This is a genomic window from Phyllobacterium sp. SYP-B3895, assembly GCF_009647635.1.
GTDB lineage: Bacteria > Pseudomonadota > Alphaproteobacteria > Rhizobiales > Rhizobiaceae > Phyllobacterium > Phyllobacterium pellucidum.
This window is the reverse complement of sequence record NZ_WJIG01000002.1, coordinates 1,020,453-1,076,461: the sequence shown is the minus strand read 5'-3', so window position 1 is coordinate 1,076,461 and position 56,009 is coordinate 1,020,453. Positions and strand designations below refer to the sequence as shown.

Below are 56,009 nucleotides of genomic sequence, written 5' to 3'. Positions count from 1 at the left end.
TCGAGATTCGCGAATATGCGGTCGCGATCCTCTCCAAACGTGGTGAGATTGCAGCGCGCCTGTGGAAGCTGCGCCCGGCAAGCTTCGGTGAGATGTTTGGCGGCGGATTTCGCCTCGGCCAGTTCAACATCGAAAAGGTTCTGAAGCATTTCCTTCCCGGCGCAATTCCCGAAACATTCGAGGAACTTGCGATCCCGCTCAGCGTCACCGCGACCGATTTCTACGGACAGCGCGAGGTCGTGATGGCCGAGGGCGATCTTTACAATGCCGTCGCCGCCTCCGCTGCGATCCCCGCCTTGTTCCGGCCAGTGCGACGAGACGACCGTATCCTGATCGACGGCGGCATTTATAATCCCGTTCCCTTCGACCATTTGATGGACAAGGCGCGGTTCGTCATTGCCATCGATGTCGTCGGCGGACCGGAAGGCGATATCGGCAGATCACCCTCGTCAATCGAGGCCATGTTCGGTGCCAGCCAATTGATGATGCAATCGATCATCGCGACCCGCCTGCGCACGCAGGCTCCGGCAATCTTCCTGCGCCCGAGCGTGGCACGGTTCGGCGTTCTGGATTTTCTGCGAATCCAGCAGGTGCTCGAGGAATCGGCGGGGATCAAGGACGAGTTGAAACGCGCCGTTGACGCGGCGATCACCTATGCCGATCGTGGCGGCGACAGCGACGCGGAATGACGGTAATCAGCGTCCGCCGATGCCGATTGTTCGTTCGGCCCGCCTTGATAGGCGCAAATTTGCACCATATAGGAGGGTGCATGCGACCATACGATAAATTACCCTAATCATTCATATAATCAGGTATAGCAATGAGCGACTCTTTGAACTCCCGTGAATTTCTAGACAAAGCGACCGCGCTCGTCGAAGCTGCAAAAAAAGCTGGCGCCGACGCGGCCGACGCAGTCGTTGCCCGCTCGCGTTCCGCGGGCGTTAGCGTACGGCTCGGAAAGGTCGAAGAGACCGAATCTTCCGAGAGCGATGAGTTTTCCCTGCGCGTCTTCGTCGGTCGCAAGATCGCCAGCATATCTGCCAACGGCGGGGCCGATCCAAAGGCCTTGGCCGAACGCGCCGTCGCCATGGCGAAAGTATCGCCGGACGATAGCTTCGAGGGTCTTGCCGCTCCTGAAAATCTTGCCCGCCAAATTCGCGATCTCGACCTTTACGACCCGACCGTCGTTAACGCCGCGCAATTGACCGAAGCCGCGCTGGCCGCCGAGGCAGCCGCGCTCGCCGTCGAGGGTGTTACCAATTCGGGTGGAGGCTCCGCATCTGCTGGAATGGGCGGCCTCGTGCTCGTCACATCAGGCGGCTTTGCCGGACAATATGTGGGATCGCGTTTTTCCCGCTCCGTCAGCGCCATCGCCGGCAGCGGCACCGCCATGGAACGGGACTATGATTTTTCGTCGCGCATTTTCTATGACGCGCTTGAAGACGCTGCCGCCATCGGGCGATCGGCCGGAGAGCGCGCGGTCAAGCGGCTTGGCGCGCGCCAGGCGGCAACTGGCCGCGTCAGCGTCGTTTTCGACCCTCGCGTCGCCCGCGGTATCGCCGGCCATATTGCCAGCGCCATCAATGGTGCGTCAGTAGCACGCAAGACAAGCTTCCTTAAGGATCGCATGGGCGAGAAGATTCTAAGCGACGCGATCAGTGTCAACGACGACCCGTTGCGGGTGCGCGGTTCTTCTTCGCGCCCGTTTGACGGCGAGGGCATCGAGGGTGTTCCCTTGACCATGATCGAGAATGGCGTCCTGAAGCACTGGTTCCTGTCGACCTCGACAGCAAAGGAACTTGGCCTCGCCACCAATGGCAGGGGCGTGCGTTCGGGCTCGACAGTAACGCCCGCCTCGACGAACTTCTCCATCGAACCCGGCGAGAAGTCGCCGCAAGATCTGATGCGCGACGTCGGTACCGGATTTTACGTTACCGAACTGTTCGGCCATGGTGTCGACATGATCACCGGCGAATACAGCCGCGGTGCTTCGGGCTTCTGGATCGAAAATGGCGAACTCGCCTATCCGGTCAGCGAAGTGACGATCGCCTCAAATCTCAAGGACATGTTCCTTAATCTCACTGCGGCAAATGATATCGATCGCAATTTCGGCATTGCCAGCCCGACACTCGTAATCGAAGGCATGACACTTGCCGGCAAGTAAGCTCAATCTTGAAGACCTGGAACTGATCCGGCAGGCCGCCGAGGGCGCAGGCCGGATCGCTCTGTCTTACTTTCGGCAGGCGCCGCAGGTCTGGATGAAAACCGGCAACTCGCCGGTAACCGAGGCCGATCTTGCCGCCGATAAGTATCTGAAGGACATGCTGCTGACGGCCCGCCCGGATTACGGCTGGATTTCCGAAGAAACCCAGGACGAACGAGCCGCTTCGCCGCGAGAGCGCTTCTTCGTCGTCGACCCGATCGATGGGACGCGGGCCTTCATCGAAGGTGCCGACGTCTGGTGTGTCAGCGTTGCCGTCATCGAAAACGGCCGGCCCGTCGCCGGCGTTCTCGACTGCCCGGCCCGCAGCGAAATCATCATGGCGACGCCAGGCGGCGGGGCGACGCAGAACGGCGCCGCCATTCATGTCCAGGCCCAGCACCTTCCCTATAAGGTGGCCGGTCCCTCGGCCTTCATCAAGCGGCTGCCGGAACACTTTCTCTCCTCCATCGAACACATGCCGTACGTCGCCTCGCTCGCCTATCGGATCGCCATGGTGGCGCGCGGCGATATCGCGGGCACTTTCGTGCGGCCAAGTTCGCATGACTGGGATCTTGCAGCGGCCGACCTCATCCTATCGGAAGCCGGTGGCCGGGTCGTCGCCGCGGACGGAAAGCCACTCACCTACGGTCTTACCGACACCAGCAATGGCGACTATCGCCACGGCGCGCTCGTTGCCGCAAGCGGATTGCTCATGGATAACATGTTGGACGTTGTCGCCGAAACCGCGTTCGGATAAACAGTCAGCAACCTTCTCGATCATTTGGACAGGCACATGAGCGAAAACACTTCGGATCAAAAGCAACTGCTTCACCTTGTATTCGGCGGTGAGCTGAAGAAACTCGGCGGTGTCGAGTTCCGCGACCTCGACAAGCTCGATATTGTCGGCATCTATCCGGATTTTGCCTCGGCGCAGCGCGCATGGAAGTCGAAGGCGCAAGCGACGGTGGACAACGCCCATATGCGCTATTTCATCGTCCACATGCATCGCTTGCTGGATCCTGCCACGGGCAAGGCGGACTGACCGCGTGCGCGTGGTCGGACAAAGATCGGCATGATTGACCAGAATTCAGCAACGGCCAAAGCGCCTCGCCGCAAAGCTGGAGCGCTCAAGCGCTTCTGGCGGTCGGTGCGCGGCCCGCTGGCGAATTCGCCGATCGTCCGCAGCATGATCGTATGGTTGATTACGCAGTTCTTCCGGCTGGTGCATCTGACCAATCCCCGGCTCAAGGGGTCTTCGGATCTCGAAGATATGAAACGCGGGGGTGAGCCGTTCATCGCCGTTGCCTGGCACGGCCAGCATCTGATGGCGCCATTCCTTATGCCGCGCGGCGTGCGCTTCGTCGCCATGTTTTCCAAGAGCAAGGACGCGGAACTCAATGCCCGCGTTGCCGAGCGCTTCGGCGTGGAGATCGTGCGCGGCTCGGGCGGTCGCGACCGCTCGAAGGGGACGGAAAAGGGTGGCGCACGCGCGCTGCTCGTTTTGAAAAAGGCGCTGGCAGAAGGCAAGACCGCGGCGATGATCGCGGATATTCCGCATGGAACGCCGCGCGATAGCGGTCCCGGCGTTATTCTGCTGGCCAAGCTTTCCGGACGGCCGATTTTGCCGATCTGCTACCTGACCACCCGCAGAAAAGTTCTGGAGAAGAGTTGGGACAAGACCACCATTCCCTTGCCATTCGGCAAATCGGGGTTGATTGTCGGCGACCCGATCTTTGTTCCCGACGATGCAGATGAAGCAATGCTCGAAGCCAAGCGTGTCGAATTGACCAATAGTTTGAACGCGAACACCAAGCGCGTGCATGAACTCGTGGACGGCGCGGCATGAGCGAAAGATGGGCACGCCTGGTGCTTGGCACCTATCGCTGGATTGGCGCGGCAACATTTCCCATTGTCGGCGCCTATGTCGCCTTCCGCGCCAGCAAGGGCAAGGAGGAGCGTGGCCGTCAGGGCGAGCGCTACGGTGTCGCAAGCGTTGCCCGCCCATCCGGTCCGCTTATCTGGGTCCATGCGGCGAGCGTTGGCGAAACGTCGGCTGTCACGCCGCTTGTCGAAGCCATCGTCGACATGGACATCCATGTCGTGTTGACGACCGGGACGGTTACATCGGCTAAGATGGTGCAGGAGCGCCTCGGCGACCGCGTCATCCATCAATATGTGCCGCTCGACCTGAAGCCCGCCGTCGACCGCTTCCTCACCCATTGGCAGCCTGATCTTGCCATCATCTGCGAATCCGAGATTTGGCCGATGACGATCCTGGAACTTGGCACCAGGCGGGTTCCGCAGGTGCTCGTCAATGGACGCCTTTCCGATCGCTCCTTTGCCAGCTGGCACAAGCGGCCCTCGATCGCCGAGGCCCTGTTCGAAAATCTCGCCCACGTCGTTGCCCAATCGGATATCGACGGTGAAAGGTTCCGGGCGCTTGGCGCAAGGCCGGTGACGGTATCCGGCAACCTCAAGGTGGACACGGCCGTACCGCCCGTGAACAATACTGAACTTGCCGCAATGCAGCGCATGATCGGCACCCGCAAGACCTGGGCCGCGATTTCGACGCATCAGGGCGAAGAGGAGATCGTTGCGCAGGTGCATCACATGCTGAAAGCGCGCCATCGAGATCTTTTGACAATCATCGTGCCGCGCCATCCTGATCGTGCCCCGGAGATCGCCGAGGCAATCGAAAAAATGGGCATGAAGGTGGCTCTGCGCAGCAAGGCAGATCAGATCGAGCCCGATACGGATATCTATCTCGGCGATACGATCGGCGATATGGGCCTCTATCTCCGCCTTGCGGAAATCGCATTCGTCGGCCGGTCGCTGACCGCGCAAGGCGGGCAGAATCCACTCGAGCCGGCCATGCTCAAATCCGCGATCCTCTCCGGGCGCAATGTTCAGAATTTCCGCGATTCCTATCAGCGCCTGATCAAGAATGGCGCAGCGAAACTGGTGCGCGACAAGGATATGCTCGCAGGCGCGGTCAACTATCTCTTCAATAATCCGGAAGAACGCCAGGTCATGATCGACGCTGGCCTCAAGACCGTTGAGGACATGCGCGGATCGCTTGATCGCACCTTGACCGCACTTGAGCCCTTCATCCAGCCGCTCGTTCTGCAGGCACGCCTCAGCAATCGCGAAGGCGGCTGGAAATGATGAGCGAGGCCCCTCCTTTCTGGTGGGACAAGCCGGATTGGCGGGCCTGGGCGCTAAGCCCGTTTTCCAAAATCTACGGCAGCGTGGCCGGGCGCCGCATAAGGCGGGCGAAGCCTCCCGCGGTTCCGGTCCCGGTGCTATGCATCGGCAATTTCACCGTGGGCGGTGCGGGAAAGACCCCGACCTCAATCACCTTTGCCAGGGCCGCAATCGCAGCCGGGCTGACGCCCGGCATCGTTTCGCGCGGCTATGGCGGCGCATTTTCGGGCATGCATCGTGTCGATCCAGAACATGACAGCGCCCGCCTTGTCGGCGACGAACCACTGTTGCTCGCCCGGCACGCGGCGGTTATCGTCACGTCCGACCGCTTTGCCGCGGCACAGGCATTACAGCAGTCCGGATGCGATTTCATCATCATGGATGACGGCTTTCAAAGCGCCCGCCTGCATTTCGATTTCGCACTGATGGTGGTGGATGCCGGCCGCGGCGTCGGCAATGGCCACGTCTTGCCGGGAGGACCCTTGCGCGCGCCGTTGATCGACCAACTGGTGCGAACCGACGCGGTGCTCAAGATCGGTACAGCGAACGGCGCCGACCGGGTCATTCGCAATGCGGCACGGGTGGCAAAACCGATCTATGAAGGAGTTCTTGAGCCGATATCCACATCTGAGATAGCCGGCAAACGATTACTGGCTTTCGCCGGCATAGGTGATCCGTACAAGTTTTTTACGACGCTTCGCGAAGCGGGCGGGATCGTCGAGAAAACGCGCGCCTTTCCAGACCATCATCCGTACACGGACGAAAATCTCGCCGGACTCGCTGAAGCGGCCGATGGGGAAAACCTGACGCCGGTCACAACAGCCAAAGACCTGGTGAGGCTTCTCGACGGCAGCGAGGCGGCGAAGGCATTTGCCGGCCGTACCTCGGTTTTGGAGGTGGAACTCGTTTTCAACCAGCCCGGCGCACCCGCTCGCATCATACGGGAAACGCGCGATCGCGCCCGTCACCGGCGCCGGGATGCCTCATAAAATGCCGGGGTACCTCCGGTTGATCCGCGGAGGCGCTTCGCGCATCGGAACATTAAGGCTCGTTCCCGTGGTCTGGCTGTAGAGCCTGTCGTTAGAGAAGAGCGTTCCTCCGGCGCGGGTGATTTCGACGCCAAGCGCGACGCGGGTCGAGGCTGCCGCCGGAACCCTGATTTCATAGGCGACCGGGAATGTGCCGTTTCTGTTCAGCGTAAAGCTGGTGCGGGCCAGCCGCGGCATTGGAGCCGAATTACCCCGGCTTGCGTCGTAGGCAGTGACGAACACCACTGAGCTTGCAGTGAGGCGTGCCCATGGCGGTCCCTGCAGATAGCCCCGGATTGTTTTAACCGGGCCCGTATATGCCGGCGCATTGCTGGCCGTATCGGTGGTACAGCCGCTCACAAGAATTCCAGCCGCGAGAAGAGTGAACAGGGTTGCGCGGCGGGTCAGCATATCGCTCAGCCTTTGCTTCGACTGCGCAGGTCGGGGTTCACCTGAAGCTCGCGCTCGAGCGAAATGCGCGCATCGGCATAGGCCTCCTGACGCGCGACGCTCCAATATTTGAGTTCGTCCAGGGGGATCTTCTCCGAGGTAACGGCGCAAAGTACATAGGAACCCGGCGACAGGACCTGAAAGTCGCCGTCGAGATAACGAATTTTGGCTTCGCGCGAGCCCGGTCCTTCAAATCTGTTCATATTCTGCCGATGTTCCAGTCGATTGAATGTTCATTTACGGCTCAGAGCCGCAGGTGGTCAAGCATTGCGCGATTGAAAGCCCCCTTATCGCCGGCCGAAAAGACGCTCTATGTCGCTGAGTTTCAGCTCGATATAGGTAGGCCGACCGTGATTGCAGGTGCCCGAGCCCGGCGTTGCTTCCATTTGGCGCAAGAGTGCGTTCATCTCTTCCGGCTTCAACCGCCGTCCCGAGCGGACCGAGCCATGGCAGGCCATGGTGGCCGCGACATGATCGAGAATACCTTTCAGGCCATTCGACGTATCGTGCTCGGCGATCTCGTCGGAAAGGTCGCGGACGAGTTGTTGCGCATCGATCTCACCTAGCATGGACGGCGTTTCGCGCACGGCGATCGCACCCGGTCCAAAGGCTTCGATACCCAGGCCGAAACGTACCAACGTTTCTGCATGGGCCGCGAGCCGTTCGACATCCTCTTCCGGCAGGTCGACGATTTCGGGGATGAGCAGCATCTGGGCGGGCAGCGGCCGTGAATGCAATGCGTTCTTCAGGGCCTCATAGACAAGACGTTCATGCGCGGCATGCTGGTCGACAATGACAAGACTGTCCTCGGTCTGCGCGACGATATAGTTGGCGTGTACCTGCGCGCGTGCGGCTCCGAGGGGCGCGGAAAGCAATTCCTTTGAAGCCTCAGTGGCCGCACCGCGTGCATCGGCTGCCACGGCTTGCGCGACATCATAAAGGAATGGCTGCGCCGGTTCGGCAAATCCGTCACGGGTATCGGCGGCGAGAGCGCCTTCGACTTCGAACGGACGGTATGGGGATTGTTCAACGGAGTAATTCTGATTGACGGCGGCGCTGCCGCGCCAATTCTGATGGAGCGGGGCAGCACGCGAGCCCTCCGCACCGCCAAGCCTGAAGGCATGCAGCATCGCCTCGGCCCCGCTGGTTGCGGCCCGGATGCCGGATTGACCGAGGGCTTCCCGGATTGCCCCGACGATAAGGCCGCGCACAAGCCCCGGATCGCGAAAACGCACATCCGCCTTGGCCGGGTGCACATTCACATCGACCAGCGCCGGATCGAGATTGAGGAACAGGACGACGACCGGATGGCGGTCGCGCGCGATCCCATCGGCATAGGCGCCGCGGATTGCGCCCCAGATTTGCTTGTCGCGCACGGGCCGGCCATTGACATAGGCGAACTGATGCAGGCTGTTGCCACGGTTGAACGCCGGGATGCCGGCAAAGCCGGTCAGGCGCACGCCATCGCGCTCGGCATCAATGGCGATGGCATTTTCCGGAAACTCCTTGCCGAGTACCTGCGAAATCCGCTCCAGCATTCCTGTCGATCCCGCGCCGGTCGCCGCCAGCTCGATCGGCGTGCGGTCGCTGCCCGCAAGCGAAAAGCGGATATGCGGAAAGGCAATGGCGATGCGCTTGACGACATCGCTGATTGCCGATGCCTCGGCCCGGTCGGTCTTCATGAATTTGAGGCGGGCTGGCGTGGCGAAGAAAAGGTCGCGCACTTCCGCGATGGTCCCGCCGTTCATCGGGGTCGGGCGCGGCCCGTCCTGGCGGCCGCCATGGATGCTGATCTCGAAGCCGGAATCCGCTTCGAATGTGCGTGATTTCAGCGACAGGCGCGAGACGGATCCGATAGAGGGCAAGGCCTCGCCGCGAAAACCAAGGGCGCGAATATCGTGCACATCATTGGTGAGTTTCGACGTGCAGTGGCGCGCCACCGCAAGGGCAAGTTCGTCGGAGCGAATGCCCGAACCGTTATCGGTGATGCGGATAAGGTTCTTGCCGCCGCCGGCGGTGACGACCTCGATCCGCGTTGCGCCCGCATCGATCGAATTTTCGACGAGCTCTTTGACCACGCTTGCCGGACGTTCGATGACTTCGCCGGCTGCGATCTGGTTGATGATGGTCTCGGTGAGCTGCTTGATGGGCATTGCAAAATCTATAGTGGATTCGCCGCGTCCGCGAAATCCGCGGAGAGCCGGCATCCCCCGGAAAAATCGGCCGGGAAAGCATCTGGTCATCGGATTGGATTTGATGATAGGTCTTGCTTCACATTTAAGGAGGAAAAACAATTATGGCCAATTCCAAGCCGTCCTTCGTCTGGACTGATCCCTTTCTCCTGGAAGAGCAGTTGACCGAAGACGAACGGATGATCCGCGACAGTGCACGGGCGTTTGCGCAAGGCGAACTTCTCCCGCGTATCGAAGAGGCCTATCTGGAAGAAAAGACCGATCCTGCGCTTTTCCAGCTGATGGGCGAGTCGGGGCTTCTTGGGGTGACGCTTCCCGAAGAATACGGCACGGCCGGTGCCTCCTACGTCGCCTATGGCCTCGTCGCGCGCGAGGTCGAGCGCGTGGACAGCGGCTATCGCTCGATGATGAGCGTACAGTCGTCACTGGTCATGTACCCGATTTACGCTTACGGCTCGGAGGAGCAGCGCCGCAAATATCTGCCGAAGCTCGCTTCCGGCGAATGGATCGGCTGTTTCGGCCTCACCGAACCCGATGCGGGGTCCGACCCTGCCGGTATGAAAACCCGCGCCGAGAAGGTCGCTGACGGCTATCGCCTGTCCGGCTCGAAGATGTGGATTTCAAACTCGCCGATCGCCGATGTCTTTGTCGTCTGGGCGAAGTCGGACGCCCATGACGGTCAGATCCGCGGCTTCGTCCTCGAAAAGGGCATGAAGGGCCTTTCTGCGCCGAAGATCGGCGGCAAGCTGTCGTTGCGCGCCTCGATCACCGGCGAGGTGGTCATGGACGGCGTCGTCGTCGGCGAAGAGCATCTGCTGCCCAATGTCTCCGGGCTCAAGGGCCCGTTCGGCTGCCTCAATCGCGCCCGCTACGGCATTTCCTGGGGCGTCCTCGGCGCCGCCGAAGATTGCTGGCAGCGGACCGTTCAGTACGGGCTCGATCGCAAGCAGTTCGGCCGCCCGCTCGCCGCCACCCAGCTGTTCCAGAAGAAGTTCGCGGACATGCAGACGGAAATCACGCTTGGCCTGCAGGCCTCCCTGCGTGTCGGTCGCCTGTTCGACGAAGGTAAGGTCGCGCCGGAAATGATCAGCCTCGTCAAGCGCAACAATTGCGGCAAGGCGCTCGACATCGCCCGGATGGCGCGCGACATGCACGGCGGCAACGGCATCCAGATCGGCTATCATGTGATGCGCCACGCGCAGAACCTCGAAACGGTCAATACCTATGAGGGCACGCACGACGTGCATGCGCTCATCCTCGGCCGGGCACAGACCGGTATCCAGGCTTTCTTCTGACGCTCGACTATCCTCGGATGGACTTCGATGCCGCCCTGTTGTATCGAAGTCTACTCGAGGACACCGCTCCAAAATCAAGCATGCGCACCGCCGCCTCTGCCCTATAATCTCAGGAGTGAGCGATGAGCCAACCGGATATTCACACCGTCACGTTCGGGCGCGCTGCGCCCGGTCTCTCCGTCAAAGACATACAGGCTGCGTGCGCTTTTTATTGCGAGGTTCTCGGTTTTCAGAAGGTCTTTGAAAACGGCAACCCGGTCGGCTTCATGGTTCTGAAAAAGGATGCCGCGGAGATACACCTTAGTCAGGTTCGCGAACTTGCGAGGACGACGACGAACGCATTTCATATGTTCGTCGACGACATAGCGACATTCTACGCGGTCTGCGAAGCCAAGGGCGTTCGTATCGTCAAGTCGCTGAAAGACCAGGATTATGGCCAGCGCGCATTTGTCTTCGCCGACCCGGACGGCAACCGGGTCGACGTCGGACAGCGGATTTAGACGCCGCCTTCGCGCAGTGCGATGAGCTTGTCCACGGCGGCAAGGAGAATGCACAGCGCGATACCTTCAGAAGCGAGACGCACCTCTTCCTGTGACGGAAACGTCGGAGCAAGGCGCAGAGTGCTGTCGTTGGGATCGCGGCCGTAAGGAGAGGTGGCGCCTGCCGGGGTCAGAACCACTCCGGCTTCGCCTGCCAGTTCGACCACGTCACGAGCGGTGCCATGCATGGCGTCGACGCAGATGAAATAGCCGCCATCCGGCTTCGTCCACCGCGCAACGCCAGTGCCGCCGAGGCGGGTTTCCAGCGCCTCGATGACCGAATCGAATTTCGGCGCGATGAGGGCGCGGTGCGCGTCCATATGCCGGGCCAGGCCCTCCATGCTCTTCAGAAAGCGCACATGCCGCAACTGGTTCAGTTTGTCTGGCCCTATGGTGCGTTTGCCGGCCCGGGCGAGATACCATTTCACATTTGCCGCTGACGATGCGAACAGGGCGAGCCCCGCACCGGCGAGTGTGATCTTGGAGGTCGATGCGAAGACGAAGGCGCGGTCGGGATGGCCGGCCTGCGCGCAGAGCTCGATAATGTTGGCGATCTCATGCCGCTCTGTCGTCAGGTGGTGCACCGCATAGGCGTTGTCCCAGAACAGGCGGAAGTCTGGCGCACCAGTTCGCATGGCTGCAAGGCGTTCGATCGTTTCGGTCGAATAGGTTTCGCCCGAGGGATTGGAGTATTTGGGAACGCACCACATGCCCTTGACGTCGGGATCGGCGACGAGTTCCTCGACCATATCCATGTCGGGGCCGTGCCCGGTGAGCGGGACGGGGAGCATGCGAATGCCATATTCCTCGCAGATGGCGAAATGCCTGTCGTAGCCGGGAACCGGGCAGATGAAGGCCGGCGAACCTGATTGCTGCGACCAGGGCTCCATTTCGCCCGGTACGCCCTTCACCATCGCCCAGAGCAAGCAATCATGCATCATGGCGAGGCTCGAATTATCGCCGACGACGATGCGATCGGCCGACGCACCCATCATGGGGGAGAACAATGCGCGGGTTTCGGCAAGACCCTGGAGCCCGCCGTAGTTGCGAGCGTCTTCGCCTGCCTCACTGAAGTGGTCGCCGTTGCCTGGAAGAACCAGCATGCCATTGGCGAGATCGAGCTGTTCCGGGCTCGGCTTCCCGCGGGTCATGTCGATCTTCAGCCCCTTAGCGCGGAAGGCTTCGTAATCGCGCAGGACGCGGTTGCGCAGGGCGTCGAGTTCATCGGCGCCAAGATCAGCGATGGGGAGCATGTGGTTAGCCCTTCTGCTGCTGGACGATGCCGTAAATATTGGTCGAGCGGGCGCCCGAACGGCAATAGGCGAGGACGGGACCCTCGGCCTCGTCAAGCGCGCGCGCCATGGCGTCGACGTCGTCCTGTGTCAATTGCCCTGAAACGACAGGGACGTAGTAAATCGCTATGCCCGCTTTTTCGGCAACGTTCTGGATCTCGGCAAAGTCGGGCTGATCGGCCGATTCACCGTCCGGGCGGTTGCAAATGATCGTGTGATAGCCTGCCGCGGCGAGATCGCGAACGTCGTCGGGTGAAATCTGGCCGCTCACGGCGTAGCCTTCGTCGATTTGACGGATATCCATCTTATGTCCCTGGGAAGTGTGAAAGTCGCCTCACCATACATCAAACGATGGTCAACGCCATCTGAAAAGCATCTCTGTCCCGCGCCCGTGATTAAATTATCATCACGAGTGCAGATATGACTAAAGTATAAGCGGAAGTGCTTGGTATTAGCGAGGCGCAATCTTCCCACCTGCAAGCCGGCTAACCGGGAGCAGGCGCTAAAATACCGATAAATTTGAAGAATTTATAATTTTCAATGCTGCTGCCGAAGTTGGCACACTCATTGCTTTTAATCCCTTGGTACACACAACCAAAAAGAGGGGTTTACCTGAATGTCCAGTCTAACAGCCAGATTTATCGGGACTTTTGCGGCCGCGGCCATGGGCGCGGCGCTGGCTTTCTCGCCTGCCGTAGCTGCGGATGACACGATCAAGGTCGGCATCCTGCACTCCCTTTCCGGGACCATGGCGATTTCCGAAACCACGCTCAAGGACACGATGCTGTTCCTCATCGATGAGCAGAACAAGAAGGGCGGCGTGCTTGGCAAGAAGCTCGAAGCGGTGGTCGTCGATCCGGCGTCGGATTGGCCACTCTTTGCGGAAAAGGCCCGCCAGCTGATCGAGCAGGACAAGGTCGCCGCCGTCTTCGGTTGCTGGACGTCATCGTCGCGCAAATCGGTCCTGCCGGTCTTCGAAGAGCTCAACTCCATGCTGTTCTATCCCGTGCAGTACGAGGGTGAGGAAAGCTCGCGCAACGTCTTCTATACGGGCGCCGCGCCGAACCAGCAGGCGATTCCCGCCGTCGATTATCTTGCCAAGGAAGAGGGTGTCGAGCGCTGGGTGCTCGCCGGTACCGACTACGTCTATCCGCAGACCACGAACAAGATTTTGAAGGCCTACCTCAACGCCAAGGGCGTCAAGGATGAGGACATCATGATCAACTACACGCCGTTCGGCCATTCCGACTGGCAGACGATCGTCTCCGACATCAAGAAATTCGGTTCGGCCGGCAAGAAGACCGCAGTCGTTTCGACCATCAACGGTGATGCGAACGTGCCTTTCTATAAGGAACTCGCAAACCAGGGCATCAAAGCGGAAGACATTCCCGTCGTTGCCTTCTCGGTGGGTGAAGAAGAACTTGCGGGCCTCGATACCAAGCCGCTGGTCGGCCACCTTGCCGCCTGGAATTACTTCCAGTCGGTCGATGCCGATGCCAATGCCGAGTTCATCAAGGAGTGGCACGCCTATACCAAGAACGACAAGCGCGTGACCAACGACCCGATGGAAGCGGCCTATATCGGTTTCAACATGTGGGTGAAGGCAGTTGAAGCTGCCGGTACCACGGATTCCAATGCGGTGATCGATTCCATCGTCGGCGTGTCGGTACCGAACCTGTCCGGCGGCTCTGCCACGATGATGCCGAACCATCACATCACAAAACCGGTGCTGATCGGCGAAGTGCAGGACGACGGCCAGTTCGACATTGTCTATCAGACGCCCGGTCTCGTTGTCGGCGACGAATGGTCCGATTACCTGCCGGGCTCCAAGGACCTCATCTCCGATTGGCGCAAACCGATGTCATGCGGCAATTTCAACGTCGTCAGCGGCAAGTGCGGCGGCGTGACCAACTGATGCCTACCCGGCTTCGGTTTGGGGCACATCCGAAGCCACTCCACCTCCACGCAAGTGGGGGTGGAGCCACTCCGAGGATACTCGTACCCAGGATTGTTTTATGCAATTGATCCGCTTGCTGGCCGTATTCCTTGTGCTCTCGGGCGTGTTTGCGCCTGGAATGGAAGCGCGGGCCGAAACGGTCGACGATGCCACGCTGCGGCCGCTCATTCAGGCCCTCGCCGCAGAAAATTTCGACGAGACGACGAAGGCGGTTTCCGGCCTCGCCAAGACCGGCGATGCGCGCGTATCCGCCATCCTCAACGCGCTGACGGCCGGCGATCTATACATCGTCAAGGCGGACAAGGCCGTTTTCATCGGCAAACGCGATGGCTCGGATTACGCCGCCACCGATCCCCTGACGGGTGCCAAGCTTGCACCCGTGCCGCGCAATGCCGCGGAAAAGATCAAGGTCAACAACCGTCTGCGCCGCGATATAGCAGCGGCGATCGGCGGGCTCACGCTGATGAGCGACAATCCTGCGGAACGACGCTCCGCCGCCGAAACAATTCTGAAGACCCGCGATCCCGAGTCCATCGCTTTGCTCGATCAGGCCATCGCGGCGGAAAACGATAGCGGAATCAAGGCCGTGATGCAGCAGGCGAAAGCTGCGGCGGTGCTGAATTCGGCCGCGCCGGATGACGCCAAGATCGCGGCTATTGCGGAGGTCACCGCCGGCAACAGCCGCGACGCACTGGGACTCCTGACGCCGCTCCAAACTAGCGACGGCCCGGTGGGCGACGCCGCGCGTTCGGCGATCGACAGTATCAACAGCAAGCTCGCCTTGTGGAACGGCATCCAGAATATCGTCTACGGGCTGTCGCTGGGCTCCGTGCTCCTGCTTGCGGCGATCGGTCTGGCGATCACCTTCGGCGTCATGGGCGTCATCAACATGGCCCACGGCGAGATGGTCATGATCGGCGCCTATACCACCTTTGTCGTGCAGCAGATCATCCGCGCCTCGGCACCGGGCCTTTTCGATTATTCGTTGCTCATTGCGCTGCCTGCGGCCTTCATCGTCTCGGGCGCCGTCGGCGTCGTCATCGAGCGCGGCATCATACGCTTCCTCTATGGCCGTCCGCTGGAAACCCTGCTTGCGACATGGGGCATTTCGCTGGTCCTGCAGCAGGCGATCCGCTCCTGGTTCGGCGCCTCAAACGTTCAGGTCGGCAACCCATCATGGATGGCAGGGTCGTTCGATCTCGGTCTCCTGACGCTCACCTGGTCGCGCCTGTGGATCATCGTCTTTGCCCTTTCGGTCTTCGGGGTGCTGCAACTGGTGCTGAAGAAGACGATGCTCGGGCTGCGCATGCGCGCCGTTACACAGAACCGGCGCATGGCCTCCGCCATGGGTATCAGGACGCCCTGGGTCGACGCGCTGACCTTTGGCCTCGGCTCCGGCATAGCCGGCATTGCCGGCGTGGCGCTGAGCCAGATCGACAATGTCAGCCCCAATCTGGGTCAGGGCTATATCATCGACAGTTTCATGGTCGTCGTCTTCGGCGGCGTTGGCAATCTCTGGGGAACGCTGGTCGGCGCGATGTCGCTCGGCATAGCCAACAAGTTCCTCGAACCCTTCGCGGGAGCCGTCCTCGGCAAGATCCTCGTGCTGGTGCTGATCATCCTGTTCATCCAGAAGCGTCCGCGTGGTCTCTTCGCACTCAAGGGAAGGGCCATCGAGGCATGATCACGCAGTGGTTTTTCACCCATGTCGACCGTCGTGGTGCAATCGTCATCGCCTTGCTGGTGGCGCTGGCCTGCCTCGTTCCCCTCTCGAACCTGCTGCTGCCGCCGACATCGGCCTTGCATGTGCCGACCTATCTCGTGTCGCTGATCGGCAAGTACCTGACCTACGCCCTGCTGGCGGTCGCTCTTGATCTTGTCTGGGGATTCTGCGGCATCCTTTCGCTCGGCCATGGCGCATTCTTCGCGCTCGGCGGCTATGCGATGGGCATGTACCTGATGCGCCAGATCGGTCCGCGCGGCGTCTATGCCGATCCGGTGCTGCCCGACTTCATGGTGTTCCTCAACTGGAATGAACTGCCGTGGTTCTGGCACGGCTTCAACCATTTCTGGTTCGCGGCGCTCATGGTTGTGCTGGTCCCCGGCATTCTCGCCTTTGGCTTCGGCTGGCTTGCCTTCCGCTCGCGTGTCACCGGCGTTTATCTGTCGATCATCACCCAGGCTCTGACCTACGCCTTGCTTCTTGCGTTCTTCCGCAACGACATGGGATTTGGCGGCAATAACGGCCTCACCGATTTCAAGGATATTCTCGGCTTCAACATTCAGGCGGACAGCACGCGCTCGATGCTGTTTGCGGCAACGGCGTTGTTCCTGGCGCTTGCCGTATTCGTAACCAGTTTCATTGTCCGCTCCAAACTCGGCAAGGTCCTCGTTGGCGTGCGCGACGCGGAGAGCCGCATGCGCTTTCTCGGCTATCGGGTCGATCGCTACAAACTCTTCGTCTGGACCGTCTCCGCCATGATGGCGGGCATTGCCGGCGCGCTTTATGTGCCGCAGGTCGGCATCATCAATCCCTCCGAGTTCGAGCCCGCCAATTCCATCGAAGCGGTAATCTGGGTTGCCGTGGGAGGCCGCGGCACCATCATCGGGCCGATTCTCGGCGCGGTGCTGGTCAATTTCGGCAAGACCTATTTCACCGCGGCATTTCCGGAGATCTGGCTGTTTGCGCTCGGCGCCCTTTTCATCCTGGTCACCCTGTTCCTTCCGAAGGGCATACTCGGCCTTTACGGCACATGGCAGACAAAGCGAAAGGACCGCATCGCTCGCAAGCGCATCGAACCGGGCTCCCCGGCAACAGAAAGTGCGACACCGATCGCCGAACCCCAGGCAGCGGAGTAGACCATGAAAGCCAAGGATACACTCCTCTATCTCGATGGCGTCTCGGTCTCGTTTGACGGTTTTCGCGCCATCAACAATCTGTCCCTTGTGCTCCAGGCCGGTGAAATGCGCGCAGTTATCGGCCCGAACGGCGCCGGCAAGACAACGATGATGGATATCATCACCGGCAAGACCCGCCCGGATACGGGCGACGTTTATTTCAAGGGCGAGATCGACCTTACCCGCCACGACGAGGCGGAAATCGCGCTTCTCGGCATCGGCCGCAAGTTTCAGAAGCCGACTGTTTTTGAAAGCCATACCGTCGAGGACAATCTTGTGCTTGCGCTGGCCGGCCCGCGCTCGGCCTTCTCGGCGCTGTTCCATCGCCAGAGTGCCGATGAGGCGGAGCGGATCGACGACATTCTTCACACGATCCGCCTGCACACCAAGCGGGACTGGCTGGCCGCAAATCTCTCGCACGGCCAGAAGCAGTGGCTTGAGATCGGCATGTTGCTCGCGCAAGATCCGAAGCTGCTGCTCGTCGATGAGCCTGTCGCGGGCATGACAGATGCTGAAACGGCGGAAACCGCCAAGCTCCTGCGCGAAATTGCCAAGACGCGCTCGGTGCTAGTGGTCGAACACGACATGCATTTCGTGCGCGAACTCGACGTCAAGGTCACGTGCCTCCATGAAGGCTCGGTTCTGGCGGAAGGCTCGCTCGACTATGTCAGCAACGACCAGCGCGTCATCGAAGTTTACCTCGGACGATAGGAACATCATGCTCAGCGTTGAAAATGCCTCTCTCCACTATGGCGCCGCTCAGGCGCTGCGCGGCGTATCGCTGGAGGTCAAGCCGAAGTCGATTACCTGCGTTCTCGGCCGCAACGGCGTCGGTAAGACGAGCATGCTGCGCGCCATCGTCGGCCAGCACCCGCTGTCATCGGGGTCGATCCGGTTCGAAGGCGCGCCGATCGACCGGAAGCCGTCTTATGAGCGTGCACGCGCCGGCATTGCCTTCGTTCCGCAAGGCCGCGAGATTTTTCCGCTGCTCACCGTCCGCGAAAATCTGGCAACTGGATTTGCCGCCGCCTCACGCGGCAATCGCACCGTGCCCGCGGAAGTTTACGAGCTGTTTCCGGTCCTGAAGACGATGCTGGGTCGCAGGGGCGGCGATCTTTCCGGCGGCCAGCAGCAACAACTGGCAATCGGCCGTGCGCTGGTGACGCGGCCGAAACTGCTGGTGCTCGATGAACCGACCGAGGGTATCCAGCCATCGATCATCAAGGATATCGGCCGCGCCATCCAGTTTCTGCGCGACCAGGCCGGCCTCGCCATCCTTCTCGTCGAGCAGTATCTCGACTTCTGCCGCGAACTCGCCGACCATGTCTATATCATGGATCGCGGTGAGATCGTTCATTCCGGCGATGCGCCGAGCCTCGAGCGGCCGGAGGTCCGCAAGTTCCTGACTGTTTGAATTTGCCTTTAGTATTCGCTATTAGTGAATTCTAAGTTTGAAACTTTGATCGCCATTTGATAATATTGTTATGAAAGAAATTAATTACAGTCGGTCTGCGCTGAAAGTGCTTTCGCGTTTGCCTGTGAATGTTGCGGGACGCATCCGATCGAAAATCGAGCAATATGCGTCGAATCCTGGCGCGCAGGCGGCAAATGTTGTCCGGTTGCAGGGGAGGACGGGCTATCGGCTACGCGTAGGTGACTGGCGTGTCATATTCGACGATGACGGTACGGTTCTGAGCATTCTTCAGATTGGACCGCGCGGCGGTATTTATGAATAGAGGCTGTTATGAATGAGATGACGATTTTCACGACGCCGAGCGGCGATGAAATGGTGGTTGTGCCGCGCGCGCATTACGAAAAGCTCGTGCACGATGCCGAGATGGCGCAGGATCTCGTCGCCTATGATGAAGTAAAGGCCCGGCTTGTCTCGGGCAAAGATGAACTTGTTCCCTCGGCAATTGCCGACCGCATACTTGCAGGTGAGAACAAGCTTCGGGTTTGGCGAGAATATCGCGGTCTGTCCAACCGTGAACTTGCTTCGGCGGCTGGCCTCAGCCCATCTTACTTGTCCGACATTCAAAACGGCAAGAAGGAAGGCGGGTTGTCGGCCATGAAGAAGATTGCCGCTGTGCTGCGCGTCGATCTTGACGACCTGGTCTGACGGAAATGTTTGCTGCAGAAAACTTGCCTTGCTGACGACAGGTCAACATCGCTAGGTTCGCTCCGAAGGAGCAACCTTGATGATCGACAAGCTGGAATTTTTCATCGCGCTGGCGCGGCATCGGCATTTCGGTCGTGCCGCCGAGGAATGCGGCGTGACCCAGCCCACGCTGTCGGCCGCGATCCGTCAGCTCGAGGACACGCTCGGCGTCGTTCTCGTCCAGCGGGGCTCGCGCTTCAAGGGGCTCACGTCCGAAGGCCAGCGCGTTCTTGAATGGGCGCGTCGCATCGTCGGCGATACGCGCACCATGCGCGAGGAATTGCGCGCCGCCCGCCTTGGACTTGCCGGTCACGTAAAGATCGCGGCAATTCCGACCGCGCTGGCCATGGTGTCGCGGCTGACGACACCGTTTCGGGAGAAGCACCCGGACGTGACGTTCTCGGTAACGTCGCGCACTTCGCTTGAAGTTCTGACGCTGCTGAGCAATTTCGAAATCGATGTCGGCATAAGCTATCTCGACAATGAGCCACTCGGGCGTGTCACTTCGGTGCCGCTTTATACCGAGCGCTACCAGCTCATCACATCGGCCGGCAGTACCCATGCTGACCGGCAGTCCGTTACCTGGAGGGAGGTCGGACAATTACCGCTCTGCCTGCTCACCATGGACATGCAGAACCGCCGCCTCATCAACAAGCATTTGCAAGAGGCGGGAATCGAGGTCCATCCGACGCTCGAATCGAATTCGATGATCGTGCTGTTCTCGCACATTCGCACTGGCAAGTGGGCGAGCATCATGCCGCTCAACCTTGCTGAGACGCTCGGATTTGCCGAACCGATCCGCGCCATCCCCATTGTCGAGCCCGATGCGCGCCACCTTGTCGGACTCGTTGCGGCCGACCGCGAACCGCATACCCCACTGGTGTCGGCGCTCCTGCACGAAGCGCGAGCCCTTGCGCAAAGCTTGGACATGGTTTGATAGAAATCTTCTATCGAATGACGAGACTACGATATTGATATATAATGCCATATTTGATCTATTCTAAAGAACAGGGAGAAACATGAGGGAGGGCACTGCACAGCATGCAGAGTGCAAGTACCGATATCGCCGAAAGGGCGATAGGCATTATCGATCAATTGAAGGGCAAAGAAGGCCCTCTGCTTCCGATCTTGCACGAGTTGCAGGCTGAGTTCGGCTATGTTCCAAGGGAAACCCTGCCGATCATCGCCGGCGCTCTCAATATTTCGCGCGCCGAGGTCCATGGCGTTTTCACATTCTATCACGACTACCGCGATCATCCGACGGGGCGGCACGTTTTGAAGCTGTGCCGGGCTGAATCCTGCCAGTCGATGGGCGGGGATGCGCTGGCCGATCGCGCCCGCGAACTTCTCGGGATTGACTGGCATGGCACCACCCCTGATGGCGCCGTAACACTTGAACCCGTCTACTGCCTTGGTCTTTGCGCCTGCTCGCCTTCGGCAATGCTCGATGGTGAAGTGATTGGTCGTCTTGACGCAGAACGGCTTGAAGAGATCATGACGGAGGTGCGGCTATGACCGTCACCTTCTACGTTCCGCGCGATTCAGGCGCGCTCGCGCTCGGCGCCGAGCGGGTTGCAAAGGCTCTCCAGTCCGAAATCGACAGCCGCGGTCTCGATGCTCGCATCGTGCGCAATGGTTCGCGCGGCATGTATTGGCTTGAACCTTTGGTCGAGGTCGAAACGCTATCCGGCCGCGTGGCCTATGGTCCGGTCAAGGCGTCGGAGGTGCCGGCATTGCTGGACAACGGGATGGGCGAGGGCAGGGTGCATCCGCTCTGGCTCGGCCTTACGGATCAGCTGCCGTTCCTCGCGCGACAGACGCGGCTGACCTTTGCTCGTTGCGGCATCATCGATCCCGTCTCGCTTGAGGATTACCGTGCCAACGACGGCCTTAAGGGCCTGGAAAACGCGCTTACGCTGGCCCCGACCGAGATCGTCGCGCAGGTGACGGAATCCGGACTGCGCGGCCGTGGCGGCGCAGGTTTCCCGACCGGCATCAAGTGGAAGACCGTGCTCGACACCGCAGGCGCGCAAAAATACATCGTCTGCAACGCCGATGAAGGCGATAGCGGCACCTTCGCCGACCGCATGATCATGGAAGGCGATCCTTTTGTCCTTATCGAGGGCATGACGATCGCCGGCATCGCCACTGGTGCGACCAAGGGCTATGTCTATATTCGCTCCGAGTATCCGCATGCGGTCGCGGTGATGAACGAGGCGGTCGAGGTTGCGCGCCGGGCGGGCGTGCTTGGAAAATCGGTGCTCGGGTCGCCCTATGCCTTCGACATGGAGGTGCGCGTTGGCGCCGGCGCCTATGTCTGCGGTGAAGAGACCGCCTTGCTCGAAAGCCTTGAAGGTCGCCGCGGCATCGTTCGTGCCAAGCCGCCGCTTCCCGCCCACAAGGGCCTTTTCGGCCGTCCGACCGTCATCAACAATGTGATCTCGCTGGCCTCGGTCCCGGTCATTCTCGACAAGGGCGCCAACTTCTACAAGGATTTCGGCATGGGCCGGTCGCGCGGCACCATCCCGCTGCAGATCGCCGGCAACGTCAAGCATGGCGGCCTTTTCGAAACGGCATTCGGCCTGACGCTCGGTGACATCGTCGATGATATTGGCGGCGGCACGGCAAGCGGCCGCCCGGTAAAGGCGGTGCAGGTGGGCGGTCCGCTCGGTGCCTATTTCCCGCGCGAACTCTTTGATACGCCCTTCGACTACGAGGCGTTCGCGGCGAAGGACGGCCTTATCGGCCATGCCGGTCTCGTCGTTTTCGACGATACGGTCGACATGCTGAAGCAGGCGCGGTTCGCCATGGAATTCTGCGCGGTTGAATCGTGCGGCAAGTGCACGCCCTGCCGCATCGGTTCGACGCGCGGCGTCGAGGTGGTGGATCGCATCGCGGCCAATGTCGAGCCTGAAAAACAGATCAAGGTTCTGACTGATTTATGTAATACAATGAAGTTCGGCTCGCTCTGTGCCCTTGGCGGTTTCACGCCCTATCCCGTCATGAGCGCGCTGACGCATTTTCCTGAAGATTTCCGGCCGGCGCCTGTCGCCCAGGCTGCGGAATAGGAGAAGACAATGTCCCTGATTCATGAAATCGATTACGGCACGCCCGCCTCGCGGTCCGAAAAGCTGGTCACTCTGACCATCGACGGAAACGAGGTGACTGTGCCGGAGGGCACGTCGATCATGCGCGCCGCCATGGAAGCCGGCATCGAGGTTCCAAAGCTCTGCGCCACGGATATGGTCGACGCTTTCGGGTCCTGCCGCCTGTGCCTCGTCGAGATCGAAGGCCGCGGCGGCACGCCCGCCTCCTGCACAACGCCCGCGATGCCGGGTTTGGTCGTCCATACCCAGACGTCGCGGCTGAAGGATATTCGCAAGGGCGTGATGGAGCTTTACATCTCCGATCACCCGCTCGACTGCCTCACCTGCGCCGCCAATGGCGATTGCCAGTTGCAGGACATGGCCGGTGCCGTCGGGCTCCGGGATGTTCGCTATGGCTATGAGGGCGAAAACCACGTTTTTGCCAGGGCGGGGACTGTCGCCAATGACCAGTGGCTACCCAAGGACCAGTCCAACCCGTATTTCACCTATGATCCGTCGAAATGCATTGTCTGCTCGCTCTGCGTGCGCGCCTGCGAGGAAGTGCAGGGCACCTTCGCGCTGACGATCCAGGGCCGCGGCTTCGACAGCCGCGTGGCCGCCGGGCCGCATGACAGTTTCGTCGAAAGCGAATGCGTATCCTGCGGCGCTTGCGTGCAGGCCTGCCCCACCGCGACGCTGACGGAAAAGTCGGTCATCGAGATCGGCCAGCCCGAGCATTCGATGGTGACGACCTGTGCCTATTGCGGCGTCGGCTGCTCGTTCAAGGCCGAGATGCGCGGCGAAGAACTGGTGCGCATGGTGCCGTGGAAGGACGGCAAGGCCAATCGCGGTCACTCCTGCGTCAAGGGCCGTTTCGCTTACGGCTATGCGACCCACAAGGACCGTATCCTCAACCCCATGATCCGCGAAAAGATCAGCGATCCGTGGCGCGAAGTCAGCTGGGACGAGGCCTACAAGCACGTCGCCAGCGAGTTTCGCCGTATCCAGTACCAGTATGGCCGTAACTCCGTCGGCGGCATCACCTCGTCGCGCTGCACCAATGAGGAAACCTACCTCGTGCAGAAGCTGGTGCGCGCCGGTTTGGGCAATAACAATGTCGATACCTGCGCTCGCGTCTGTCACTCGCCGACCGGCTATGGTCTGAAGCAGACCTTCGGCACTTCGGCCGGCACACAGGATTTCGACAGCGTCGAGCATACCGATGTCGTCATGATCATCGGCGCCAACCCGACCGATGGACATCCCGTCTTCGCCTCGCGTTTGAAAAAGCGTTTGCGCAAGGGCGCCAAGCTGATCATCGTCGACCCGCGCCGCATCGATCTTGTCCGCAGCCCGCACATCGAGGCCGCCTATCATCTGCCGCTGCGCCCCGGCACCAACGTGGCGGTCGTCACGTCCCTGGCGCATGTGATCGTCACTGAAGGGCTTTTTGACGAGCGGTTCATCCGCGAGCGCTGCGACTGGGACGAATTCCAGGATTGGGCAGCTTTTGTCTCCTCGCCGGAACACAGCCCCGAAGCCACCCAGCAGATTTCGGGGGTCGACCCGCAAATGCTGCGCCAGGCTGCGCGCCTTTTCGCGACCGGCGGCAACGGCTCCATTTATTACGGTCTCGGCGTTACCGAGCATAGCCAGGGTTCAACGACGGTTATGGCGATCGCCAATCTTGCCATGGCGACCGGCAATATCGGACGCCAGGGCGTTGGCGTTAATCCCCTGCGCGGCCAGAACAACGTTCAGGGCTCCTGCGACATGGGCTCGTTCCCGCACGAGTTGCCGGGTTACCGCCACATCTCGGACGAATCGACTCGCGATATATTCGACAAGCTCTGGGGCGTGAAGCTCCAGGATGAACCCGGCCTGCGTATTCCGAACATGCTCGATGCCGCTGTCGATGGCAGCTTCAAGGGGCTCTATGTGCAGGGCGAGGATATCCTCCAGTCTGATCCCGACACCAAGCATGTTGCGGCGGGTCTCGCCGCAATGGAGTGCGTCGTCGTCCACGATCTCTTCCTCAACGAGACGGCCAACTACGCCCACGTCTTCCTGCCCGGCTCGACCTTCCTCGAAAAGGATGGGACGTTCACCAATGCCGAGCGTCGCATCAACCGCGTGCGCAAGGTGATGAGCCCGCTCAATGGCTATGGCGACTGGGAGGTTACGCAAAACCTCGCCAAGGCAATGGGGCTCGACTGGAACTACACGCATCCGTCGCAGATCATGGACGAAGTTGCGCTGACGACGCCAAGCTTTGCCGGCGTATCCTATGAGCTTCTCGAAAAAGAGGGATCGGTGCAGTGGCCGTGCAACGAAAAGGCGCCGCTCGGCACGCCCATCATGCATATTGACGGCTTCGCGCGCGGCAAGGGCAAATTTATCCGTACAGAATATGTCGCGACCGACGAGCGTACCGGTCCGCGCTTCCCGCTGCTTCTGACGACGGGGCGTATCCTGTCGCAGTACAATGTCGGTGCGCAGACGCGCCGGACCGACAATGTCGTCTGGCATGAAGAGGACCGCCTCGAGATTCACCCGCACGACGCCGAGCAGCGCGGCGTGCGCGATGGCGATTGGGTCAAGGTTGCAAGCCGTTCCGGCGAGACAACACTGCGCGCCCTGATCACCGATCGTGTGTCGCCCGGCGTCGTCTATACGACGTTCCATCACCCTTCAACGCAGGCCAACGTCATCACCACGGACTTTTCGGACTGGGCAACCAACTGTCCGGAATACAAGGTCACGGCGGTGCAGGTGGCTGTATCGAACGGTCCGAGCGACTGGCAGGTCAAATATGACGAGCAGGCGCGCCAAAGCCGCCGGATTGCGGCGACGCTCGACGCGGCGGAATAGCAATGAGCGAGCGGCCGACCCGGCTTTCCGTCCCGCGCATCATCCGTCGCCGTAAAGGCGCGGATGACAGCTATGCGGTGGAAGGCCGGATTGTGCCCGAGGAAACGCCGATTGCCTTCAGCTATAACGGCACCACCCACGCGGTAATGATGGCGACACCCGCCGACATGGAGGATTTCGCCGTCGGGTTCAGCCTTTCCGAAGGGATCGTCTCGCAGCTTGGCGAGATCAGCGAGATTGCCGTCGAGGAACATAATGAGGGTATAGATGTCCAGCTGCGTCTTGCGACCGAAGCCGGGCAGGAATTGACGGATCGTCGCCGCCGCATGGCGGGTCCGGTCGGCTGCGGGCTGTGCGGCATTGAATCGATCGAGCAGGCGTTGAAGCCGGTCGCGTCGGTGGACAAGGTGCGCCTGACGCTTACGCCGCACGAGATCGCCGATGCCATGACCTCCTTGTCGAGGCGCCAACCGCTCCACGGCGAGACCGGTGCGGTGCATGCGGCAGGCTTCTATGTGCCGGGGCAGGGTATCGTCGCGGTGCGCGAGGACGTTGGCCGGCATAATGCTCTCGACAAGCTCGCTGGCGCGCTGTGCCGGGCCGGTATCGACGGCGAGAGCGGCGCGGTTGTCATCACCAGCCGGGTTTCGATTGAAATGGTCCAGAAGACCGCGATAATCGGCGCCTCGATGCTCATTGCCGTCTCTGCCCCGACTGCGCTGGCGGTTCGTACGGCTGAAGCTGCCGGCATGACGCTCGTTGCGCTGGTGCGGGGCGAAGAATTCGATGTCTTCACCCGGCCGGAACGCGTCCCGCATGTGTTGATGCAGGTGAAGACCAAGGCCGATGAGGCGGCGGCCAATGCCCCGGCAAAGGCCAATCCCGATTCCGCTGCATCCACGCTTATTCAAAGTCCGACAGTTCAATTGGTGCAATATGGATAGTGAAAGCCACAAGTCGACGGAACAGAAACTGGTCTACATGGCCAATCAGATCGCGGGCTTCTTCCACACGCAGCCGAAGGACGAGGCGATTGTCGGCGTCGCCGAGCATATCAACCATTTCTGGGAACCGCGCATGCGCACCCAGCTCTTCGCCATCCTCGACAAGGACGGCAACGGGCTGGATGATCTCGTCATCGCCGCCGCCAAGCATATTCGCAAGCCTGGATCGGTTGCCGCCTGAATTGTTATTGGCGACACACCGAGCGGGCATCGAAAGGCAAATCAGCCAACTCGTCCAGGCCCATCGCGTCGAGAACGGGATGCGATAACGGATCCCGTTGCCAGTTGAGGATTTCGCCGTCGCCGCGCTCCTGCTCTACGACAGCGGACCGCCAGAAGGTGCGCATCAAAAAGAAAATCTTCATAATCGATGTCCTTAAGCTCGAGATTTGCGCTATTATTGGTTGAGCCATCAGTACCTGCAATCAAGATTGCCGATATTGGCGTGAAGAAAATCTACATGAGAAATCTCAACCGGTTTCATTTGAACGGACTGAAAGCCGTGGAAGCGATCGGACGACTTGGCTCATTGCCCAAAGCGGCCGACGAACTCGGCGTCTCGATCAGTGCTGTCAGCCAGCAATTGATCCGCACCGAGGAACAGATCGGTCAGGCGATCTTCGAGCGTACGCGGGCCGGTCTGGTGCCGACGGTTTTCGGCCGTAGCCTGCTGCCGCGCCTTGCCGATGTTTTTCAGCAAATCTCGCAGGCGGTCGCGCTTGCCGAGAGTACCGAACAGGTACTGCTCCTGTCCGTCGCGCCCACTTTCGCCTCAAAATGGCTGGTGCCGCGGCTCGGACGATTACGCGCTGCTTACCCCGATCTCAAAATCCGTATCGATCCGTCTCCGGGGGTGCTCGATCTCAACCGATCCGATATTGATCTCGCCATAAGGCTCGGCAGCGGTGACTGGCGCGACGGCACGCCGGAGCGCCTGCTGCCGCAATCCATGTTCCCTGTGTGCACTCCGGCCTTTGCCGCTCGCCTGTCTTCGCCCGCCGACATCTTCCGCCAGCCCATCATCTGTTATGAAAATCCGATGTTCAGTTGGGATGAATGGCAGGTCGCGACGGGCCTTGAAGGGCCGCTGCCGTTTGACGGGCCGACCTTCTCCGATCCATGGCTGGCGCTCGAGGCGACCATCAGTGGCCAGGGCATCATGCTTGCCTGGGACCTGTTCGTCGAGGACAGCCTTGGCGACGGGCGGCTCGTCGCGCCGTTTCCGGCCCGGGTGCCGTCGCCGATCGCCTATTGGCTGGTTTCCCCGAAAAATCGCAAGCCGACGCCGCAGATGCTGCAGTTCCAGCGCTGGATCCGCACCGAAATTCAACAGGAGGGCGCTGCAGCTTCCGTATGATCTGTTGACAAGTTACGGCGAAGTTTGAACAGTGCCCAGCGTCGACATTGAGGGCTGGAATCTGCCGGTCCTGAGCGTTGGGAGGCCCTGATGTCCATGCGTGCTGTTTTCGGCTTTTCTCTCTTGGTTTTCAGTATGTTCGCAGGTTACGCGCCAGCCGGGGCAGCAGAGACGAATCGTGATGTGGTCGTAACCAGGGACGGCGATTATTTCGGTTTCGATCTTCGAACGGAACAGGATGTTACCCAAGACCAATGTGAGGTTGTTTGCCTCGCTGATCGCACTTGCAAGGCTTTCACCTATAACCCCAAGGCCAAGTGGTGCTTTCTCAAGTCGGATTTCAAAGAGCTGAAGCCGGCGCCGGGATCGATTGCCGGAAAGGTCGTCGAAACCGCGGCTGAACCTGATATCGGAGCGCCGCCAAAGCTGCAATTCCTGTCGGATCAGCTCGTTCAGGAGGCGCGGCAGGTCAAGGGAGGCTTGACGGCGACGGACGCGCAGAAGGCGCAAGGCGTCGATGGCATTCTGGCCGCTGCGCGGGGGGAACTTGCTGCGGGCAATCTCGAAAATGCGCTGAACAACTTCAAGACGGCTCTGGCGTGGAGCCCTGATGACAGCGCGCTCTGGATCGAGACAGCTCGCGCTGCCAATCGCGCCGACAAGAACACCTATATTGCCGGCCAGGCCACGCTGGCTGCGCTGAACGGCTACCAGCTGACGCGCACGGCTTCGAGCCGTGCCGATGCGCTCGCCGCCCTCGCCGCAGCGCTGCAGAACGCCGAGAATTATCGCGCTGCCCTGAGCGCCTACAAGGCCAGCCTCGATCTTGTCGACGACAAGACAGTGGCGGCTGCTTATGCAGACTTGAAGGCCCGGCAAGGCTTCCGCGTTGTCAACCATACCATTGATGCGGACAGCGCGACGCCGCGCGCCTGCGTCCAGTTCTCCGAGCCGCTGGTGAAGATGGGCACGGACTACGCGCCATTCGTCACGCTCAACGGGGCACCGCCAAAAGCCATGGAGGCGAGCGGGAGCGAGATTTGCGTGGAAGGTCTGGAGCACGGCCAGCGCTACAAGCTCGCCCTGCGACCCGGTCTGCCGTCCTCCGTTGGCGAGGCGCTTGAGGCGCCCGTCGATCTTGACCTCTACATCCAGGATCGCTCCGCCATGGTGCGATTCACCGGTGACAATTTCGTGCTACCGAGCACCGTTCGCCGCGGAATTCCCATCGTTTCGGTCAACACGGCGAGCGCCAATCTGAAGCTTTACCGGATCGGCGACCGTGGTCTTGCGCCGCTGATGACAAGCTCGCAATTCCTGACCCAGCTCGACGGCTACAACGCGCAGCGCCTGCAGGATGAGTCGGGGGAACTCGTATGGCAGGGCGCGATCGACATTCAGTCCGAGCTCAACAAGGACGTGGTCACGAGCTTCCCGGTCGATGAAGCGCTGCTCCAGCGCAAGCCGGGCGTCTATGTGCTGACCGCAGTTTCGCCGGATTCGAAAGCCGAGGAGTGGGATGCGCAGGCAACGCAGTGGTTCGTCGTCTCCGACATCGGTCTGACGACCTATGCCGGTACGGACGGGCTCAACGTATTCGCCCGTTCGCTGGCGACAGCACAGCCGCTTATCGGCGTCGAATTGCAGCTTCTCGCCAAGAATAACGAGATCCTCGGCACGGCCACGACCGACACGGAGGGCAGGGCGACCTTCACCGCCGGGCTGATGCGCGGCGCCTCAGCCACCGCGCCCGCCGTAATCACAGCCAAGAACGGCGATGCTGACTACGTGTTCCTCGACATGACGCGCGCCGGCTTCGACCTCTCCGACCGCGGCGTGACAGGCCGCGCCGCCCCCGGTGCAATCGACATATTAGCCTGGACGGAACGCGGTATCTATCGCGCCGGCGAGACGGTGCATGCCTCGGCATTGGCGCGTGACAATGCCGCCAACGCCATCGAAAAACTGCCGCTTACATTTATCTTCAAGCGCCCCGACGGGGTCGAAGACCGCCGCATGGTCAGCGACGGAGCGAATCTCGGCGGCCATACGCTCGATCTCGCGCTCCAGCCCAATTCCATGCGTGGCACCTGGACCATGCAGATCTTTACCGATCCAAAGGCATCGCCCCTCGCGGAAAAGCAGTTTCTGGTGGAGGACTTCGTACCGGACCGGGTCGAATTCGACCTGACCAGCGATGCAAAATCGATCGAGATCGGCCAGCCGACGCCGGTCAAGGTCGATGGGCGCTACCTCTATGGCGCTCCGGCCGCGGGGCTCAATCTCGAAGGCGAGATCGCCCTGAAGCCGACGCATGAAAGCGCCGACTTCAAGGGCTATTCCTTCGGCCTTGCCGATGAAGAGGTCAGTGAGGATTCGCGTATTCCGCTGGAGGATCTGCAGCCGCTGGACGATGCCGGCAAGGGCACCTTCGATGTCCTGATCAGCGACGCACCCTCGACAACGCAGCTTCTCAATGCCGACATTGTCGTGCGTATGCAGGAGGCAGGCGGCCGCGCTGTCGAGCGGACGCTGACGCTTCCCGTCAAGCCGGCAGGACCGATGATCGGGATCAAGGCGGAATTTGCCGGCGACCTGCCGGAAAACTCGGTTGCGAAATTCCATGTGATCGGCATCGACCAGAACAACCAGAAACAGGCGATGCAGGGTCTCGAATGGAAACTGGTCAGCGTCGAGCGCAACTATCAATGGTATCGCGATGGCAATTCATGGAAATACGAGCCGATTCTTTCGACGAAGCAGGTCGCGAGCGGACAAGTGGACACGAAAATCGACGGCGCGGAGATTTCGGTGCCCGTCACCTGGGGCCGTTTCCGGCTCGAGGTTGAAACCACCGCCGCGGACGGCCCGACATCCAGCGTCGAATTCGACGCGGGTTACTATGTCGCCGCAACATCGACCGAAACGCCAGACGGCCTCGAAATCGCTCTCGACAAGTCGAATTATGCGCCCGGGGAAACGGCGAAACTCAAGGTGTCGCCGCGCTTTGCCGGTGAACTTCTCATCGCGGTCGGCGCGGACAATCTCCTCCTCACCAAGCGCGCCAACATTCCCGCCGAAGGTGGTGAAGTCGAAATTCCGGTCACGGCCGATTGGGGCGCCGGGGCCTATGTCACGGCAACTCTGTTCCGCCCCGGCAACGACCAGGAAAGCCACATGCCGATGCGCGCCATCGGCGTCAAATGGCTGGGGGTCAATCCCGGCGATCGCAACCTTGCCGTCAAGCTCGACGTCGTACCAAAGACGGAGCCCCGCAAACCGCTCAACATCGCGCTGCAGGTCACCGGTGCGGGCGCAAATGAAAATGCGTTTGTCACCGTCGCTGCCGTCGACGTCGGAATTCTCAATCTTACGCGCTACGAAGCCCCCAACCCCGACGCCTGGTATTTCGGCCAGCGCGAGCTCGGCATTGAAATTCGCGATCTGTACGGGCGCCTCATTGATGGATCGCAGGGCGTGACGGGCAAGCTGCGCACTGGCGGCGACGGTGCGCAGATGCCGATGCAGGGGAGCCCGCCGACCGAAAAGCTCGTCGCTTTCTTCTCGGGTCCGGTAAAACTCGATCCGCAAGGCAAGGCCAACGTCAGCTTCGACATACCGCAGTTCAACGGCACGGCCCGTATCATGGCAGTCGCCTGGTCGAAGGCCGGGGTAGGCCACGCCACGTCTGACGTGATCATCCGTGATCCGGTGGTCGTGACAGCCAGCATGCCAAAGTTCCTCGCGCCCGGCGACAGGTCGTCGCTTCGGCTCGATATCGCCAACACCGACGCACCTGCCGGCGATTATCAGCTGCAGGTAACGACCAACCCGGTCGTCAGTGTCGAAGCGGCGAACACCTCGCAGACCATCAACCTGCCCGCCGGCGGCAAATTCGACATTACCCTGCCGCTAAAGGGCGAACATCCGGGCGACGGCGTCGTTTCGGTGAAGCTTTCGAATGCGGCCGGCCTGTCGCTCGAGCAATCCTTGAATGTTCCGGTACGCGCGGCAACGCTACCGCTCACGGTACGCAAGCCAATCAAGATCGCACCGAACAGCACGCTGAAGGTGGATGGCGAATTGCTGGCGGGCAGCATCCTGCAAGGCGCTTCCGTGAGCCTTAACGTGACGCGTTCGGCTGCCTTCGACATTCCGGCGCTTTTGATGACGCTCGATCGCTACCCCTATGGCTGCGCCGAGCAGACGACGAGCCGAGCATTGCCGCTGCTTTATATGAGCGAACTCGCCAAGCAGTCGGGAATTGCAGAGGATACGGACGTGCAAAAGCGTGTCCAGGATGCGATCTACCGCGTGCTGTCCTACCAGTCATCTTCAGGCAGCTTCGGCCTGTGGAGCCCCGGATCGGGCGATTTGTGGCTCGATGCCTATGTGAGCGACTTCCTCACCCGCGCCCGCGAGCAGAAATACGAGGTGCCGGAACAGGCGCTGGTGCAGGCGCTGGAAAACCTGCAGAATTCGCTGAGCTATGACGTGAGCGTCAAGGACAAGGGCAATGAGATTGCCTATGCGCTTTACGTACTTGCACGCAACCGCAAGGCGGCCATCAGCGACCTGCGCTATTATGCCGACACGAAACTTGCCGAGTTCCCAACGCCGCTGGCGCGGGCGCATCTCGCCGCCGCGCTCTCGCTCTACGGCGACGCGCAGCGTTCGCAAAGCATCTTCACCGATGCATTGCAGCAGTCCACACTCGTTACCAATGTCAGCCTCGCGCGCTCCGACTATGGTTCATCGCTTCGCGACGATGCGGCCGTCCTTGCCCTTGCCGCGGAAAGCCGCCCGATCCCGCCGATCATACCGCAATTGTCGAAGATCGTCGCGAGCGAGTGGGAGCGCAAGACATATACGAGCACCCAGGAACAGACATGGATGCTGCTGGCGGCGCGTGCCATCCAGGGAGGCGACCAGGACTTGAAGCTTGACGTGAACGGCACGGCGCGGACCGGCGGCTATGTCGCGCGCCTCAGCGGCGACGAACTCCTAGCCCAGCCCGTCTCGATCACCAATACATCGGCGGAACCTGTCTCCGCAGTTCTGACGACCCTCGCGTCGCCGGCGCAGCCATTGCCGGCTGGCGGTAACGGCTTTGGCATCGAGCGCACCTATTACACGCTCGACGGCCAGGAGGCCAATCTCAGCGAGGCCAAGCAGAACGAGCGCTATGTCGTGGTGTTGAAGGTGACCCAGAACAATAGCTGGCCGTCACGCGTCCTCATCACCGACCTTCTGCCGGCTGGCTTCGAGATCGACAATCCCGGCCTCGTCAACAGCGCCAGCCTGTCGAATTTCGACTGGATCGGCGAAGTCGAAGCCGCCCATACGGAATTTCGCAGTGATCGCTTCGTTGCCGCCTTCGACCGCGCCAACGGCGACAATGGCGAGATAACGCTTGCCTATGTGGTGCGCGCCGTCACCCCGGGCACCTATGATCATCCGGCATCCAGCGTGGAGGACATGTATCGTCCGCAGTTCTCGGCGCGCACTGCCACCGGCCGCATGGAGGTCGTCGCAGGACAATAATGTCGATCTGGCGCAAACTGTGCATCGGCATGGCGGCCAACCTGGCTTTGGCTGCGACGCTGGCGTTTGGCCTTGATGCAGCCGATCGCGCTTATCCGCCGCCTTTGCAGAAAGCCCGCGACATCTCCCCGGAGGTCCTCGACGCCGACGGGCAGTTGCTTCGTGCCTTTGCAACATCTGGTGGGCACTGGCGGCTGGGCACAAAAGCTGCCGACGTCGACCCGCAATTCGTGCGCATGCTTATCGCCTATGAGGACCAGCGCTTCCGGCAGCATCGCGGTATAGATCCGATCGCGCTCGCGCGTGCTGCCGTGCAGCTTGTTGCCAATGGCCGCATTGTATCGGGCGCTTCGACACTGTCCATGCAGGTGGCAAGGCTGATCGAGCCAAGAGAGGGGCGATCGCTGACCGCCAAGGTGCAGCAACTCGTTCGTGCGCTGCAGATCGAGCGACGCCTCAGCAAGGCCGAGATACTCGATCTTTACCTGACGCTAGCGCCCTATGGCGGCAATCTGGAAGGCGTGCGCGCGGCAAGCCTTGCATATTTCGGCAAGGAACCGCGCCGCCTGACTGTGGCGCAAGCGGCGCTTCTCGTCGCCCTGCCGCAATTGCCCGAACGGCGCCGGCCGGACCGCAACCTTGCGCTGGCCGAGGCGGCGCGTTCGCGCGTCCTGCACCGGATGGCGGTTGAAAAGGTCATCGGCGAAGGAGAGGCGGAGCGCGCCGAGCTCGCATCGATCCCGACGCAAAGATTGCAGCTGCCGGCCTATGCTGCCCATCTCGCCGAAGCCGCAAGGCGCAAGGAGCCGGACACGCTCCGGCACATAACCACGCTGCGGCGGCCGGTCCAGCAGGGGCTCGAAGGCGTGGCGAAGGACTTTGCTGCACGGCTTGGGGCGAAAGTTTCCGTTGCCATGGTGATGGCGGATGTGCGCACCGGCGAGATCGTCGGCGAGGTCGGATCCGCCAATTACTTCGATGCGAGCCGTTCCGGCTGGATCGACATGACGCGCATCAACCGCTCGCCCGGATCGACGCTAAAACCGTTTATTTACGGGCTCGCCTTTGAGGACGGCCTCGTCAGCCAGGAGACGATTATCGAAGACCGGCCGGCCGATTTCTTTGGCTACCGCCCGCGCAATTTCGATATGAGCTATCAGGGTGATGTCAGCATCAGGCAGGCGTTGCAGCTCTCGCTCAACGTTCCAGCAGTGCGCCTTCTCGATGCGGTTGGCCCGGCGCGGCTGATGGTGCGCTTTCGCCGCTCCGAAGTCAGGCCAGTCCTGCCGCCGAACGAGGCGCCCGGGCTTGCCATCGGTCTCGGCGGCGTCGGCATAACGCTGAAGGATCTTGTCCAGCTCTATGCAGGGCTTGCCAACCGGGGCAGGCCCGTCCGTCTTGGCGACGGCATTCAGGACAAGCCTGGGCAAATCATGGCCGAACCGCTGCTCGAGCCGGTGGCTGCATGGAACGTCGCGGACGTCCTTTCGGGCGTCATGCCTCCGCTCGGCGCCGGCCAGCGTGGCATCGCCTACAAGACCGGCACCAGCTACGGATATCGTGATGCCTGGTCGGTGGGTTTCGATGGCAATTATGTGCTCGGTGTCTGGGTGGGCAGGCCCGACAATGGCGCGGTTCCGGGACTCACCGGTTTCGGGTCGGCAGCACCGATCCTGTTTGAGGGCTTCGCCAAATCCGGCGTCGCCATGACGCCGATGCCTTCAGCACCTGCCGGTGCAGCACGCATCGCACAGGCGCAATTGCCGATCAGCCAGCGACGATTCTCGGTAACGTCGAGCGGCCTCGTCACAGCATCGACGCGCGAGCCGGCGCCGCAAATCGTCTATCCGCCCGAAGGAGCAAGGGTTGATCTGGGTGCAAAGTCGGGCGGCGAAATCATGCCGTTGGCATTGAAGCTGCAAGGCGGTCGCGCCCCGTTCCGCTGGCTTGCGAACGGCAAGCCGTTGCCGGAAACGTCGCGACGCCGCGTCAACCAATGGCTGCCTGATGGCGGGGGTTTTTCGACGCTCACCGTCATCGATGCAGCCGGACGGGCCGCAAGCGTTCGCGTCTTTGTTGATTGAATCGAAAAGGGCGGCGTCTGATCGCCGCCCCTCGAATTTGCTCTACGCTCAGCGAGCCTGGACGAGCGCGGAAATGATACCCGTCGCGATGCTGACCATGACATAGTCATTATCGGCCTTCACCCACTGATAACCGCGCGGAGGGGTGCGCAGGTGATAACGGTGGTAATCACGCACGACGTGGCGGCGGTAGCTCGGCGGAAGCTGCTTGCCCCGCGACCAGTGATTTCGTTTCACGGTCACCGTTTTCTTGACGACAACTTCGTTTTTCGGATGGCCGTATCGGTAACCCTGGTGCGAGTGCTGCTGCTGGGCGAAAGCCGCTGGGGATGCCAGCAACGATAGGGCAAGTGTTGCCAGAGCGATCTTTTTCATTGTGTTACCTCGTCTGTTGCGTGGCTGAACTAAGCCACAGGTTGTCTTGGGAGACACCCCTGGTTTAGTCCTGACGAGATGAATGAAATCTGAACGCCAATCTAAACAATTTGTAATGTTTAAAATGGCTTAGCCGTACCGCGTGATTTCAAGCGGAGATGCGTCGACATCCGGCGATTTGCCGGAGACGATATCGGCAAGCACGCGCCCGGAACCGCAGGCCATGGTCCAGCCAAGCGTGCCGTGTCCGGTATTGAGGTAGAGATTTGAATATTTGCTGGCCCCGATAATCGGCGGACCATCCGGTGTCATCGGCCGCAGACCGGTCCAGAATGTCGCCTTGGAAAGATCGCCGCCACCCGGGAAGAGATCGCCGACCGAGTGATGCAGCGTTGCCCGCCGCGCGTCGCGAAGGCTCAGGTCGTACCCGGAAATTTCAGCCGTTCCTCCAGCGCGGATACGATCACCGAGGCGCGTGATCGCGACCTTGTAGGTTTCGTCCATAACCGTCGAAACCGGTGCTGAATCCGGATCGGCAATTGGCGCCGTGATGGAGTACCCCTTGATCGGGTAGACCGGGATATGGACGCCTATGCGCCGCAAGAGGAAAGGCGAGTAACTTCCGAATGCCACCACATAAGCGTCGGCAGTAAACTCCTCCGTTTCCGTCGAGACGCTGGCGATGCGATTTCCGGATGTGTTTATCGACGTGATGGTGGTGTTGAAACGAAAGGCGACGCCTTTTTCGGCGCATAGCTTTGCCAGCTTGTCGGTGAACATCTGGCAATCGCCGGTTTCATCGCCGGGAAGACGCAGGCCGCCGACGAACTTGCCTTTGACATTGGCAAGTGCAGGTTCCGCACCGATGCAGCCCGCGGGATCAAGAAGTTCATAGGGAACGCCGAACTGCTTGAGCACCTCAATGTCGCCGGCCGTTCCTTCATATTGCTTCTGGGTGCGGAAAAGCTGCAACGTGCCTTGCATGCGCTCGTCATAGGCAATGCCGATTTCAGAGCGCAGCTCCTTCAGGCAGTCGCGGCTATATTCGGCAATGGGCACCATGCGCGCCTTGTTGCGGGCATAGCGGGCCGAAGTGCAGTTACGCAGCATGCGGATGAGCCAAAGCGCCATATAGGGATCGAACTTTGGCCGCACGACCAAGGGGCCGAAATGCATCAGCATCCACTTGATCGCCTTTACCGGAATGCCGGGACCTGCCCATGGCGATGAGTAGCCGGGTGAAATTTCCCCTGCATTGGCAAAGCTTGTTTCGAGGGCCGGCCCTGGCTGGCGATCGACGACGACAACGTCATGTCCCGCCTGCGCCAGATACCACGCCGATGTGACACCGACGACGCCACTGCCGAGAACAAGAACTTTCATCGCCGCAATACTCCTTCAATGCGGATTCGTTACCGCCGCACTGTCATATGGCGTGATGCTTCTTTCCAGACATTTCTTTGCAATGCGATGAAATGTCTTGGTTTTCCCGAATGTCAAAAATCCGGACAAAATAAAAGGCCGGGAAAACCCGACCTTCTCAAATTCATCTCGCAACCAGTGCCAGTACATCCGTGGTCAAAGACCGCAGAGACGAATTATCTTTAGGCAGCCTGCAGCTGATCAGCTGTCATCTTGCCGGACTTGTTGTCACGGACCAGCTGGAAGCTGATCTTCTGACCGTCGTTGAGGCTGCGCATACCTGCGCGCTCAACTGCGGAGATGTGAACGAACACGTCTGCCGAACCATCATCCGGCTGAATGAAGCCGAAGCCCTTTGTGGAATTGAACCACTTTACTGTTCCAGTGCTCATGATGAACCCTTTCAATGAAAATATTTCTACCCTCGGCACGACGCGCCAAGCAGTTTTTTAGCTCGATTTTTGAAGAAGGATTTTTTCAGAGCGCCTAGTGGCGCAATAAAAGGACTGACAAACTACCAAATACCGATGGGACTTATATAAACACCAGGCTTTATTTCGTCAATGCCACAACCCAATAAAATATTTGCGTGTAATATAACGAATTGCCTCGGTCCTTCAGATACCCATTTCTATTTGAAAATATTTATCGCCGCCTTCAAAGGACGGAGAACGGCCGTCCGTCCATGCGAACCCGGATTGAGCTCAAGAATGGGATCATCTCGCCTTTGCCTTGCGCACAGTCTTCGATTTCGTCGCGGGAGCGCGCGTGGAGACTTCCGTCTGTTCCGCAGCTTCCTTCGCAAGGCGTAATGCCTTGAGACGCGCGGTCTTGTTTTCCCATTTTGCGGTTTCATCGTTGATAATGGCGGTCGCGGCAAGCGTTGTCGCCAGATTCTTCTGCTCGGAAGGACTTAGAACGGGTTTTGGCTTTACGCCCACCGCGGGTATTTGTTTAGGACTATGTTTCATCGTGCCTCGCTTTACTCTGCTACAAGCTTCGCACGTGACGCCGCTGAAGTCTATCGCGCCGGGGTCTGGCGTCCCGGTTTCCAGCCACGCGCAAAGCCATAAGACAGGGCGAGCGAGGCGTATTCGATCTCGCGCAGAAGGAACTCGCGTTCGGAAAGCAGCGCGGCAATCGTCGCCCGAGCATCGCCCTGATGGTAGGCCAACGCCTCATCGATTTCATCCTCCGGTTGCCGGGATATCGCGTTCATCAGAATCTCCTTTTCAAAGAGATTGCCACAACCTGGCCTATATGAAAAGGAATTTGTTCCTGTTTTGTTCGCGCGCGGAGCCTCGGTGGTGAACGTGGGTTAGCAGACCGATCGGTTGTGTTGCGGCTACTCCAGATACGTAGCAAATGCCCTTGCGCGGTTGCAGATTGGTTCGCTACGGCGCACTCGGACGTTCGGTTGATGAGTCAAGAACTGGTAATGTCGGCTGGTCAACGCACAGACGCAATTACCACGCCGCCGCCAGCTGCTTCACTCTCGGTAAAATGCGGTTCGGACCGCGCAAAGGCGCTGCCAACCAGCCAAATGACCACGAGGAAGATCAGGGTCGCTGCACACAAAAGTATAAGGCCGACCACGGAAACCGGCCTGTGCTCATGCTCTGGCATAAAGGATCCATCGACTAAGGTTGTACAATGATGAGATACAACCAGAAATTGCAAATAAAACGTGTTCAGCAGTTCGTTGAGCGTATCGGCGTGGGATTCTGGCGGAAGGTTCGACGCAACGCTACTAACATATGATCGCTGCAGCACATATTGGCCGCTTCTAATCCCTTTGGATTAATGTAGCGGAACATTCATGGAACAATAGGTTGCCGGATTTCGCCGCGGGCATAGATGAAGGTTCGTGATCTTGATGGACCGCGCTTCGCGCTAATTCACCCCGCGCACTTTAATATTTGTCAAAGCGTGTTACATTATGTTCAACGTTAATTGAAAAAGCGTCCTGCTGCGTCCTTCAAGGTTCGCGCGGCGCTCAAAGGAAAATATCTTGAAAGACCCCGAAACGGGCGCGGGCAACGCGCCGCACGGAGGGGCGTCTGGCGGTGGCACGGTGCTGAATGGCAGCACAGGTCACCCCAAGAATGGGCCCGGGCCTCACGGGGATTCTGCGCTCGATGCGCGGAACGACCAGCCTGATTCCCAGGAAGGACGCTTCGACAAGAACCCCAGGAAACGAGCACGCCGTCGCAGGCGCGGCAAGTCGAAACAGGCGGCTGTTTCGAGTGCACCTTCGCTTGCGCCAACGCCTGTTTCAGTTTCCACCGGCGAAACGCCTGCCGCTGCCACCAAGCATGGAAAGAATCGCCGGCCCAATCGTTTTCGCAGGCGTGGCCGGGCCGGTGTAAAGCCGCCAGCGTCTGCAACGCCGGCGCCCGCGACCGTTTCTGCAAACGCATCGGCAACACCGCAACAGCAGTCGTCTCGGCAAGACTTCCGCTTTTCTGGGCCCCTTTACGCTGCGCTCGATCTCGGCACGAACAATTGCCGCCTTCTCGTTGCCTCGCCAACGCGTCCCGGGCAATTCCGTGTCGTTGATGCATTCTCCCGCATCGTGCGGCTTGGCGAGGGACTTGGCGCCAGCGGACGGCTCGGCGACAGCGCCATGAACCGCGCCATCGAGGCATTGAAGATTTGCCGCGACAAGCTCGAGAATCACGATGTTCGCAAGGCGCGGCTTATCGCGACCGAGGCATGCCGTCAGGCAGAAAACGGTCCGGAATTTCTGGGGCGGGTCAAGGACGAGACCGGGCTTGAACTCGAGATCATCAACCGGCAGACTGAAGCACGCCTTGCCGTGTCCGGGTGCGGCACCCTGGTCGAGCGCGAGACCGATGCTGTCGTCCTCTTCGATATTGGCGGTGGCTCATCCGAAATCGCGCTGATCGATCTCACCGAGCGCCGGTCGCCGCGTCTTGCCGAGCACATCATCGCCTGGACGTCGCTTCCGGTCGGGGTGGTAACGCTTGCCGAACGCTTCGGCGGGCGCGACGTGACGACGGACAATTTCGCCGTCATGGTCAACCACGTTGCCGAGCTGCTCAATGATTTCTCCGAGCGGCATAAGCTCGGCGATCTCGTCAAGAGCCAGAATTTTCATCTTCTCGGCACGTCCGGCACCGTCACGACGCTGGCTGGCATCCATCTCGGTCTTGAACGCTACGACCGGCGCCGCATCGACGGCATCTGGATGGAGAACAACGACGTAACGGAAATGACGAGCAAGCTCCTCTCCTGGAGCTTTGACCAGCGCGTCGCCAATCCCTGCATCGGGGCTGACCGCGCCGATCTCGTTCTGGCCGGCTGCGCCATTCTCGACGCCATTCGCAATGTCTGGCCGAGCCAGAAGCTGCGTGTGGCCGACCGGGGTTTGCGCGAAGGTATCCTGACTGAACTCATGTCGCGCGATGGTGCGTGGCGCAATCGCTGGCACCGGAGTGCACATGGCTAAGACAACAACGGGCGGGCGCGGCGGCACGGGAACGCGCGGCCTTCATACCAAGATCAAGAAGAAGGCGGGGACGATCAAGGAATCGTCGCGCCGCTGGCTGGAAAGGCACATCAACGATCCTTACGTGCAACGATCAAAGCAGGACGGCTATCGCTCGCGCGCGGCCTACAAGCTCATCGAGATCAACGACCGCTACAAGATCCTGAAGAAGGGCCAGCGGATCATCGATCTTGGCGCTGCCCCGGGCGGCTGGAGCCAGATCGCCGCGTCGATTGTCGGATCGCCCGACGAGCAACCGACCGTCGTTGGCATCGATTATTTGCACGTCGATCCCCTGCCGGGCGTCACGCTTCTCGAGATGGACTTCCTGGACGATGCTGCACCGGACAAACTGATGGAAGCGCTCGGCGGCCAGCCGGATATCGTGCTCTCCGACATGGCGGCACCGACTACAGGTCACCGCCGCACCGACCATATCCGCACCACGCACCTTTGCGAGGTGGCGGCCGATTTTGCCGTTGCGGTGCTGCGGCCCGGCGGACATTTCTTGACGAAGACGTTCCAGGGCGGCACGGAAAACGAATTGCTGGCTTTGCTGAAGAAAAACTTCAAATCCGTCCATCATGTCAAGCCGCCGGCGTCGCGCGCCGAGTCTGTCGAACTCTATCTGCTGGCACGCGATTTCAAGGGATGATGCCAATAGCCTGACTTGGAAATAACCAGGAAACCGCTATATTCTGTCTTGGAGTGAGGGGTGAGCTTTCGCCCGCCCCACCTTTCCTTATCTAATGAAATGAACCCGGATGCAGACTTGCCAGCCGATCCGGGTTCTTTTCATTGTAAGGGTGAAACTCCCAAAGCACCTTTTTAGCGTTCTCCTACTCTGCAGCAGCCGGCACTTTCACCATTGGCCGGTGGCCGGAAACCTCGGCGCCTGCATCGGCTCGCAATCCCCGGAACGACAGGCAGGCGAAGCTCGATACTGCCGCGACGATGAAGAACGCGATGTGAAAATCGGAGAGTTGCAACGGGCCGCCATGCATCTTGGTCGAAACTTCGAGGATGCCGCCCGCAACTGCAACGCCGAGCGCAATGGAGATTTGCTGGGCGACCGAGCTGATCGGCGTTGCAAGGCTCGTCTGTTCGTTCGGGATGTCCGCATAGGCGAGCGCATTGGTGCCGGTGAAGAACAGCGAGCGGAAGAAGCCGCCGGCAAGAAGGACGAGGATCATCAGCACATAGGGCGTTTCCGGGGTGAAGAAGCCATTGACGGCGATGAACGCTGCGGCGACCACCGAGCCGTACATCAATGAGTTGCGGAAGCCGGTCTTCCTGTAAAACCATTTCGTCACCAGCTTCATGCTCATTGCTCCCGCGGCAGAGACGAAGGTGATGAGACCGGATTGAAACGGTGTCATGCCGAAGCCGATCTGGAACATCAGCGGCAGCAGGAACGGCACCGCGCCGACGCCTATTCGAAACAGACTTCCGCCGACGATCGATGCCCGGAACACCTGATTCTTGAAGAGATCGAGCGAGAGAAGTGGCTCCGGCGTCTTTCGCGCGTGAAGCAGGTAAAGGACCGCGGAAACAATCCCGAGCGCCAGCGTCGAAAAACCTACCCACGAGGGGAGCGCAGGCAGGCTCACGACGGAAAGACCGAAGACAATGCCGGAGGCGGCGATGCCACTCAGGAAAAATCCGGGAACATCGAGCGGCCGCTGGATGAGGGTTTCGATCGCCGGAAGATAGCGCGTGGCGAACCAGATGCCGATAATGCCGATCGGAACGTTGATCAGGAAGATCCAGTGCCAGCTGAAATAGGTCGTCAGAAACCCTCCGACCGGTGGACCGAGCAAGGGCCCTATGAGCGCGGGCATGGTGAGCCAGGCCATCGCACCGACAAGTTCGCTGCGCGGCGTCGAGCGGACGAGAACGAGGCGGCCGACCGGCGTCATCATTGCGCCGCCGACACCCTGAAAAAATCGAGACACAACGAAGGCAAACAGTGATCCCGATGCGGCACAGGCAATGGAGCCGAGGACAAAGACGACGATCGCCGCGCGAAACACGTTCTTTGCTCCGAAGCGATCGGCCATCCAGCCGCTGACGGGGATGAACACGGCCAGTGAAACGAGATAAGCGGTCAGGGCGAGTTTCAGCGCAATAGGGCTCGTACCGATATCCGCAGCAATTGCCGGAAGCGATGTCGAGATAACGGTGGAATCCATTTGCTCCATGAACAGAGCGACGGCAAGGACGAGGGGAACTATGCGGTTCACGATGTTTCCAGTTCTCACAACCGAGAAAACAGGAGGCAGGGCCCGATACGCAGGACTCAGTTGCTCTTGATGAAAGCTCCGATAGCACCCGCTGTTCCAGCGCTCAAGCCGCGATCAAAGAGATGTGATCCGGCAACGCCGTCTTGTGATCGATTTGCCATGGCCGCAAGGACGACGGCTTCGCATGCCGGTGTAAGCTTGGCTGTTGAACGAATACACAGGAGAGGCGTCATGCAAAGTTTCGAGATTTCCCGCCGCGACTTGCTCGTGGCCTCCACAGCAGCCATCGGAGGTTTCACGATGCCGCAATTGATTGCCGAGTCCGCCATGGCCGCCGTGCCCCAGTCGGACACGCCGCCGCCAGGCTTCAAGCGGTTCAAGCTTGGCGAGTACGAAATCACCACCGTCCTCGACGGGCTGCGCCCCGGTGACGGACCCTATCCGACCTTCGGCGCCAACCAGACGCAGGAAGCCGTCTCGCAATTGATGCGGGCAAACTTCCTGCCGGAGACGAAATTCGTCAACGGCTTCTCGCCCGTGCTGATCAATACCGGGTCGGACCTTATCCTGTTTGATACGGGCTTCGGGGCGGCCGGACGGGAAAATGGCCTCGGCAGGCTCGAGACCAACATGAAGGCCGCCGGCTATACGCCCGACCAGGTCAGCGTCGTTGTTCTCACCCATATGCATGGCGACCACATCAACGGTCTCATCAACGGCGACACGCCGGCATTTCCCAATGCCAGCATCGTTGCCGGCGAGCTCGAATATTCGTTCTGGACCGACCCGGCCCGCATGGGAACGCCAGCAGAAAACGGTGCGAAGGCCGTGGCCGCCAAGGTCAAGCCGCTTGCCGAAAAGACCAAGTTTATCAAGGCTGGCGATCCTGTTGCCGCCGGCATCACCAGCGAAGCCGCTTATGGACACACGCCAGGTCATATGATCTTCCACATTGAATCTGGCGGAAAACACCTCGTCATTACGGGCGACACGGCCAATCATTACGTCGCCTCGTTGCAGCGGCCGGATTGGGAGGTCGCCTTCGACACGGACAAGGCCATGGGGGCTGCAACCCGCAAGAAGGTCTTCGATATGATCGCGACCGACCGATTGCCTTTCATCGGCTACCACATGCCGTTCCCCTCGGTCGGCTTCGCCGAGAAACAGGAAGGCGGCTATCGCTTCGTTCCCGTCACCTATCAATTCGACGTCTGATCGTCGGCGGCAATGCGAGCCGCCAACTGAACATCGCGCTCACAGCGTGGGTTTTGCCTCAAGATAGTGCGCCCGCAGCGCGGCGATAGACCACCTGTAGATCCGATGGCGATAAGTTGATCGCATCGGAATTGCGTTTGAGCCTTTTCAAACGGACATATCCGTGTTACCAGCCCGTGCCAATTCATCTGAACTGAACGTGATCGGCGCTCCACCCGTGTGGTGCGCCCTTTAGTCTTTTACCGCAAGGAATTGGTCCATGGCAAAAATCGTTGAATCCGCAACAGGCGCATTGGCACTGACATTTGACGATGTCCTGCTGCAACCCGGTCATTCCGAAGTCATGCCCGGTCAGACCGACATTCGCACCCGCATCGCTCCGGATATCGAACTCAATCTCCCGCTGCTTTCCGCCGCCATGGACACGGTTACCGAGTCGCGGCTCGCCATCGCCATGGCTCAGGCCGGCGGCATGGGCGTCATCCACCGCAACCTTTCCCCGGAACGACAGGCGGAGGAAGTTCGCCAGGTCAAGAAGTTCGAATCGGGCATGGTGGTCAATCCTGTCACGATCGGCCCTGATGCTACGCTCGCAGATGCACAGGCGCTGATGCGGTCGCACGGCATTTCCGGCATTCCCGTCGTCGAGAATGCGGGCGAGGGCAGTCGCAGGCCGGGCCGGCTCGTCGGCATTCTCACCAATCGCGACGTACGCTTTGCATCAAACCCTGCGCAAAAAATCCACGAACTGATGACGCGCGACAACCTCATCACCGTGCGCGAGAACGTGCAGCAGGACGAGGCGAAGCGCCTCCTGCATCAGCACCGCATTGAAAAGCTGCTGGTCGTCGACGATCGCGGCCACTGCGTCGGACTGGTTACGGTCAAGGACATCGAGAAGTCGCAGCTCAACCCGAACGCCGCGAAGGACGCCCAGGGACGCCTGCGTGTGGCGGCCGCGTCGAGCGTCGGCGAAGACGGCTTTGAACGGGCTGAACGACTGATCGCGGCCGGTGTCGATGTTCTCGTCATCGATACCGCGCATGGCCATTCGCAGCGCGTTCTCGATGCGGTGACCCGCGCAAAGAAAATGTCGAATGCTGTTCGCATCATCGCCGGTAACGTTGCGACCGCCGCTGGAACGCAAGCCCTCATCGACGCCGGCGCCGACGCCGTCAAGGTCGGCATCGGCCCTGGTTCGATCTGCACCACGCGCATCGTCGCCGGGGTCGGCGTGCCGCAGCTTTCGGCCATCATGTCGGCCGTCGAGGCAGCGCAGAAGGCAGATGTTCCGGTCATCGCCGACGGCGGCATCAAATATTCCGGCGATTTCGCCAAGGCGTTGGCGGCAGGCGCCTCAGCCGCCATGGCCGGCTCGGCTCTGGCGGGCACTGAAGAAAGCCCGGGCGAGGTCTATCTCTATCAGGGGCGTTCGTTCAAAGCCTATCGCGGCATGGGTTCCGTTGGAGCAATGGCCCGCGGTTCGGCCGATCGCTATTTCCAGGCTGAAGTGCGCGATGAATTGAAACTGGTGCCGGAAGGCATCGAGGGACAGGTCGCCTACAAGGGCCCGGTCGCGGGTGTCCTGCACCAATTGGCAGGAGGCTTACGTGCATCCATGGGTTATGTGGGTGCCAGGAACTTGGAAGAATTCCGCGAAAAGGCTACATTCGTGCGCATCACCAATGCCGGTTTGCGCGAGAGCCATACCCATGACGTCACGATCACACGTGAGAGCCCGAACTATCCGGGCGGCAACTGACAAATGGGCGGAAGGCGATGTCTGACAGCGCCCTCCGCGACCACTTTTCGGCCATGGCGCGCAACAGCGCCTGGTCCAACCATCGCCTGCTGACCGCCTGCGAGCAATTGACCGACGAGGAGTTCGCACAGAAGCGCACCAGCTTTTTCCCGTCGATCCAGCTTACGCTCAATCATAATCTGATCGTCGACCATATCTATATGGCCGACATGATCGGCAAGGGCCGGCAGAATGTGGGGATCGAAGGCGACGTGCCGTTTCCGAAGGCGAGCGATCTGAAGCGCGCCCAGGAAGAGTTCGACATTAGCCTCATCGAATTTTGCGATGGCTTGAGCCCAGAAGACCTCGACCGCGTTATTTCGATCACGTGGCGCACCGGCGACACCTCGCAGGAGCCGATCCGCCTCGTACTGTCGCACCTTTTCGTCCATCAGATCCATCATCGCGGTCAGGCCCACGCAATGCTTGCAGGGACGCAGGTGCCTCCGCCGCAGCTCGACGAATTCTTCCTCAACTACGATAAGCCGCGCCGTCAGGGCGAACTATTCACGCAGTGAGTCTGACTTGTATTACTGTTGATCGGGATCTCCTATTTTATACCCTTTTATACCAAGGAGAATATAGTGCCGCTCTATAGCAAGGACGATACGATTGATGAACTTGCGCGCCGGTATCAGGCGTCCATCAAAGCTCCCTCGAAGACCGAGGCGGTACGTCTGGCACTGCAACTCGCATTGCATGAGCAGAAGGGCAGACCCCTGCTTGCCGATATTGCCGCAAATTTCGCTCGCGAGCTGCGCCGTACCGGCCATCCGGAAAAGGGCCGGTCCGCCGACAAGGCGCTTCGCGATAGTCTCTACGAGTAAGCTGTGTTCGTCGACGCATCCGCCCTCGTGGCAATGATGACAGACGAAGATGATGCGCGTACTCTCGCAGCCCGCATGCAATTTGCTGCCAACCGAATAACGTCCCTACGGCAGCGTGGGAATGCGCAGTCAATACTGCGCGCATTCTCGATATTTCCCTTCCCGCAGCCACGTCCGCGGTCAGGGACTTTTTGGTGTTGATGGAAATCGAACTGGTACAGATCCCTCCTCAAGCCGCTTTCCTCGCACTTGAAGCTTATGACCGGTTCGGCAAGAACCGACATCCCGCCAATCTCAACTTTGGCGATTGTTTCGCTTATGCGTGCGCGCGTCACTAGGGCGTACCTTTGCTATACAAGGGCAACGACTTCACGAAGACCGATATCGCGGCTGGCTGAGCCCTCGCACACCTTCAGGGAATGATCTTCCTGTCGCGAAGGTCGCGGAAAACCCGCATGAACATTTCCTCGGTGTCCAAATATTCGTGGAAGCCGGCGCGTCTGAGTTTCGTCCCGTCCGCAAAGAAATCGTAGTTCCAGCTGAAAACGGCATCGCCGAAGCCCCATGACGAAACGTCCTCATAGGGCGTTTCAAAAAGGTTGTGCTTGTCGATCATCCGCTTCCAGAGATCCGCTTTGTCCGCCATCACGACCCCGAGCGCCATCGGAAGCGGCGGCGCAACCTCGAGGTCGAAGAATTTCGCGATCTTCGGCCACATCTCGCTCCAGCGGAAAAGGTCGCCATTGTTGATGTTGAAGGCCTGGTTGCCACATTGCGGGTTTGTCGCGATGAATACGGTTGCCCGCGCCAGAAGACCGGCGTCAGTCATTTCTATAAGGCTGTCATAGGAGCCGGGCTTGCCGGGGAAGCGCAAAGGTATGCCAAGTTCCCTTGACATCGATGCATACACGGCGATCACCGAAGCGAGGTTCATCGGGTTGCGCAAGGCAAAGCCGATCACCACGGATGGACGGAGCGCCGACCACGTCCAGGTCTTGCCCCTTTGCAGGGCTTCGAGAAAATCCTGCTGATCGATGTTGAACTCCGGCGGCATGTGATTGGCGTCGGTTTCCCGCGCCGGCGTCTTGAATGGCCCAAGATGCGCGCCGTAGACCTTGTATCCCTGCATGAGGCTGATGTGCTTAAGACGCGGTGCGATGGGCTCGATGGCATTGACCACATTGACCAACATAGCGAGATTGGGCGGCACGAGCTCGGCCCAACTCGGCCTGTCCTGGTAGGCCGCGTAAAAAATGTGGGTTGCGTCGGCAAGGCCCGCGAGTTTGTCCCTCGTATCATTGATGTCAAGCAAATCGACGGCGATGTGGGTGAGCTTGCCTGCCGCCTTTCCGCCGCGACGTGAAAGTCCAACGATCTCCCAGTCGCCGAGTTCAACCAGATGGGCGATGAGATTGCCGCCAATGATCCCGTTGGCCCCGACGACAACCGCCTTCTTCCGTTCCGATTCCATTGTGCCTCCTTGATCTGCTGCGAAGGCTAAGATGATTTATATGTTTCAAATTATGTAGACGCACGATATTTATAACAATCATAAGTGAAGGTTTGAGGCTGGCATGGATCGTTTTGCGGCTATGAAGACGTTCGTTCGGGTTGCGGAGCTGGGCACGCTCTCGGCGGCGGCGCGTGAACTTGGTCTGACCCAGCCCGCCGTGAGCCAGCAGGTCATGGGGTTGGAGCGACACCTGAATGCGCAATTGCTGCATCGATCCACCCGCAGGGTGGCCTTGACGGAAGCCGGCGAGGCCTACTACCGGGAGGCGCGTGCGATCCTGCAATCCGTCGACGAGGCGGAGGAGAGCGTGGCAGCGGCAACGATCGGCCTGCGCGGCAACCTCCGGGCGCATGGTCCGGTCGGCTTCGGCCAGATGCATCTTTCCGCGGCCGTCATCGAATTTCAGCGGCTGCATCCGGACCTTGTGATCGAACTTGTCCTTGACGACCGCATCGCCGACGTAATCGCCGAAGGGGTCGACGTCGCCATCCGGCTTGGCGAACTCAAATCGTCCGGGCTGATTGCCCGCAAGCTTGCAACGTTCGAGCGCATTCTCGTGGCTTCGCCTGGCTATCTTGCCGAACATGGTACGCCGCAATCGCCGGACGATCTCATTCATCATCGGCATATCCGTTTCGCGTGGACGCCGCTCGGGGAAGCGATCCCGCTGATTGGGCCGGCTGGGCCTGTCACTGTCCCGGTTCGCTCGACCTTTCTTGCCAACAACGCCTTCGTGCTCAACGACGCGCTTTGCGCCGGTCTCGGCATTGGCGGAGCACAGGTGCCGCTCGTCAAGGCGCATCTCGATAGCGGCCGCTTGATACGGGTGCTTCCCGGCTATGCCTACGCGCCGCTCGATATCCACGCTGTCTACGCGACCTCCCGCTTCGTCCCACGCAGGGTCCGCGCGTTCATCGATCATCTTTCGACTTATATGGCGAGGATTGAAGGCTTGCGCATGATCCACAAGCCTGACTAGAACGTATTCAACAATGGAGGGCTATGGATGTCACAGACCGCAATTTTCTGGCCGATGATCGCACTGACCTTTCTGATCTGCTGCGTTTACGCCGTGGTATTTCTGCGCCGGCGCGAGGCCGTAATCAGCGGTCAGGCGAGGCCGTCGGACTTCAGGCTGCCGCTTAACGAGCCGGAAGCAAGCGTCAAGGCAATTCGCAATCTGATCAATCTCTACGAACTGCCGGTTCTCTTCTACGTCGTTTGCCTGTCGCTCTATGTCGTCAACGGCGCGAATATTCTTGCAGTGGTTCTCGCCTGGCTTTTCGTCGCCTCGCGCGTCGCGCATTCGATCGTGCACATCACGTCCAACCGCCTGAGGCTGCGGCAGCCGCTTTTCATGCTCGGGTTTATTCTAAACGGTGCACTGTGGGTGATGCTGGCGCTGCATCTCGCATTGCCGCCCGTCGCATAGGTCCTCCCGATCACACTACCATCATCCTCGGGCTCTCGACCTGAGGATCCATGTTCGCCTGATGACGCTAGTGGGGCACTATGCGGCGAGCGTCTTCAATTCGTCCGCCGAGATGGCGAGTTGCCTGCCGCAATCGACGATCGTCGCGGCGAGCGCCTCGAAATCATCGCGCCGCTCGCTCTGCTTGCGCCAGATCAGGCCGATATCTCGCGCAGGTTCAGGATCGGCGAAAGCCACAATCCGCACATTGTTGCGCGTTGCTTCCGTGCGGACGGCAATTTCCGGTATCAGCGTCAGCCCCATGCCATGGCTTACCATCTGCAACAGCGTCGCCATGCTCGTCGCGCCGTAGTTGACGAGTTGCCGCCGCTTCACATTGGTGCAGACCGCGAGCGCCTGATCGCGCAGGCAATGGCCTTCCTCTAAAAGCAGCAGGCGTTCGACGGCGACATCCTCCTGGGTCATCGGCGAGGTCAGGACATCGATATCGTTGGTCGAGGTCGCGACGAGAAAACGGTCGCGAAACAGCGGCCGGGCGATCGTCCCTTCCGATTCGATCGGCAAGGCGGCGACCAGCGCATCAAGATCGCCGAGACGCAAATCCTCGACGAGCTTGGAAGTGACCGCTTCGCGCAATTCGATTGACAGCTCGGGATAAGCCTCATGCAACGCGGGGACGAGCAGCGGCAGGAGATAGGGCGCAATTGTCGGTATGATGCCGAGCCGTAGCTGACCCTTGAGGATGCCGCGCTTTTGCGCTGCAAGCTCTTCGAGTGAACGGATCTCATCGAGAATCGTGCGGATGCGCGGCAGAAGCCGCTTTCCCATGTCGGTGAGGACAACGCTTCTGCGGGTCCGCTCGAACAGCCCCGCACCGAGCCGCATCTCCATCTCCGCGATCTGGGCCGAAAGCGCCGGCTGGGAAATACGCGCCATTTCCGCAGCCTTGCGGAAGTGGAGCGTGGTGGCCAGGATCTCGAAATAGCGCATTTGCCGGACCGAAAACATAATAAGCAAATCCTATCAATAATTATTCTAAATACAATTGGAAACTATGATTAGAATGGTTCTATGGTGCGCGCGGATGCGGCAGCGCCGCACCGTGGGATTCTTTTTTCAACATGAAGATTTTAGGGAGAGGCCAATGGCTGATCGTCCGACATTGACAACAACTGCCGGTGCGCCGGTTTCCGATAACCAGAACAGCATCACCGCCGGCGAACGCGGCCCGGTGCTGATGCAGGATTACCAGCTTCTCGAAAAGCTTGCGCATCAGAACCGCGAGCGCATTCCCGAGCGCGTCGTGCACGCCAAGGGCTGGGGCGCCTTCGGTACCCTGAAGATCACCGGCGATATTTCCCGCTACACCAAGGCGAAGGCGTTGCAGCCGGGCGCCGAAACGCCATTGCTCCTGCGCTTCTCGACCGTTGCCGGCGAGCTCGGCGCGGCTGATGCCGAGCGCGACGTGCGCGGCTTTGCCATCAAGTTCTATACAAGCGAAGGCAATTGGGACCTCGTCGGCAACAACACGCCGGTCTTCTTCGTGCGCGATCCGTTGAAGTTCCCCGACTTCATTCACACGCAGAAGCGCCATCCGCGCACCAACATGCGCTCGACGACTGCCATGTGGGACTTCTGGTCGCTTTCGCCGGAAAGCCTGCATCAGGTAACGATACTGATGTCGGATCGCGGTCTGCCCGTGGCCCCGATGTACATGAATGGCTACGGTTCGCACACCTATTCATTCTGGAACGACCAGGGCGAGCGGTTCTGGGTCAAGTTCCACTTCAAGACCCAGCAGGGCCACAAGTTCTACACCAATGCCGAGGCTGAAGGCCTGATCGGCAAGACCCGCGAATCCTATCAGGAAGAGCTTTTTGGCGGCATCGAGCGCGGACAGTTCCCGAAATGGACTGTTCAGGTCCAGGTCATGACGGAAGCCGAGGCCGAGAGGACCTCCTATAACCCCTTCGACTTGACCAAGGTCTGGCCGCACGGCGAATTCCCGCCGATCGAGATCGGCGTCATGGAACTCAACCGCAACGCCGACAACTATTTTGCCGAGATCGAACAAGCGGCCTTCTCGCCGTCGAATATCGTTCCTGGCATTGGCCATTCGCCCGACAAGATGCTGCAGGCCCGCGTGTTCTCCTATGCGGATGCCCATCGCTATCGCCTCGGCACGCATTACGAAGCGCTCCCGGTCAATGCACCGAAATGCCCGGTCCATCACTACCACAAGGATGGCCCGATGAATTTCTTCGGCCAGAAGACCGGCAATGTCGATGCATACTACGAGCCGAACAGCTTCTCCGGAGCCGTCGAACAGCCCGCCGCGAAGGAACCGCCGCTGCCCCTGTCGGGCGCTGCCGATCGATATAACCATCGCATCGGCAATGACGACTATGGTCAGGTCGCGGCGCTGTTCGGCCTGTTCGATGTTGGCCAGAGGTCGCGTCTTTTCTCCAACATCGCCGCAGCGATGGAGGGCGTTCCGGGCGCGATCGTCGAGCGTCAGCTGGCACATTTCAAGCGCGTTCATCCGGACTACGAGGCAGGTGTCCGCGCCGCGCTGAAGGAAGCGCATGGCTATGAAGCGAGCTCGATCTCGCAGGAAGAAAAGTCCGAAGCGGCCGAATAATTACGCTGCATCGATCTGAACCGAGAAAAGCCGGGGCAACACGCTCCGGCTTTTCTTTATTGCCGCGGCCATGTATGCGACAGGGAAGACAGAAAAAGGAATGCACATGCGACTTGGCGGACGCCTGCAGGCGGCAATCGAAGTTTTGGACGATATCGAGAACCGCAAGCGGCCGGCCTCCGATACCTTGAAGGATTGGGGCCTGTCTCATCGTTTCGCCGGCGCCGGCGACCGCGCGGTCATCGGCAATATCGTCTATGACGCCCTGCGCCGTAAGCTCTCTTTGGGCTGGCGCATGGATAGCGATGCCGCCCGCCATATCGCCTTCGGGGTGCTGCTTTCCGATGCCGAACTCGACATGGAAGAGATCAATGCAGCGCTGGACGGCGACAAGTTTGCTCCCGCGCCGCTCGAAGCTGAGCGCCGCTCGATCTGGGAAGCGCGTGACCTTGCCTCGGCGCCTGACAACATCCGTGCCGATGTTCCGGAATGGTGTGTGCCGCATTTCGAGGCGATATTCGGCGATCGTTGGGTGAGGGAGGCGGCAGCTCTCAGCGACCGTCCGCCCGTGGACCTGCGCGTCAACACGCTGAAGGCCGACCGCGACAAGGTCCTGAAGGAACTGGCGCGGGCCGGCGCCAGCGCTGCGCCGCTGCTCGAAACCGCGGTGCGCGTCCCGCCTTTGCGGGCCATGGGGCGCCATCCCAACGTGCAAGCCGAGCCGGCCTTCCAGCGCGGGCTCTTCGAGGTGCAGGATCTGGGCTCGCAGATTGCGGCAAAGCTCAGCGATGCCAAGCCCGGCGAGCAGGTGCTCGACTATTGCGCCGGGGCGGGCGGCAAGACACTCGCGCTCGCCGCTGAAATGGGCAACAAGGGACAGATCCATGCCTATGACGCCGAGCGCCAACGGCTCGCGCCGATCTTCGACCGACTGAGGCGGGCAGGGGTGCGCAACGCGCAGGCCCACGCAAATGTCGAAGACCTCGCGGTGCTCGAGGGGCAGATAGATCTGGTTCTCGTCGATGCGCCGTGCACGGGTTCGGGAACGTGGCGCCGGCGGCCCGATGCGAAGTGGCGCCTCAGCGACCAGCAGCTTGAGCGCCGCGAAGTCGAACAGCGCGAGGTGCTCGACGCCGCCAAGGCCTATGTCAAGCCGGGGGGCAGGCTCGTCTATATCACCTGTTCCCTGTTCGCGCCGGAAAACGGCAACCAGGTCGATGCTTTCTTGAGCAGCAACCCAGCCTATGAACGCGTCGACACAAAGCCACTATGGGACCGAGCGGTCAGCGAGGCCAAGGATCTTTCCCCGCTTTTCAAGGACGGAACAGCAATCCTTTCGCCGCTCGCGACCTCGACGGACGGGTTCTTCATTTCAGTTCTCAGACGGGAAAAATAACGTTACAAAAGCCGCAAGGCACGTCCTCCAGCAGAAGGTTCGAGCATGTCCCGTTCCATGGCGCTTCTCTTGTTTCTCGTGTTGGTTATCGGCGGTGGGCTCGCCATAGGCTACATCACGCTGCCCGGTGAATGGTATGCGGGTCTGGTGAAACCCTCGTTCAACCCGCCGAACTGGATCTTCGCTCCGGTCTGGACAATTCTCTACATATTGATCGCCATTGCCGGCTGGCGGGTCTGGGATTACGGCCTGCCATGGCCGCAGCAATTCTGGTGGGCTCAACTCGTTCTGAACTTCCTTTGGTCGCCGACATTTTTCGGCTTCCAGCAGATGGGATTGGCGCTGATCGTCATCAGCCTGTTGCTCGTCGCCATCATCGGTTTCATAAAGGTGACATGGGAGCCGGACAGAAGTTCCGCGCTGCTTTTCCTGCCCTATCTCGCCTGGGTGGCGTTCGCGACACTTCTCAACGCATCGTTGTGGATGCTCAATGCAACAGGATGACATGTACGCTTACCTGACGCCGATCGCCGGAAAAAACGTCGTCTTCGCCATGGCTGTCGATGCCGAATATGGTCCGCATCTGCGAAGGCTGTTTACCCCGATGATAACCGGGGTTGGTCCGGTCGAGGCGGCGGTGAGCGTCGCAGCAACGCTTGCCAGCCTCGCTGCCAACCGCGCGCTCCCCGATCTTGTCGTTTCGCTTGGCTCGGCGGGTTCGCGCACGCTCGAACAGGTCGAAATCTACCAGGTGACGAACGTCAGCTACCGCGATATGGATGCCTCCCCGCTGGGGTTCAAGAAAGGCGCGACGCCCTTCCTCGACCTGCCGGCTGTTGTTCCGCTGCTGCATCGCATTCCGGGCGTCAAGGAGGCTTCCCTGTCGACCGGCGCCAACATCGTCTCCGGCGAGGCCTATGACGGCGTCCACGCCGAAATGGTCGACATGGAGACGTTCGCCGTGCTGCGGGCCTGCCAGCGTTTCGGACTGCCGCTCATCGGCCTGCGCGGTATTTCCGACGGCAAGGAGGAACTGCGTCATCTCAATGACTGGAAGGAATATCTCCATGTCATCGACGAGAAGCTTGCCCTTGCGGTCGAGGCGATGGGCGCGGCGTTGGCAGACGGGCGCATTGCTGTCTGAGTTTTAATATCAGAAATTTATTGATACTATTTAGTGATACTATTATATGAATTTAAGCACCAAGCATAAAGCGACTCTCGCCGCAGTTTATGCCGATCCTGTTCGGGCCCAGCTTCCGTGGCGGGATATCGAGGCGTTGTTTATCGCGTGCGGAGCCGAGGTGAGCGAGGGCCATGGCTCTCGCGTTCGGGTAGCACTTCGCGGAGTTCGCGCCGTTTTCCATCGGCCGCACCCGCAAAAGGAAACCGATAAGGGCGCGGTTAAAGCTGTAAGGCGCTTCCTGAACGAGGCGGAGGTAAGGCCATGACGATGATGCATTACAAAGGCTACGAAGCCGTCATAGATTTTGATGAGGAAGCGGACCTGTTCCACGGCGAAATCATCAACCTTCGCGACGTCATTACATTTCAGGGTTCGTCGGCATCCGAACTCAAGACGGCATTGGCGGCTTCGATAGAAGATTATCTCGCCTTCTGCGCTGAGCGCGGCGAAGAGCCGGAAAAGCCATTCTCCGGCCAATTCGTGGTGCGCACCGAGCCGAGCCTGCACAAGGCCATCTCAGGCGCTGCCCGGAGAGCCGGAGTGAGCCTCAACAAGTGGGTTGTGGCGACACTCGAACGCTCGATCCGGTAGGAATTGAGTGAGTTACTTGAATCAAAATCGCAAGCTCTTCACCTCTTCCCTAAACAACTGGAATCACTTTTTCAGTGCGGCGCGGTAACCCATTGCACCGACTCGACATTTGCTTTAAAGGCCCGCCATGAACACTCCCGTGCACGCAGATACAGTCCTCATCGTCGATTTCGGCAGCCAGGTTACACAGCTGATCGCCCGCCGCGTGCGCGAGGCCGGCGTCTATTCCGAGATAGTTCCCTTCCAGTCCGCCGGCGAGGCTTTCCACCGCATCCGTCCCAAGGCTGTGATCCTTTCCGGCAGCCCGCACTCGACCGTGGACATCGGCAGCCCGCGCGCGCCGCAGGACGTTTTCGATGCGAACATTCCGGTCCTCGGAATCTGCTATGGCGAGCAGACCATGTGCGCCCAGCTTGGCGGCAAGGTCGAGGGCGGCCACCACCGGGAATTTGGTCGCGCCTTCCTCGATATCCAGGAAGAGTGCGCGCTGTTCGAAGGCGTCTGGGCCAAGGGCACGCGCCACCAGGTATGGATGAGCCATGGCGACCGCGTGGTTGAAATCCCCGAAGGCTTCAAGGTCGTCGGCACATCGACCGGCGCGCCCTTTGCCGCGATTGCCGACGAGGCGCGCAAATACTATGCCGTCCAGTTCCACCCGGAGGTCGTGCATACGCCGGATGGCGCCAAGCTTCTC

55 protein-coding genes (2 of these 55 cut by a window edge) are annotated in these 56,009 nt (G+C 60.2%); 40 read left to right on the top strand and 15 right to left on the bottom strand.

Annotation, left to right across the window (positions count from 1 at the left end; genetic code table 11):
• The 7 genes from GF108_RS11685 to lpxK all read left to right on the top strand — a co-directional run.
• Window positions 1-689 carry the 3' portion of a patatin-like phospholipase family protein gene (locus GF108_RS11685; protein WP_153668058.1) on the top strand. It extends 223 nt beyond the left edge of the window, so 689 of the gene's 912 nt are visible here — the last part of the coding sequence; the start codon falls outside the window, past its left edge; it ends in the stop codon at window positions 687-689.
• 131 nt (window positions 690-820) lie between these two features.
• Window positions 821-2,164, top strand: coding sequence for a TldD/PmbA family protein (locus GF108_RS11680; protein ID WP_153668057.1), 1,344 nt, complete (start codon window positions 821-823; stop codon window positions 2,162-2,164).
• Entirely contained in the window at window positions 2,151-2,960 is an 810-nt protein-coding gene (locus GF108_RS11675; protein WP_153668056.1) for a 3'(2'),5'-bisphosphate nucleotidase CysQ, read from the top strand. Before GF108_RS11680 ends, GF108_RS11675 begins: the two co-directional genes overlap by 14 nt.
• 36 nt (window positions 2,961-2,996) lie before the next feature.
• On the top strand, window positions 2,997-3,245 hold the full coding sequence (locus tag GF108_RS11670; RefSeq protein ID WP_027230190.1) for a DUF4170 domain-containing protein: 249 nt from the start codon (window positions 2,997-2,999) through the stop codon (window positions 3,243-3,245).
• 30 nt (window positions 3,246-3,275) lie between these two features.
• A complete protein-coding gene (locus tag GF108_RS11665; protein WP_153668055.1) occupies window positions 3,276-4,049 on the top strand; it encodes a lysophospholipid acyltransferase family protein in 774 nt (257 codons plus the stop codon).
• Window positions 4,046-5,368 carry a lipid IV(A) 3-deoxy-D-manno-octulosonic acid transferase gene (gene waaA, locus GF108_RS11660; protein ID WP_153668054.1) on the top strand — a complete coding sequence of 441 codons (1,323 nt, stop codon included), beginning with the start codon at window positions 4,046-4,048 and terminating at the stop codon, window positions 5,366-5,368. Before GF108_RS11665 ends, waaA begins: the two co-directional genes overlap by 4 nt.
• Window positions 5,365-6,396, top strand: coding sequence for a tetraacyldisaccharide 4'-kinase (lpxK, locus tag GF108_RS11655; protein ID WP_153668053.1), 1,032 nt, complete (start codon window positions 5,365-5,367; stop codon window positions 6,394-6,396). The genes waaA and lpxK overlap by 4 nt, the downstream gene beginning before the upstream one ends.
• Here the strand turns inward: lpxK and GF108_RS11650 are convergent.
• The 3 genes from GF108_RS11650 to mutL all read right to left on the bottom strand — a co-directional run bounded on the left by GF108_RS11650 (window position 6,391) and on the right by mutL (window position 9,038).
• Window positions 6,391-6,846: a hypothetical protein gene (locus GF108_RS11650; RefSeq protein ID WP_113281836.1), complete on the bottom strand. Its 456-nt coding sequence runs from the start codon at window positions 6,844-6,846 to the stop codon at window positions 6,391-6,393. The two genes, lpxK and GF108_RS11650, sit on opposite strands and share 6 nt — an antisense overlap.
• Before the next feature lie 5 nt (window positions 6,847-6,851).
• Entirely contained in the window at window positions 6,852-7,088 is a 237-nt protein-coding gene (locus GF108_RS11645; protein WP_027230185.1) for a DUF2093 domain-containing protein, read from the bottom strand.
• A gap of 84 nt (window positions 7,089-7,172) precedes the next feature.
• Window positions 7,173-9,038, bottom strand: a complete 1,866-nt coding sequence (gene mutL / locus GF108_RS11640; RefSeq protein ID WP_153668052.1) for a DNA mismatch repair endonuclease MutL — start codon at window positions 9,036-9,038, stop codon at window positions 7,173-7,175.
• A 143-nt stretch (window positions 9,039-9,181) separates the two neighbouring features.
• Between mutL and GF108_RS11635 the strand changes: the two genes are divergently transcribed.
• Together GF108_RS11635 and GF108_RS11630 are read left to right on the top strand one after the other, a co-directional pair.
• Window positions 9,182-10,372, top strand: a complete 1,191-nt coding sequence (locus tag GF108_RS11635) for an acyl-CoA dehydrogenase (RefSeq protein WP_153668051.1) — start codon at window positions 9,182-9,184, stop codon at window positions 10,370-10,372.
• Window positions 10,373-10,494: 122 nt separating this feature from the next.
• On the top strand, window positions 10,495-10,872 hold the full coding sequence (locus tag GF108_RS11630) for a glyoxalase superfamily protein (protein WP_153668050.1): 378 nt from the start codon (window positions 10,495-10,497) through the stop codon (window positions 10,870-10,872).
• Here the strand turns inward: GF108_RS11630 and GF108_RS11625 are convergent.
• Both GF108_RS11625 and GF108_RS11620 read right to left on the bottom strand, forming a co-directional pair.
• Complete coding sequence (locus GF108_RS11625) at window positions 10,869-12,164, bottom strand: aminotransferase class I/II-fold pyridoxal phosphate-dependent enzyme (protein WP_153668049.1); 1,296 nt, start codon at window positions 12,162-12,164, stop codon at window positions 10,869-10,871. The genes GF108_RS11630 and GF108_RS11625 overlap by 4 nt on opposite strands.
• 4 nt (window positions 12,165-12,168) lie before the next feature.
• Window positions 12,169-12,507, bottom strand: coding sequence for a TIGR01244 family sulfur transferase (locus GF108_RS11620; protein WP_153668048.1), 339 nt, complete (start codon window positions 12,505-12,507; stop codon window positions 12,169-12,171).
• A 312-nt stretch (window positions 12,508-12,819) separates the two neighbouring features.
• Here GF108_RS11620 and urtA point away from each other — a divergent pair, with 312 nt between their 5' ends.
• From urtA to GF108_RS11555, 13 genes are all read left to right on the top strand, one after another.
• Window positions 12,820-14,118, top strand: coding sequence for an urea ABC transporter substrate-binding protein (urtA, locus tag GF108_RS11615; RefSeq protein WP_153668047.1), 1,299 nt, complete (start codon window positions 12,820-12,822; stop codon window positions 14,116-14,118).
• Window positions 14,119-14,218: 100 nt separating this feature from the next.
• Window positions 14,219-15,844, top strand: a complete 1,626-nt coding sequence (urtB, locus tag GF108_RS11610) for an urea ABC transporter permease subunit UrtB (RefSeq protein WP_246663915.1) — start codon at window positions 14,219-14,221, stop codon at window positions 15,842-15,844.
• Window positions 15,841-17,019 (top strand): urea ABC transporter permease subunit UrtC, encoded by a 1,179-nt coding sequence (gene urtC, locus GF108_RS11605; protein ID WP_153668046.1) that lies wholly within the window; start codon window positions 15,841-15,843, stop codon window positions 17,017-17,019. Before urtB ends, urtC begins: the two co-directional genes overlap by 4 nt.
• Window positions 17,020-17,022: 3 nt before the next feature.
• The gene (gene urtD / locus GF108_RS11600; RefSeq protein ID WP_091949785.1) at window positions 17,023-17,769 is read left to right on the top strand and encodes an urea ABC transporter ATP-binding protein UrtD; all 747 of its coding nucleotides are present in this window, start codon (window positions 17,023-17,025) and stop codon (window positions 17,767-17,769) included.
• Between the two features lie 7 nt (window positions 17,770-17,776).
• Window positions 17,777-18,472 carry an urea ABC transporter ATP-binding subunit UrtE gene (gene urtE / locus GF108_RS11595; protein WP_153668045.1) on the top strand — a complete coding sequence of 232 codons (696 nt, stop codon included), beginning with the start codon at window positions 17,777-17,779 and terminating at the stop codon, window positions 18,470-18,472.
• Between the two features lie 70 nt (window positions 18,473-18,542).
• Complete coding sequence (locus tag GF108_RS11590) at window positions 18,543-18,794, top strand: type II toxin-antitoxin system RelE/ParE family toxin (protein WP_153668044.1); 252 nt, start codon at window positions 18,543-18,545, stop codon at window positions 18,792-18,794.
• An 8-nt stretch (window positions 18,795-18,802) separates the two neighbouring features.
• The gene (locus GF108_RS11585; protein ID WP_370462137.1) at window positions 18,803-19,177 is read left to right on the top strand and encodes a helix-turn-helix domain-containing protein; all 375 of its coding nucleotides are present in this window, start codon (window positions 18,803-18,805) and stop codon (window positions 19,175-19,177) included.
• A 79-nt stretch (window positions 19,178-19,256) separates the two neighbouring features.
• Entirely contained in the window at window positions 19,257-20,153 is an 897-nt protein-coding gene (locus GF108_RS11580) for a LysR family transcriptional regulator (protein ID WP_027230176.1), read from the top strand.
• Window positions 20,154-20,257: 104 nt separating this feature from the next.
• A complete protein-coding gene (locus GF108_RS11575) occupies window positions 20,258-20,731 on the top strand; it encodes a formate dehydrogenase subunit gamma (protein WP_153668043.1) in 474 nt (157 codons plus the stop codon).
• Window positions 20,728-22,284: an NADH-quinone oxidoreductase subunit NuoF gene (locus GF108_RS11570; protein ID WP_153668042.1), complete on the top strand. Its 1,557-nt coding sequence runs from the start codon at window positions 20,728-20,730 to the stop codon at window positions 22,282-22,284. The genes GF108_RS11575 and GF108_RS11570 overlap by 4 nt, the downstream gene beginning before the upstream one ends.
• Before the next feature lie 9 nt (window positions 22,285-22,293).
• Window positions 22,294-25,173 carry a formate dehydrogenase subunit alpha gene (gene fdhF, locus GF108_RS11565; protein ID WP_153668041.1) on the top strand — a complete coding sequence of 960 codons (2,880 nt, stop codon included), beginning with the start codon at window positions 22,294-22,296 and terminating at the stop codon, window positions 25,171-25,173.
• Between the two features lie 2 nt (window positions 25,174-25,175).
• Window positions 25,176-26,117, top strand: a complete 942-nt coding sequence (gene fdhD, locus GF108_RS11560) for a formate dehydrogenase accessory sulfurtransferase FdhD (RefSeq protein WP_153668040.1) — start codon at window positions 25,176-25,178, stop codon at window positions 26,115-26,117.
• The gene (locus GF108_RS11555; RefSeq protein ID WP_027230171.1) at window positions 26,110-26,358 is read left to right on the top strand and encodes a formate dehydrogenase subunit delta; all 249 of its coding nucleotides are present in this window, start codon (window positions 26,110-26,112) and stop codon (window positions 26,356-26,358) included. Before fdhD ends, GF108_RS11555 begins: the two co-directional genes overlap by 8 nt.
• 4 nt (window positions 26,359-26,362) lie before the next feature.
• On the opposite strand, the gene GF108_RS11550 is transcribed toward GF108_RS11555, so the two are convergent.
• On the bottom strand, window positions 26,363-26,542 hold the full coding sequence (locus tag GF108_RS11550) for a hypothetical protein (protein WP_153668039.1): 180 nt from the start codon (window positions 26,540-26,542) through the stop codon (window positions 26,363-26,365).
• Between the two features lie 95 nt (window positions 26,543-26,637).
• Here GF108_RS11550 and GF108_RS11545 point away from each other — a divergent pair, with 95 nt between their 5' ends.
• The 3 genes from GF108_RS11545 (at window position 26,638) to pbpC (ending at window position 35,162) form a co-directional block, all read left to right on the top strand.
• Complete coding sequence (locus GF108_RS11545; protein WP_153668038.1) at window positions 26,638-27,534, top strand: LysR substrate-binding domain-containing protein; 897 nt, start codon at window positions 26,638-26,640, stop codon at window positions 27,532-27,534.
• A gap of 96 nt (window positions 27,535-27,630) precedes the next feature.
• Entirely contained in the window at window positions 27,631-33,078 is a 5,448-nt protein-coding gene (locus tag GF108_RS11540; RefSeq protein WP_153668267.1) for an alpha-2-macroglobulin family protein, read from the top strand.
• Window positions 33,078-35,162 (top strand): penicillin-binding protein 1C, encoded by a 2,085-nt coding sequence (gene pbpC / locus GF108_RS11535; RefSeq protein ID WP_153668037.1) that lies wholly within the window; start codon window positions 33,078-33,080, stop codon window positions 35,160-35,162. Before GF108_RS11540 ends, pbpC begins: the two co-directional genes overlap by 1 nt.
• Before the next feature lie 48 nt (window positions 35,163-35,210).
• On the opposite strand, the gene GF108_RS11530 is transcribed toward pbpC, so the two are convergent.
• The 6 genes from GF108_RS11530 to GF108_RS11505 form a co-directional block, all read right to left on the bottom strand.
• Window positions 35,211-35,537, bottom strand: coding sequence for an RcnB family protein (locus GF108_RS11530; RefSeq protein ID WP_113281825.1), 327 nt, complete (start codon window positions 35,535-35,537; stop codon window positions 35,211-35,213).
• Window positions 35,538-35,666: 129 nt separating this feature from the next.
• Entirely contained in the window at window positions 35,667-36,920 is a 1,254-nt protein-coding gene (locus GF108_RS11525) for a D-amino acid dehydrogenase (RefSeq protein WP_113281824.1), read from the bottom strand.
• A gap of 221 nt (window positions 36,921-37,141) precedes the next feature.
• Window positions 37,142-37,351: a cold-shock protein gene (locus GF108_RS11520; protein ID WP_027230165.1), complete on the bottom strand. Its 210-nt coding sequence runs from the start codon at window positions 37,349-37,351 to the stop codon at window positions 37,142-37,144.
• A gap of 324 nt (window positions 37,352-37,675) precedes the next feature.
• Window positions 37,676-37,930: a hypothetical protein gene (locus tag GF108_RS11515; RefSeq protein ID WP_174207676.1), complete on the bottom strand. Its 255-nt coding sequence runs from the start codon at window positions 37,928-37,930 to the stop codon at window positions 37,676-37,678.
• Window positions 37,931-37,980: 50 nt separating this feature from the next.
• Window positions 37,981-38,178 (bottom strand): hypothetical protein, encoded by a 198-nt coding sequence (locus GF108_RS11510; RefSeq protein WP_027230164.1) that lies wholly within the window; start codon window positions 38,176-38,178, stop codon window positions 37,981-37,983.
• A gap of 230 nt (window positions 38,179-38,408) precedes the next feature.
• Window positions 38,409-38,585 carry a hypothetical protein gene (locus tag GF108_RS11505; protein WP_153668036.1) on the bottom strand — a complete coding sequence of 59 codons (177 nt, stop codon included), beginning with the start codon at window positions 38,583-38,585 and terminating at the stop codon, window positions 38,409-38,411.
• Window positions 38,586-38,970: 385 nt separating this feature from the next.
• Between GF108_RS11505 and GF108_RS11500 the strand changes: the two genes are divergently transcribed.
• Window positions 38,971-40,431: a Ppx/GppA phosphatase family protein gene (locus GF108_RS11500; protein ID WP_153668035.1), complete on the top strand. Its 1,461-nt coding sequence runs from the start codon at window positions 38,971-38,973 to the stop codon at window positions 40,429-40,431.
• The gene (locus tag GF108_RS11495) at window positions 40,424-41,125 is read left to right on the top strand and encodes an RlmE family RNA methyltransferase (RefSeq protein WP_091919559.1); all 702 of its coding nucleotides are present in this window, start codon (window positions 40,424-40,426) and stop codon (window positions 41,123-41,125) included. Before GF108_RS11500 ends, GF108_RS11495 begins: the two co-directional genes overlap by 8 nt.
• A 184-nt stretch (window positions 41,126-41,309) precedes the next feature.
• Here the strand turns inward: GF108_RS11495 and GF108_RS11490 are convergent, their stop codons facing one another.
• Window positions 41,310-42,713: an MFS transporter gene (locus GF108_RS11490; RefSeq protein WP_370462136.1), complete on the bottom strand. Its 1,404-nt coding sequence runs from the start codon at window positions 42,711-42,713 to the stop codon at window positions 41,310-41,312.
• Window positions 42,714-42,944: 231 nt separating this feature from the next.
• On the opposite strand from GF108_RS11490, the gene GF108_RS11485 reads away from it, so the two are divergent.
• From GF108_RS11485 to GF108_RS11470, 4 genes are all read left to right on the top strand, one after another.
• Entirely contained in the window at window positions 42,945-43,928 is a 984-nt protein-coding gene (locus GF108_RS11485; RefSeq protein WP_153668034.1) for an MBL fold metallo-hydrolase, read from the top strand.
• A gap of 259 nt (window positions 43,929-44,187) precedes the next feature.
• Window positions 44,188-45,690, top strand: coding sequence for an IMP dehydrogenase (gene guaB / locus GF108_RS11480; RefSeq protein WP_091919557.1), 1,503 nt, complete (start codon window positions 44,188-44,190; stop codon window positions 45,688-45,690).
• A gap of 17 nt (window positions 45,691-45,707) precedes the next feature.
• Window positions 45,708-46,247 (top strand): DinB family protein, encoded by a 540-nt coding sequence (locus GF108_RS11475; protein ID WP_153668033.1) that lies wholly within the window; start codon window positions 45,708-45,710, stop codon window positions 46,245-46,247.
• 66 nt (window positions 46,248-46,313) lie between these two features.
• Window positions 46,314-46,556: a type II toxin-antitoxin system VapB family antitoxin gene (locus GF108_RS11470; protein ID WP_370462135.1), complete on the top strand. Its 243-nt coding sequence runs from the start codon at window positions 46,314-46,316 to the stop codon at window positions 46,554-46,556.
• Between the two features lie 412 nt (window positions 46,557-46,968).
• Here GF108_RS11470 and GF108_RS11465 read toward each other — a convergent pair whose 3' ends face one another.
• Window positions 46,969-48,027 carry an SDR family oxidoreductase gene (locus GF108_RS11465; RefSeq protein ID WP_153668031.1) on the bottom strand — a complete coding sequence of 353 codons (1,059 nt, stop codon included), beginning with the start codon at window positions 48,025-48,027 and terminating at the stop codon, window positions 46,969-46,971.
• A gap of 121 nt (window positions 48,028-48,148) precedes the next feature.
• Between GF108_RS11465 and GF108_RS11460 the strand changes: the two genes are divergently transcribed.
• Both GF108_RS11460 and GF108_RS11455 read left to right on the top strand, forming a co-directional pair.
• Window positions 48,149-49,048, top strand: coding sequence for a LysR family transcriptional regulator (locus GF108_RS11460; protein WP_210386064.1), 900 nt, complete (start codon window positions 48,149-48,151; stop codon window positions 49,046-49,048).
• 27 nt (window positions 49,049-49,075) lie between these two features.
• On the top strand, window positions 49,076-49,501 hold the full coding sequence (locus GF108_RS11455; RefSeq protein WP_153668029.1) for an MAPEG family protein: 426 nt from the start codon (window positions 49,076-49,078) through the stop codon (window positions 49,499-49,501).
• 78 nt (window positions 49,502-49,579) lie between these two features.
• On the opposite strand, the gene GF108_RS11450 is transcribed toward GF108_RS11455, so the two are convergent.
• On the bottom strand, window positions 49,580-50,509 hold the full coding sequence (locus GF108_RS11450) for a hydrogen peroxide-inducible genes activator (RefSeq protein ID WP_153668028.1): 930 nt from the start codon (window positions 50,507-50,509) through the stop codon (window positions 49,580-49,582).
• A 136-nt stretch (window positions 50,510-50,645) separates the two neighbouring features.
• Between GF108_RS11450 and GF108_RS11445 the strand changes: the two genes are divergently transcribed.
• The 7 genes from GF108_RS11445 to guaA form a co-directional block, all read left to right on the top strand.
• The gene (locus GF108_RS11445; protein ID WP_153668027.1) at window positions 50,646-52,142 is read left to right on the top strand and encodes a catalase; all 1,497 of its coding nucleotides are present in this window, start codon (window positions 50,646-50,648) and stop codon (window positions 52,140-52,142) included.
• 106 nt (window positions 52,143-52,248) lie between these two features.
• Window positions 52,249-53,538, top strand: a complete 1,290-nt coding sequence (locus GF108_RS11440) for an RsmB/NOP family class I SAM-dependent RNA methyltransferase (RefSeq protein ID WP_153668265.1) — start codon at window positions 52,249-52,251, stop codon at window positions 53,536-53,538.
• Between the two features lie 45 nt (window positions 53,539-53,583).
• A complete protein-coding gene (locus tag GF108_RS11435) occupies window positions 53,584-54,042 on the top strand; it encodes a TspO/MBR family protein (RefSeq protein WP_153668026.1) in 459 nt (152 codons plus the stop codon).
• Complete coding sequence (locus GF108_RS11430) at window positions 54,029-54,682, top strand: 5'-methylthioadenosine/S-adenosylhomocysteine nucleosidase (protein ID WP_370462134.1); 654 nt, start codon at window positions 54,029-54,031, stop codon at window positions 54,680-54,682. Before GF108_RS11435 ends, GF108_RS11430 begins: the two co-directional genes overlap by 14 nt.
• Window positions 54,683-54,728: 46 nt before the next feature.
• Entirely contained in the window at window positions 54,729-54,989 is a 261-nt protein-coding gene (locus GF108_RS11425; protein WP_091919542.1) for a type II toxin-antitoxin system HicA family toxin, read from the top strand.
• Window positions 54,986-55,315: a type II toxin-antitoxin system HicB family antitoxin gene (locus GF108_RS11420; protein WP_172982616.1), complete on the top strand. Its 330-nt coding sequence runs from the start codon at window positions 54,986-54,988 to the stop codon at window positions 55,313-55,315. The genes GF108_RS11425 and GF108_RS11420 overlap by 4 nt, the downstream gene beginning before the upstream one ends.
• A gap of 127 nt (window positions 55,316-55,442) precedes the next feature.
• Window positions 55,443-56,009 carry the start of a glutamine-hydrolyzing GMP synthase gene (gene guaA / locus GF108_RS11415; RefSeq protein ID WP_153668025.1) on the top strand. It continues 996 nt past the right edge of the window, so only the first 567 of its 1,563 coding nucleotides appear in the window; its start codon is at window positions 55,443-55,445; its stop codon lies beyond the right edge, outside the window.

What these genes read in the sequence shown, in the direction of transcription:
- GF108_RS11680 (WP_153668057.1), top strand. Translation starts at nt 821, where the DNA reads ATGAGCGACTCTTTGAACTCCCGTGAATTTCTAGACAAAGCGACCGCG.
- GF108_RS11670 (WP_027230190.1), top strand. Translation starts at nt 2,997, where the DNA reads ATGAGCGAAAACACTTCGGATCAAAAGCAACTGCTTCACCTTGTATTC.
- GF108_RS11665 (WP_153668055.1), top strand. Translation starts at nt 3,276, where the DNA reads ATGATTGACCAGAATTCAGCAACGGCCAAAGCGCCTCGCCGCAAAGCT.
- waaA (WP_153668054.1), top strand. Translation starts at nt 4,046, where the DNA reads ATGAGCGAAAGATGGGCACGCCTGGTGCTTGGCACCTATCGCTGGATT.
- lpxK (WP_153668053.1), top strand. Translation starts at nt 5,365, where the DNA reads ATGATGAGCGAGGCCCCTCCTTTCTGGTGGGACAAGCCGGATTGGCGG.
- GF108_RS11650 (WP_113281836.1), bottom strand. Translation starts at nt 6,846, where the DNA reads ATGCTGACCCGCCGCGCAACCCTGTTCACTCTTCTCGCGGCTGGAATT.
- GF108_RS11645 (WP_027230185.1), bottom strand. Translation starts at nt 7,088, where the DNA reads ATGAACAGATTTGAAGGACCGGGCTCGCGCGAAGCCAAAATTCGTTAT.
- mutL (WP_153668052.1), bottom strand. Translation starts at nt 9,038, where the DNA reads ATGCCCATCAAGCAGCTCACCGAGACCATCATCAACCAGATCGCAGCC.
- GF108_RS11635 (WP_153668051.1), top strand. Translation starts at nt 9,182, where the DNA reads ATGGCCAATTCCAAGCCGTCCTTCGTCTGGACTGATCCCTTTCTCCTG.
- GF108_RS11630 (WP_153668050.1), top strand. Translation starts at nt 10,495, where the DNA reads ATGAGCCAACCGGATATTCACACCGTCACGTTCGGGCGCGCTGCGCCC.
- GF108_RS11625 (WP_153668049.1), bottom strand. Translation starts at nt 12,164, where the DNA reads ATGCTCCCCATCGCTGATCTTGGCGCCGATGAACTCGACGCCCTGCGC.
- GF108_RS11620 (WP_153668048.1), bottom strand. Translation starts at nt 12,507, where the DNA reads ATGGATATCCGTCAAATCGACGAAGGCTACGCCGTGAGCGGCCAGATT.
- urtA (WP_153668047.1), top strand. Translation starts at nt 12,820, where the DNA reads ATGTCCAGTCTAACAGCCAGATTTATCGGGACTTTTGCGGCCGCGGCC.
- urtB (WP_246663915.1), top strand. Translation starts at nt 14,219, where the DNA reads ATGCAATTGATCCGCTTGCTGGCCGTATTCCTTGTGCTCTCGGGCGTG.
- urtC (WP_153668046.1), top strand. Translation starts at nt 15,841, where the DNA reads ATGATCACGCAGTGGTTTTTCACCCATGTCGACCGTCGTGGTGCAATC.
- urtD (WP_091949785.1), top strand. Translation starts at nt 17,023, where the DNA reads ATGAAAGCCAAGGATACACTCCTCTATCTCGATGGCGTCTCGGTCTCG.
- urtE (WP_153668045.1), top strand. Translation starts at nt 17,777, where the DNA reads ATGCTCAGCGTTGAAAATGCCTCTCTCCACTATGGCGCCGCTCAGGCG.
- GF108_RS11590 (WP_153668044.1), top strand. Translation starts at nt 18,543, where the DNA reads ATGAAAGAAATTAATTACAGTCGGTCTGCGCTGAAAGTGCTTTCGCGT.
- GF108_RS11585 (WP_370462137.1), top strand. Translation starts at nt 18,803, where the DNA reads ATGAATGAGATGACGATTTTCACGACGCCGAGCGGCGATGAAATGGTG.
- GF108_RS11580 (WP_027230176.1), top strand. Translation starts at nt 19,257, where the DNA reads ATGATCGACAAGCTGGAATTTTTCATCGCGCTGGCGCGGCATCGGCAT.
- GF108_RS11575 (WP_153668043.1), top strand. Translation starts at nt 20,258, where the DNA reads ATGCAGAGTGCAAGTACCGATATCGCCGAAAGGGCGATAGGCATTATC.
- GF108_RS11570 (WP_153668042.1), top strand. Translation starts at nt 20,728, where the DNA reads ATGACCGTCACCTTCTACGTTCCGCGCGATTCAGGCGCGCTCGCGCTC.
- fdhF (WP_153668041.1), top strand. Translation starts at nt 22,294, where the DNA reads ATGTCCCTGATTCATGAAATCGATTACGGCACGCCCGCCTCGCGGTCC.
- fdhD (WP_153668040.1), top strand. Translation starts at nt 25,176, where the DNA reads ATGAGCGAGCGGCCGACCCGGCTTTCCGTCCCGCGCATCATCCGTCGC.
- GF108_RS11555 (WP_027230171.1), top strand. Translation starts at nt 26,110, where the DNA reads ATGGATAGTGAAAGCCACAAGTCGACGGAACAGAAACTGGTCTACATG.
- GF108_RS11550 (WP_153668039.1), bottom strand. Translation starts at nt 26,542, where the DNA reads ATGAAGATTTTCTTTTTGATGCGCACCTTCTGGCGGTCCGCTGTCGTA.
- GF108_RS11545 (WP_153668038.1), top strand. Translation starts at nt 26,638, where the DNA reads ATGAGAAATCTCAACCGGTTTCATTTGAACGGACTGAAAGCCGTGGAA.
- GF108_RS11540 (WP_153668267.1), top strand. Translation starts at nt 27,631, where the DNA reads ATGCGTGCTGTTTTCGGCTTTTCTCTCTTGGTTTTCAGTATGTTCGCA.
- pbpC (WP_153668037.1), top strand. Translation starts at nt 33,078, where the DNA reads ATGTCGATCTGGCGCAAACTGTGCATCGGCATGGCGGCCAACCTGGCT.
- GF108_RS11530 (WP_113281825.1), bottom strand. Translation starts at nt 35,537, where the DNA reads ATGAAAAAGATCGCTCTGGCAACACTTGCCCTATCGTTGCTGGCATCC.
- GF108_RS11525 (WP_113281824.1), bottom strand. Translation starts at nt 36,920, where the DNA reads ATGAAAGTTCTTGTTCTCGGCAGTGGCGTCGTCGGTGTCACATCGGCG.
- GF108_RS11520 (WP_027230165.1), bottom strand. Translation starts at nt 37,351, where the DNA reads ATGAGCACTGGAACAGTAAAGTGGTTCAATTCCACAAAGGGCTTCGGC.
- GF108_RS11515 (WP_174207676.1), bottom strand. Translation starts at nt 37,930, where the DNA reads ATGAAACATAGTCCTAAACAAATACCCGCGGTGGGCGTAAAGCCAAAA.
- GF108_RS11510 (WP_027230164.1), bottom strand. Translation starts at nt 38,178, where the DNA reads ATGAACGCGATATCCCGGCAACCGGAGGATGAAATCGATGAGGCGTTG.
- GF108_RS11505 (WP_153668036.1), bottom strand. Translation starts at nt 38,585, where the DNA reads ATGCCAGAGCATGAGCACAGGCCGGTTTCCGTGGTCGGCCTTATACTT.
- GF108_RS11495 (WP_091919559.1), top strand. Translation starts at nt 40,424, where the DNA reads ATGGCTAAGACAACAACGGGCGGGCGCGGCGGCACGGGAACGCGCGGC.
- GF108_RS11485 (WP_153668034.1), top strand. Translation starts at nt 42,945, where the DNA reads ATGCAAAGTTTCGAGATTTCCCGCCGCGACTTGCTCGTGGCCTCCACA.
- guaB (WP_091919557.1), top strand. Translation starts at nt 44,188, where the DNA reads ATGGCAAAAATCGTTGAATCCGCAACAGGCGCATTGGCACTGACATTT.
- GF108_RS11475 (WP_153668033.1), top strand. Translation starts at nt 45,708, where the DNA reads ATGTCTGACAGCGCCCTCCGCGACCACTTTTCGGCCATGGCGCGCAAC.
- GF108_RS11465 (WP_153668031.1), bottom strand. Translation starts at nt 48,027, where the DNA reads ATGGAATCGGAACGGAAGAAGGCGGTTGTCGTCGGGGCCAACGGGATC.
- GF108_RS11460 (WP_210386064.1), top strand. Translation starts at nt 48,149, where the DNA reads ATGAAGACGTTCGTTCGGGTTGCGGAGCTGGGCACGCTCTCGGCGGCG.
- GF108_RS11455 (WP_153668029.1), top strand. Translation starts at nt 49,076, where the DNA reads ATGTCACAGACCGCAATTTTCTGGCCGATGATCGCACTGACCTTTCTG.
- GF108_RS11450 (WP_153668028.1), bottom strand. Translation starts at nt 50,509, where the DNA reads ATGTTTTCGGTCCGGCAAATGCGCTATTTCGAGATCCTGGCCACCACG.
- GF108_RS11445 (WP_153668027.1), top strand. Translation starts at nt 50,646, where the DNA reads ATGGCTGATCGTCCGACATTGACAACAACTGCCGGTGCGCCGGTTTCC.
- GF108_RS11440 (WP_153668265.1), top strand. Translation starts at nt 52,249, where the DNA reads ATGCGACTTGGCGGACGCCTGCAGGCGGCAATCGAAGTTTTGGACGAT.
- GF108_RS11435 (WP_153668026.1), top strand. Translation starts at nt 53,584, where the DNA reads ATGTCCCGTTCCATGGCGCTTCTCTTGTTTCTCGTGTTGGTTATCGGC.
- GF108_RS11430 (WP_370462134.1), top strand. Translation starts at nt 54,029, where the DNA reads ATGCAACAGGATGACATGTACGCTTACCTGACGCCGATCGCCGGAAAA.
- GF108_RS11425 (WP_091919542.1), top strand. Translation starts at nt 54,729, where the DNA reads ATGAATTTAAGCACCAAGCATAAAGCGACTCTCGCCGCAGTTTATGCC.
- GF108_RS11420 (WP_172982616.1), top strand. Translation starts at nt 54,986, where the DNA reads ATGACGATGATGCATTACAAAGGCTACGAAGCCGTCATAGATTTTGAT.